Genomic DNA, 57,671 nt, shown 5'->3' with positions numbered 1-57,671 from the left:
GAGTAAAAAATTAATAACAATTCCTCAAACTGCTTCAATTAATGAAGCCGCTAAGATCATGGCTAAATATAAGATAAAAAGATTGCCTGTTGTAAAAGATGGGGAATTAGTAGGAATAATAACAGAGAGCGATATTATTAGGGTCTCACCAAAATTGTTGGAAATAATTGCTGAATATGCTTCAATAAAGCCAGAAGATGAGAAAGAGGTAATTCCATTAGATACTGACGAATTTTCTGAAGAGTATATATATGGAATCTGTGAAAACTGTGGATATCAAGGGAGAGTTAGACTATATCAGGGAAGATATTTGTGTGATGAGTGTATAGAAGAATTTAAAGAAAAAGAGTAAAAATATTAAAAATAAAAATTTATTCGTGAGCAATTCCTATAATATCCTTTAATTCTAAGTTCTCTTCTTTTAAAAATGCTACAATTTCATCACAAACTTTTTTAAATATATCATATCCTCTATAATAAATTCCACTTCCTATTTGGACAGCAGAAGCACCAGCCATCATATATTCTATAGCATCCTCTCCACTAACTATTCCACCTACGCCAATAATAGGGACATCAAAGTTTTCATAAAGATCCCAGACAATTTTTATACCTATTGGTTTTATACATTTACCACTCAAACCTCCAAACTTATTTCCTAAAATTGGTTTTTTTGCTCTTATATCAATAGCCATTCCTCTAACTGTGTTTATCGCCACTAATCCATCAACTCCAGCATCTACAACTGCATTGGCTATTTCTAATATATCTGTAACATTAGGTGTTAATTTAGCAAAAACTGGGATTTTTACTGATTTTTTTACAGCCTTGCAAACACTGTAAGATAATTCTGGATTCTGCCCAATTGTGGCTCCATAACCTTTTGCATGAGGACAAGATATGTTTAATTCAATGATATCTACATATTTCTCCATCTTTTTAGAAACTTCAACAAATTCCTCCTCATCCTTACCATAAACAGAGCCAATAATCCTAACATTCATTTTATTTAAATCTTCTCTAACTTTTTGTAATTCCTTTACATATTCATCAATTCCAGGATTTGGCAGCCCCATAGCATTTAAAAGTCCTCCATCAACTTCAACAATAGTTGGATTTCTATGTCCAGGATTTGGATTTTTTCCAATAGATTTAGTTGTTACAGCTCCTGCTCCTCCTTTGGCAGTTCTCTTTAACGCACTTCCAGTTTCTCCCATAATACCGCTCGCCAAAAAAACTGGATTTTTAAATTCTATCCCACATATTACTGTCTTTAACATATATTCACCAACCAAAAGTTTTAAATAGTAATTGTTATGGTATAGAGATATTAAATTTTTAATGACATATATAACTTTGAATATCCTTTTCTTTGAAAAATTTAAAAATATTTTCAAACATTAATTTTGGGAATTTATATTTAAATTTAAAATTAAAAATACTTAGGGTGATATATCTATGCCAGCACCAAGATACAGATCAAGATCATACAGAAGAATATATAGAAGAACTCCAGGAGGAAGATTAGTTATACACTACAAAAGAAGAAAACCAAATAAAGCAAGATGTGCTATATGTGGAGCTGAATTGCACGGAGTTCCAAGAGGGAGACCAGTTGAAATAAGAAAATTACCAAAATCTCAAAGAAGACCTGAAAGACCTTATGGAGGCTACCTATGTCCAAGATGCTTAAGAAGATTAATGATCAACAAAGCGAGAAGTTTATAAAGACATTCAAAAAGTTTATATATCAAAAGTATTTTATGTTTATCAATCCATTTTAAATGGGTGAATAGATGATAATTACCATTGGGGGGCTACCAGGGACGGGAACAACAACAATTGCTAAATTAATAGCAGAGAAATACAATTTAAAGCATGTATGTGCAGGATTTATATTTAGAGAGATGGCCAAAGAGATGGGAATGGACTTGCAGGAATTCAGTAAGTATGCTGAAAAACATAAAGAAGTTGATGAAGAAATTGATAGAAGGCAGGTAGAAATAGCAAAAAAAGGTAATGTAGTGTTGGAAGGTAGATTGGCGGCGTGGATGCTATTAAAGAATGGAATAAAACCAGATTTAACATTATGGTTTAAAGCCCCCCTTGAAGTTAGGGCTGAGAGAATTAGCCAGAGAGAAAGTATAAGTAAAGAAGAGGCTCTAAAAAAAATGTTAGAAAGAGAAAAAAGTGAAAAAAAGAGATATAAAGAAATTTATAATATTGACTTAGATGATTTATCTATTTACGATTTGATTATTGATACATCAAAATGGAATATCGAGGGAGTGTTTAATATTGTCTCCTCAGCTATTGATAACTTAAAAAAATAACGAGGGGGCGATATTAAACCTCCCTCATTGGAGGATGAGTTGTGATTCGCGAGAGTCACAACAACAAAAATGAGGTGAGGTAGAATGGCTGCTATAGAAATAGGAAGAGTTTGTGTAAAAACCGCAGGAAGAGAAGCAGGAAAAATCTGTGTTATTGTAGATATTTTAGATAAAAACTTTGTTATTGTAGATGGATTAGTTAAAAGAAGAAGATGTAACATAAAACACTTAGAACCTACAGAGAAAAAAGTAGATATTGAAAGAGGAGCTACAACAGAAGAAGTTAGATTGGCATTAGATGCTGCAGGATTATTAAAGGAGGAATAAATTAAATATTAAGTAAGTTTGATATTCTTAATTATATCTTCACTTTTTTATTGTATTATTTTTAGTTGTATGGTGAAGTTTAATGGAGTTATTAGAATATTTAAAAAGAGATGAGATCCTTTTTTTATGTCATCATAATGCAGACCCTGATGCTGTTGGGAGTTGTGTGGCATTAAAATATTTAGCATCTCAACTAAATTCAAAAGGGAATTATAGAATTGTAGCAGATTCTATTAGTAAAATCTCAAGGAATGTTTTAAACGAAATTGGTGAAAGAGTTGATGTAGAAATATATCCCAAACTTCCACAAACTGTATTTATAGTTGATACTGCCTCAATAAATCAATTAAAAGTTAATTTTGATGAACTAAAAAATAAGGATGTTATTTTAATTGACCATCACAAAAAGACAGAGTTGGCTGATATTTGCAAATACTACATAATTAAAGAAGATTATCCCTCAACATCTGAGATTATAGCAGAGATTTTTAGAGAATTAAATATATTTCCTCCAAAAAATGTTAGAATAGCCTTGTTATGTGGAATAGTTTATGATACTAAACATTTAAAGTTAGCAAATCCAAAAACATTTGAATTAATAAGTTACTTAATAAAAGATATAAGTTTTCAAAAAATTTTATCTCTTTTATCTCAAGAGAGTGATTATAGTAAAAGAACTGCCCATTTAAAGGCGTGTAGTAGAATGGAAATAAAAGAATTTGATAAAATTAAGATAGCCTTATCTTATGTTAGTTCTCATGAGGCATCTTGTGCTAAAACCATAGTAAGTATTGGTGCAGATATTGCCTTTGTTGTAGCAGTTAGAAAAAAAGAAGGGGAAATAAGGGTTAGCGCAAGATGTAGAAAACATGTTTCTAAGTATGTGCATTTAGGAAATCTAATGGAAAAAATAGGTAAGGAGTTAGGAGGTAGTGGAGGAGGACATAGTGAGGCAGGAGGTTTAAATGCTCCTTATGATAAAAGTAAAAGCAAAGAAAAAGTTATAAAAGAAGTTTTAAATCTTTGCTATAAAAGATTTGTAGATGAATACAAAAAAGCTAAGAATATCAATTAAAAAATAAAAACTTAGAATGTTATTACTCTATCACTTTCTTTAACAAATGCTACTAAATCATGCATTGTTGCTAATTTTACGCCTTCAATTAAGTCCTCTTCTTTTAATCCTCTTGCTTTAGAACAAGGACCACATGCTTTAACTACAGCCCCAAGTTCAATGGCATTTTTTAATAATTCTAAATAGTTAGGAACTTCTGAAGGATTTTGCTCTTTTTTAGCAACATATACACCATTTTCAAGTAAGAAAATATTTACCTCTATACCCTCCAACAAAGATGTTAAAGCAAATCTTAAAGCGGAATATGCTCTTTCTTTTCCATAAGGTGCCTCTGTAATAATTACCGTAAATTTCATTATCTCACCTTATTTATTTTCTTATAACTATTCTAAATCCATTTTCAGTTTCTTCATAACTAACTACTTTATAGCCATTATTTTCAGCAAATCTTTTAATGTTTTCCAATGCTGGTTTATAATCCCCTACAACTTCTAATTCCTCTCCTTCTTTTAGTTCTTCCAATGCTCTTTTTGTCTTTAAAACAGGAATTGGGCAAATGTCTCCAGTAACATCAAGTTTTTTCATAATATCACCATAAAGTTTTTACTAAAATTAACCAAAAATAGATATAAAAAATTAATCTAAAAGAAAATTAATCACATCTTAGTTATTAAATAATCTAATGAGCAAAAATAGCACATAATATCTATATATATAAGAATATTAATTAAAAAATAGCAAACTAATCGTAAATTTACATATTCTGTAAATTCTTTAAACTAAATCTTAAAATAAAATAGGTGCTACAGCAGAAACTATTATTAATCCTGCTAATATGTATCCTAAAACTTTTGATACTTCACTACCAGTATATGTCCTTGTTAAATCTCTTTTTAAATTTTTTATGTCATCAAAATTATTTTCCTCAACACCTACATATTGGAACTTTACATCCATAACCATCCCCTCCTTATGTTGTATTAAATTATGTTCAACTATATTGTTGAAAAAAGTAATATTTATACCTTTTTGCTCATGATAAATCATTATAAATGATTTCAAATGAAAAATAATGATAAATTTGTTTAATTTATAATGATAAATAATGATAAATTTAATAAAATAAATTATAATACTATCATCTTGTTGATTTTCTCATCACGCTAATAAAATTTTTATTCCATTTCCATAGGGGGTGAAACCCCCTATGGTTCGGGATACCTCCAAATATTTGCCTTTTTTGTTTAGTTTTGGGTATCCCAATAGAGCAAAGCCCTATGGTTCGGAATACCTGGGATGCATTGCTTCTTACGAGTTATTGCTTATTATAAAATTTCTTTTTTCTTTAATAATGTGATATAATAAACAAATGCTCCACTTGATATTGTATCTCCCAATCCAACAGTAGATTTTGGTTTTTCAACATATCTTGAAGGGGACAAAACTACTTTATATCCATTATCATTAAACTTTTCAGCAATCTTTTTTAACAAATCTCCATATTTGTTATGTGGAACCTTTAAACCTTCGTATAAATCATTAATATCTCTTATATTTCCAAGTTTTGCTTTCGTTGATGCCAAAATAGTAGAGAACTCTAAACATTCTTCAAGTTCTTTTGTAGATAGGGGGTTATCTTTTCTGCAAACAAATAGTATATAATAAATTGTATGAACTTGAACAATTTCCAAATTATTAAAAGTTTCAAGTAAAATTTTTGCTCCTTTTATAACATCCTCTACGAGACTCTCTTTTAATATTTTATTACTCAAATCCTCATAACCCAAGATGTGTAAGACATTTGCAATCTCTGTCTCATCCATACCTACACTTTCAACATTACTTAAAATGTAATCAACAACCATCTTTCTAATTTCAATATTAGATATAGAAGCAAATTCTAAGTGTGTCTTAATTTTTTTATTTTTCTTTAATAATTTTATATCTTCCTGAGCCTTTTCAAAGTAATATTTTGCAGTTTTTCCATCACTATATTTTTCTTTAATTCCTTGATATCCAGACAAAAATGCACAATCTACAAGTTCTCCAATATTGGGTAGAAATCTTTTAACATCTTCTTTTGTTTCAATTCTTAAATTTTCTGGTCTCGATGCGACAATAAATCTTGTAGATTGATTTGCCACTATAATTTTATTATCTAATTTAAACTTTAAACCTTTTTTAAATTCAAATATCCTATTTATCTTTGTTGGGTCATCTCTATAACACTCTCTAACTTTTTTTAGAACGAGATTATTATTTTCAACTAATGGATATAGAAGATTATCATAATCTACAAACATTTCAGATTGTTTTTTTGATAGAAATGGAGTATAAACAATAATTTTATCTATTTTTAGAGTAGCCATTAAGTTGGATACAATTCCTGCCTGTCCTCCCATTCTTTCTTCATCATATTTAATTTTATCAAACCATTCATTTAATTTTGTATCATCCTTTAAAGGAACCTCTGCGGGCTTTCCTGTCATTATACTATAAACTAACCTTGCCACGAAATCTAATGGTTCTTCAATAACTCTTGGATATTCTTCTATTCTTTTTATTATTTCTTTGTGATCAAACTCATCAACTAATCTCTGCACATCTTCGTCTTTTAAATATTTTATTGCATCAACATTTGTATTGTAGGCTGTATATAACTTACAATCCTTTATTGTCTCAATATACCTACTTATCATAACTATCACATTCCTTTATTAGTTCCCGAACCATAGAGGGGGCTACGCCCCCTCTATTGGGATACTCCCCCATAATCTTGTATTAGTTTAATAATAAGAGGCTATCTATCACCATAATTCCCACATTCTTTTATTAATTTCCAACATATTCTCTTCTCTTCTTCAACTGCTGGCTGGTTGTATGCATCAATATTATATAACTCTCCCATAAAGCCAACTTGCATTTCATACATATACATCATTGCCCCCAAAGAAAACTCATCAATTTCATCTAATGTTATTCTCACATTAGGTACTCCACGCTGTGTTAAAGCCATTTCAGTAGCTATTTGCTCACATTTAATAATATTTGAAAGATTACAAGAAATTTTTTCGTCATTTATATCTTCAAATGTTATCTCTTCATCTAAATCATACTTTTCTGTAGTAATGAATGTAATAACTTTATCTTTTTTTCCATCCATATATAGTTGTAAAAGAGAATGTTGATCCTTAGCACCTATTGAAAGTATAGGAGTTAAACCATTGTTATTTTTACCTAAACTTTCTCCAAAGAGTTGTTTATACCACTCCCCAAAATATTTTAATCTTTCAATATAACTCATAACTACAGATATACTTCTACCTTTTTTCTCGTGTAGATAGTGTATTACTCCATTCAACAAGGCAGGATTTTTAAAAATATTTTTATTTTGACAAAGTTTATCCATATACTTTGCTCCTTCTAAAATTTTTGATATATCAATGCCTAATGAGTATAATGGAGCCAAACCAACCACTGTAAAAACAGAAAATCTACCAGGAACATTTTCAGGGATTGAATATACTTTATAATTATTTTTTTCCGCTTCTCTTTTTAATTTACCACCGTTAGTAATAAAAATAATATCCCCTTTAAATGAATCTAACTTCTCAATTTTTCTTTTTATTAAATAGTAATTAACTAAGGTTTCTAAAGTATTACCTGATTTGCTAATAATGTAAATTATCGAATTATTTAAATCTACTTTTTTTAATATTGAAAGAGTTTTTTCTGGATCGCTGTTGTCTATAAAATAGGCGTTATTATAATTATATAATGAAAGTCCATAATATATTGCCATTGTTCCCAATATAGATCCACCCATTCCTACAACTACAACATTTATTCCATCTTCATTTTTAAAATCGTTGTATTTATTTAAATCATCGTATATAATTTCTCTAAATCCTATAACTCCTTTATTTAACTTTTCCATTAAATTTGAATATGCTCCATTAAAATCTACTTTTTCAAAGTCCTCTAAACTAACATCTCCAATATTAACAGCGTTTTTGTAATCATACTTCAACATAATCTCCCGCTATATTGTTTTATTTATATTTTTTATTTTAAGTAGTGATTATAAAGAGCTCCGCCAAACAATCCTTTATATTTTCTTATAGATGGAGAATTCTGCCAACTTAGGTTTCTAAGAACATGATAATAGCAATTTTTCATCATCATAGATAATGGGGAGTTTTCATCGTATGGATGCTTTGGACATTTGTATCTAACATACTGCATAAACATGCAGATCTCATTAAGTTTGTAAAATGTCCAATTTAGTGCATGTTCTACCCCCCAAATAAAGCCAATTTTATCTGGAACTTTAAATAAAACTCCTGTTGCCTTATCAAAATTTGCATGCTCATAAGGGTTATAATGTAAAGGAATTATTGTATCCTTTAACCCTCCAGTTTCTGTAGCAATTACAGGAGTGCAATATGCCATAGACTCCATTTGTACTAAACCACAAGGTTCCCAATATGATGGCATAACTGTCCAATCACTTCCTGCAAATACTAATGAAGATAATGGAAGGCAATATCCTATTAAAGCTAAAATCTTATCATCATATTCTTTAGCAAGATTTTTTAATCTATCTTCAATTTCTTTTTCCCCTTTTGTTAAAAATACAAATCTTATATCATGCTTTTCTAAAAGTTCAGGAATTGCCTCAAACATTGTATTAAATCCTTTTTGATATGTGGCTCTACCAACAAATCCAATTAAAGGAGTTTCTATATCTCCTTTTAACTCTCCATAAACTTCTACATCAGTGGCTGAAATTCCTTTATCTCCTATTTTATTCCAATCTTCAACATATTCATAAATTCCTCCCCTATAAAACCAAGAATATTTTATTTTTGGTTTTATATTTTTAGCATCTTCTGCGGTATATGGTGATATATAAGCATAATCCTTTGGATTAAGTTTGTTATTTGAAAGGGTAACCATCCTATCTATAATTTTTATTGGGTCGTATTCATCAATATCTATTCCATTTAATATTCCAACAAATGGCTTATTGTTTATATATTTCTTTATATATGGACAGTTTTTTATTTCTTCAGCGTGTGTAGGGCTTACAGTATTAACAGCATCGGCATATTTTATTCCAAACTCTAAAAAAGTCATAACTTCTCCTTTATATTCAACAATTGCTCCTTTAAACGCCTCATTATGAATAGTTAATGTGGTAGGAAGATCTAAAACATCACTACATTTTGCTATAGCTAAACCGCACATCCAATCGTGTCCAGAAACTACATCAACATCTTTAATATCACCCAAATAGATAACTACTAAGTCGGCAAATATTTCATATTTAATAGGGTCCCAAATGTCTAAATTGTTTATTTTTTCATTGCTAAATACTATAATATCTACTCCAGTTGTGGGATGCTTTGTTTTTAAAACATCAAAAGAAATTTTTGCTCCTTTATAAACAATATTAATTTTTTTAATAACTTCATAGGGATAGTTATAGTATCTGTTATAATGGTTTAAAGTTAATACAAGTACTTCATTATTAAAATTTTTTAAAAATTTGGGTAAATCTTTCATTACATCTCCTAAACCACCATAAGATACTATAGGAGTCATTGTTGGAGAAAGAATAGCGAGTTTCATAGTTATCACAACCTTTTTATACCATACATTATTAACACTTATAATGTTTATTAAATATCCAATATTCAATATTAATCTTTAAATTGTAGATTATATAAAGATTACTACTTAGTGAGAAAATGAGAATAGCAATGATAGCTTGGGAGTATCCTCCAAGGATTGTGGGGGGTTTGGCTATTCACTGTAAAGGTTTGGCAGAGGGTTTGGTTAGAAATGGACACAGAGTAGATGTTATAACAGTTGGCTACGATTTACCAGAGTATGAAAATATAAATGGAGTAAATGTATATAGAGTTAAACCCATAACTCATCCAAATTTTTTAACTTGGACTTTGTTTATGGCTGAAGAAATGGAAAAGAAATTGGGTATTTTAGGAATTGATAATTACGATGTTATTCATTGCCACGATTGGATGACACACTTTGTAGGGGCTAATTTAAAGCATGCATGTAAAATGCCCTATGTTCAGTCAATACATAGTACTGAAATTGGCAGATGTGGGGGATTATATTCTGACGATTCAAGGGCTATACATACGATGGAGTATTTATCTACATACGAATCCTGTCAAGTGATAACTGTAAGTTATTCTTTAAAGGAAGAAATTTGTTCTATATTTAAAACTCCTGAAGATAAAGTTAAAGTTATCTACAATGGAATAAATCCATGGGAATTCGATATTAATATGAGTTGGGAAGAGATTTTAAATTTTAGAAGAAGTATTGGTGTTCATGATGACGAAAAGATGATTCTATTTGTTGGAAGACTGACATATCAAAAAGGAGTTGAGTATTTAATAAGGGCAATGCCTAAAATTCTTGAAAAACATAATGCAAAATTAGTTATTGCTGGAAGTGGAGATATGAGAAACTATTTGGAAGATTTATGCTATCAATTAAATATAAGACACAAAGTAATTTTTTTAGGTTTTGTCAGTAAAGAAATGTTAAAGAAACTCTATAAATCTGCTGATATTGTAGTTATTCCCTCTGTCTATGAGCCTTTTGGAATCGTTGCATTGGAGGCAATGGCTTCTGGGACACCAGTGGTTGTTAGTTCGGTAGGAGGTTTGAGAGAGATTATAACCCATGAATATAACGGAGTTTGGGTTTATCCTAAGAATCCAGATTCAATTGCTTGGGGTGTAGATAGAGTTTTATCTGATCCAAATTTTAGGGATTATATTGTAAATAATGCAAAAAAAGATGTCTATGAAAAATACAGTTGGGACAATATAGCAAAAGAAACAGTTAATGTTTATAAAATAGCCATTGAAATGATGAGGTGATTGATATGGAAGATATGTGGGGAAAAATTGGAGAAACTGCTGGAAGAGTTTATCACCTATTAGAAGAAGGAGAAAAGAGCTTGTCTAATATAGAAAGAAGTTTAAGAAAAGAAGGATACAATACAAATATTGTAAAAATGGCAATTGGATGGTTAGCCAGAGAAGATAAGATATTTGTGCTAAAAGATGGAAATAAGTGGATTATCAAATTAAAATAAATAAATAAAAATCATTGAAATTTATTTTTTATTTTATTTTTTATTTTTATATTTGTGATAAAATAGTTTTAAGTGATCTATATGAGCGGTATTGTAGGAAATAGCAGTTTATTAGTTAAAATTGGAGATTATGGAGAAATCAACTATTTATTTTATCCTCATGTTGGGTATGAAACTCATATATTTGATTCAGCATTGGCAATATACGACAAAAAAATAAAATGGCATTGGGATGATGATTGGAATATATACCAAAATTATATTCCTGAGACAAATATCTTTAAAACTATCTTAGAAGATGATAAGATTATATTAACAATTAAAGATTTAGTTCCAGTGTCTCACAATGTGTTAATTAGAAGATTGTATATAAAAAATAAATTGGATAAAAAAATATCCTTTAAATTGTTTTTTTATGAAAGTTTAAGAATCGGTGAAAATCCTACTGAAAACACTGTAAAATTCTTAGATGATGAAGAGTGTATTGTAAAGTTCGATAAAAAGTATATCTTCTGCATAGGTAGTGATAAAAAAATTGACTCATTTCAGTGCGGTAATAGATATAGTAAAAATAGTGCCTATATAGATGTTGAAAATGGTATATTAAAAGAAAATAAAGAAAGTTCTGGATTAATGACAGATAGTGCAATCTGTTGGAATATAGAAATTGATGAAAAAAGAAGTTTAGCATTTAATATTTATATAATTCCACAAAAATTTGATGGTGATTTATCAATAATTACTGAACAGTTGAATATAATTAAAAATAACAGTGAAAATATTAAGAATCTTTCATTAAACTACTGGAGAAACTATATAGGAGATATTAGGAAATATATAAATCCTGAATTAGTTTCAAATAGTAATATTTGCTCTATTGCTAAAAGAGCGTTGATGATTCTATTGATGCTTTGCGATAAAGATGGGGGTATTATTGCCTCTCCTTCATTACATCCTGATTATAGATATGTGTGGGGTAGGGATGGAAGTTATATAGCGATAGCCTTAGATTTATATGGAATTAGAGGAATTCCAAATAGATTTTTTGAATTTATGTCCAAAGTTCAGAATGATGATGGCTCTTGGCTCCAAAACTATTATGTTAATGGTAATCCAAGATTAACGGCATTACAGATTGATCAAGTTGGCTCTGTATTGTGGGCTATGGATGTGCATTATAGATTAAGTGGAGATAGGAGATTCGTTAAAAGATATTGGGATACAATAGAAAAGGCTGGAAATTATTTAAATTGTGCTGGTTTAAACTTTACTCAGTGCTATGATTTATGGGAAGAGAAGTTTGGAGTTTTTGCATATACAATGGGGGCAATATATGCTGGCTTAAAGTGTGCATACAGTATGAGTAAGGCGGTTGATAAAAGAGGGGAAGTTAGACATTGGGAAAAAACCATTGAATTTTTAAAAAAGGAAGTTCCTAAGAGATTTTATTTAAAAGAGGAAGGTAGATTTGCTAAATCTATAAATCCTCTAAATAAAGAGGTTGATATAAGTATATTAGGTTTAAGTTATCCATTCAATTTAATAGATGTAGATGATGAAAGAATGATAAAGACAGCAGAAGATATTGAAAAATCTTTTAATTACAAAGTTGGAGGAATTGGAAGATATCCGAGTGATATATACTTTGGAGGAAATCCTTGGATAATATCTACATTATGGTTGAGTTTATACTATAAAAGATTATCAGGAATTTTAAAAGAAAAAAATGATGAAAGATATAATTATTTCTTACAAAAATCAAAAAAATTATTTGATTGGGTAGTAAAATATAGTTTTGGAGGTATGTTTCCAGAACAGATACATAAAGATTTAGGAATTCCAATGTCTGCTATGCCATTAGGTTGGAGTAATGCAATGTTTCTTATCTCAATATACGAAAATGACAATATTATAATTCCATAATCTAAAATAAAAATAAATTTTTGAGTTGATAGATATGTTAATAACATTCACTTTCGAAGTTCATCAGCCACACAGATTATATAAGAATATTAATAAAAAAGGAAATAATTTATGGGAAAGATATGTTGATACAAATCTAAATAAGGAGGTTTTTAATAAAGTTGCAAATAAATGCTACATTCCTGCAAATGAGTTAATTTTAGAACTTATTGATGAATATGACTTTAAAGTAAATTATTCTATTACTGGCTGTTTTATAGAGCAATGTTTAGAGTTTAATGAGTATGTTTTGGATTTATTTAAGGATTTAGTTAAGACTGGAAATGTTGAGTTGATTGCTGAGACATATCATCACTCTTTATCAAGTTTGTATGAAAATGAGGAGGAGTTTATTGAAGATATAGAATTACATAAAAAATTATATAAGGATGTGTTTGGAGTAAAGCCAAAAATATTTAGAAATACTGAATTAATCTACAACAACAGAATTGCAAAAATATCTAAGGATTTAGGTTTTGAGGCAATATTTACAGAAGGTACTGAGAAAATATTAAGTTGGAGAAGTCCAAATTATTTGTATCAATCTCCTGATGGTATGAAAATTCTGTTGAGAAATTATAGGTTGAGCGATGACATTGGTTTTAGATTTTCAGCAAGGGATTGGGATCAATATCCATTAACCGCGGACAAATATGCATTATGGTTAGCATCGACACCCGGAGAGGTTATAAATATCTATATGGATTATGAAACTTTTGGAGAGCATCATTGGAAAGAATCTGGAATATTTGAATTTTTAAGATACTTACCTATTGAAATTTCAAAACATGAACACTTAGAGGTTGTTAATGTAAATGAAGTCGTTAAAAAATTAAAACCAAGAGGAGAAATTTATGTGCATGAATTTGCTACAATATCGTGGGCAGACACTGAAAGAGATGTTAGTGCGTGGTTAGGAAATAAAATGCAAAAAATATCCTTTGAAAAATTGAAAGAAATTGGAGAATTTATAAAAGAAAATAAAGATAAATTAAAAAAATCAGAAAAATTTGATGAAATCTATAAAATATATAAAATTTTGCAGACAAGTGATAACTTCTATTATCAATGCACCAAGGGCTTTGGAGATATGGATGTTCATATGTATTTTAGTCATTTTGACTCACCATTTGACGCCTATGCCTCTTATTTGAACATTTTGTATGACTTTGAATACTACTACATAAAAGATGAGATGAAAAAGTTAAATAATAGAAGTGATTATGATAGTAAAGAAAAATTAATTGTAAATAATGATATAGAAATAAAAAACATAAATGATAACAATAGCAAAGAATGTATTGAAAAGAATGAAGAGCCTAAAGATGAAAACGATAAATTTATAATAGCGTGAGGGAGAAATGATGAAAGAGAAGTGCGTTATATTTATTATAGATGGACTTGGAGATAGACCAAATGAAAAAGGATTAACTCCTTTAAAGGAGGCTAAAACTCCAACAATGGATAGAATGGCTAAGGAGGGAATTTGTGGGTTAATGAACGCTATTGATATTGGAATAAGACCTGGAAGTGATACTGCTCACTTATCTATTTTGGGTTATAATCCTTACGAAGTTTATACTGGAAGGGGCCCATTAGAAGCTTATGGCGTTGGTCTAAATTTAAAAGAGGGAGATATTGCTTTTAGATGCAATTTTGCCACGGTTGATGAAAATTTTGTTGTTTTAGATAGAAGAGCTGGAAGAATTAGTCCAGAAGAGGCTGAAGAATTAGAAAAAGAAATTGATGGCTTAGAAATTGATGGAGTTAAGGTTATTTTTAAATCATCTAAGGGATATAGAGGGGCTTTAATTTTAAGAGGAGAGGGATTGTCATATAAAGTAAGTGACGGAGATCCTCACGAAGAGGGAGTCAAAGTTAATGAAATAAAACCGTTGGATGATTCTGAAGAGGCTAAAAAAACAGCGGAAATTTTAAATAAGTTATTGAAAATTGTTTATGAAAGATTAAATAATCATCCAATAAACATAGAAAGAAGAAAAAAAGGATTGCCTCCTGCTAATATAATACTACCAAGAGGTGCTGGAATAGTTCCAAAAATAGAGAAGTTTTCTGAAAAATATAATATGAGAGGAGCCTGTATCTGCGGAACTGGTCTTATAAAAGGAATAGCTAAAATGATTGGCTTAGATTGTATAGAAGTTGAAGGAGCTACTGGAACTCCTAACACTAATTTTATGGGCAAGGCTAAGGCGTTAGTAGAGGCATTAAAAGAATATGATTTTGTTTTGGTAAATGTTAAAGGAGCTGATGAGGCAAGTCATGATGGTAATTACAATCTTAAAAAAGAAGTTATAGAAAAAATAGACAAAATGCTATCTTATGTATTAGAGCATATTAATAAGGATGAGGTTTATTTTGTATTAACTGGGGATCACTCCACACCTATAGAGATGAAAGATCACTCAGCCGATCCAGTTCCAATAGTTATTTGGGGTAAAAGTGTTAGAACTGACGATGTTAAAGAATTCAATGAATTTAGTTGTGCAAAAGGAGCATTGCATTGGATTAAAGGAGAGCATGTAATGAAGATATTGTTAGATTTAACTGGAAGAAATGAAAAGTTTGGAGCATAACTAAGCATATAATTTTTCATAAGCCTTAACTAAGATTTCTCCTGCTTTTGTAATACTTTTTTTACCAAGGAATCCTAAAGCTCTTAAAATAACAAGAGCTTTATGAATTTCTTCTTCACTTAAACTAAGATTCTTTTTAATGAGTTTTATTTCATCCTCCTTATAACCTCTCTCTTCTCTACTTTCCTTCCAAATTTTATTAAATTTATCTAAATTATTGTAAATTACTTTTAATATGTTAAATGTTGTTGGAGTAATACCAAACTTTGTTGATAGAAGTTCATCAATTTTTGCATATTCTATTGCTGTTTTAACATCTGTTCCAAGGTCTGTAAGTTTTATAATTTTATTTTGTAATTCTACAATGAATCCTTTAGATTCTGCTTCTCCAATAGCCTTAATTATAGCCTTTTCATCTCCTCCTACAAGATCTTGGACTAATTTTATAACTTCATCTTTATGTATATATTTCCCCTTTGGAACCTTTAAAAGTATTGCAATATCATATTTAGTTAAATAGGGCTTTCTCTTAATACTCTTTGAGAATTTAATCATTGTATGTCCTTTTTGAGTAACTCCTTTTTTTATTAAACCTTCTTCCTTACCTGCTAAAACCCACTCAGCTATAGGGACATCTCCACTTAAAGAGTAAGTTATTGCCTTCATACCCTCAGTTGTAACGACTCCTAACTCTACTATTGTTCTACCCCAGTTTGTAACCCAGTATGTATCTTTATTTTTCATAAACTTTCTTTCTATTAGTTCTTTAGATTCAAGAGTGTGCAAAATTTCTCCAAGGTCTTCAACATCTACTCTTCTCTGAATTTCACTGTATGTTGGTAAAATATCTGGTGTGTGTTTATTAATTTCTTCTAATTTAAGTAATCCTTCTAAAACCTTTATCTCATCATCCAATACATAAATTGGCAAAGTTTTTTCTTCAACGATTCCCATAGACTCATAAGTATCTATCATTGCATTACCTAACTCTGTAACTCCTTTCTCATCGTGAAAGCCCATTTCATCAAGTTCTTTTGAAGTTCCTCCTGATTTTAGTAATTCAATATCACTACCCTTTAAAATTAATGGTCTATTAAATACTTTAACATAAGACAATATTTTTAATGCTAAATCTGCTGTTTTTGTTGTTGTATATGCCTGTCCTCTTTCAGTTCTTGGAGATATATAAAGCATTCTCATTGCTTGGAGTGCATTAACAATATTATCTCCATACTCTACAGTGTTTTTGTGAGTAATCAAATCTTCTAATGTACTAATTTTAGGGATTTTGTTTATAAAGTCAATAATTTCTTTTGTTAAGTATAGAACTGGATGTGTTTCTGTAAATATTTTTAGTATTTCTTTTCCAATTTCATTTAAATTTTCATTTTCATCTAACATCTGTCTCTCTTTAAGTAAAACTTTCCAATTTTCTGGAATGTAATTAGTTTCCTCAGATAGTTGTAATATCTTTATTATCTCAGTATCGACGAAAACATCTGGCAATTCTTCAATGTTTAATTTATCAACGATTTCCATAAGCTTTTTTCCAGCATCTGTAAATGTTATTTTTCCATCTTCTAATTCTACAAATCCTAAGATAAACAATTCAAGGATTCTACTTTTAAAGTCTTCTGGTAATTTCTTTCTAATTTCCTCTTGAACATCTGTTTTTTTCATTTCTCTTAAAATTTCGAGATGTCTCTTCTTTAAAAACATCATTTCACCTTAATTTTTTAAATTTACTTAAAATAGCGTTTTAAAATTTATTATAATATAGCTTATTTTTAATTATTTATTAAATATATTTATGTTGCTAATACTATAAAAACTTTTCTTTAAATGTAAAATATGATTATAGAAATATACTAATGAAAAGAAATAAAATAAAAAAATAATAAAAAATAGACAAATTAGAAATAAAAATAATAAGTTACTTCTTCCTCTTCCACATTCTTGGGTAAGTTCCTCTATCCATATAAACTCTTTCCATATCTACAGCAACACCTTTTTCTGCCTTTACTATTTCTTTTGTGCTCATTAAAGCTTTTCCTACGCCAATAGCTTCCCCTTTTAGAGTTTCAACTAAAACTGTCTCTCCCTTCCCAATACCTTTACTTAACTTAGAGATTCCTCTAACATAAACATCTGCTCCATGGCATATTGCATCTACTGCTGAATCTTTAACAACAACCTTCTTTAAATGCCTTAAACCATACTCCATTGGTTTAATTATTTTCCTTAACTCTTCCTCATCACCATCTTCCTTCCAAAAATGATAAGCATCTAATAGATCATGTAAATATACAGCATCTTTTTCTTCAAAACATCCACTTTTAGTTCTCCTTAGTTCTTGCATATGTGCAGATGTCCCTAAAGCCTCTCCAAGATCTTCACATAGCTTTCTTATATAAGTCCCAGATTGGCATTTAACTCTAAATAATACATCTCTCCCCTCTTTATCTAATAATTCTAATTCATAAATCTTTCTTATCCTTAATCTTCTTTTAACTGCCGCCTTTAATGGAGGTCTTTGATAAATTTTGCCAGTGAATTCTTTAAATACTCTTAATATATCATCTTCTGAAGCATCCCTATGTAAATGCATCAAACAAACATACTCCTTTGGAGGTAAATGCCACATAGGAATTGTTTTTGTCGCTCTCTCTAATGCCACTGGCAAAACACCAGTAACCTTTGGATCTAATGTCCCACCGTGTCCTGCCTTATTTAAATTCAATATTTTTTTTACCCAAGTAGAAACCTCGTGAGATGTTGGGCCCCTCGGTTTATCTATAACTACAACGCCATACTTTATTAAATCTTCTATCTTTCTCTCGTATGGATTAGAACCATACTCCCAATTAGTTTCTGATTCTTCTCTTACTATTAATTCATCCTCAACCTTTGTTTTTTTACACAAAATCTCACCACTACTTATAACTCTTTACAAATTTAAAAAACCTTACAAATCCTACTAAGACACCAACAAATAAACCTATAACCACATAAACCATATTGTTAGTATCTTTCCCTATAATATAACCAACCATAATACCCATAACAATACAAAAGACAAATTCAAAGGCAATGTCTCTAAACTTCATAGTCATCAGTTATATTTATTTTTATTTTGATTATTAATAATTAGCATTTTTTATTGGTGGTGTAACTATGAATAAGAATTTATTGATGAAAAAAATTGGGGAAAATATAGATAATTTAATACAAAACAATCCTCCAAAGAGAAGTTTAGGGGACTTAATTCCATTATCAATATTTCAAGCGGTTAGAATAGGTATTTTAACTACTGGCTGTGGTATTGAGGCAATTATATACAACATAGGTAAAGATATTGGAAAGAATGTAATATCAAATTATATTAATGGAAATAGTTTAAATGAAATATTAAAAGATTTTGCTGAAATCTTAAAAAAGGCAAAGATTGGAAAATTAGAAATTGAAAAAATAAATGAAAAAGAAAATGAAATAATTTTAATATTGAAGGAGTGTGTTTCTTGCTACAATGCCCCAAATGTTGGAACTACACTGTGTCATTTTGAGGCAGGATTAATTAGTGGAACCTTAGAGAAGTTATTAAAAAGAAAAGTTAAAGTTATTGAAACGAAGTGTTGTGGAAAGGGGGATGAATATTGTGAATTTTATGTAAAAATTGGAGAAAAAATTTATTGGTAAATGCATAGTGGTGGAATAATGAATCTTGACGAAATTGATTTAAAAATTTTAAAGATTTTGCAAGAAGATGGAAGAAAATCATATAGAGAAATAGGAAGACAGTTAAAAATTAGTGAGGGAACAGTTAGAACGAGAATAAAAAAGATGAAAGAAAAAGGAATAATAAATGGATTTTATGTATCCATAAATCCACATAAATTAGGAAAAGATATTATAGCAATTTTAGGACTTTATTTAAAACCTTGCGAAGTTAAAAAAACCCTTGAAATTTTAAAAGGTTATGATGAAATAGTTCAAATTTATCAAACTACTGGGGAATATGACGCTGTATGTTTGGCTGTTCTTGAAGATATGGAAGAATTAGGAAATTTTTTAAGTGAAAAAATATACCCTCTTGTTAATGTAAATGGCTGTAAGGTTACTCTTGTCCTGAATGTGGTAAAAGAGGGTCACAAAATTCCAATATAAATTATGTTTAAAATATTAAAAAAAGTAAAAAAATATTACTCAAAATTTAAAATAGAAAGTTTTAAAAACCCTTCTTTTTTAATACGCAATTCTATATAATTTATTAAAGAAGTTCCAGTTTTACAAATAATTTTTTGCAAATTTTTACTTTTTTAATAAATAATAATTAACAATCCTACGCATTGCGTAATTTGCTATAATATATAGTTTGTAGTTTAAAATATATTTATAATGATTAATCATTATAAATTATGGTGAAATTAATGGTTGTTGAAAATATAATTGAAGGAGCAAAAAAAGTATTGAATTTAACAAAAGAATCTTTAAAAAATGTGGAAAATAAGGAAGTTGGTTATAAAGGAACTAACTATAATCTTCCTTTAATATATGGACTCTTAGGAAAAAAAGTCAAAGATATTAACGAGTTGAGAGAGTTAATTAATTCTCTTGAAATTAAAGAAGAAAAGACATTGGAAAACGCTCTCGATGCTGGAGTAGTAACTTTAATATGTGCTGAGGCGTTAGAGGCATTAAAATATGCAACAGAAGAACAGCCTTATAAAGAACCTTATGTTGGATTTATTCCAGATGAAACTTTAAGAAGTTTAGGAGTTCCACTCGTAGAGGGAAAAATACCAGCAATTTTAGTTGTTATTGGAAAGGTTGGAGATAAAGAAAAATTAAAGAAATTAATTAATGACATTAGAAAAAGAAATATTTTAACATTATTCGTTGGAGAAATAATTAAGGAAATGGACGAGGCGGGAATAGAATACGGATTTGATAAATTACTAATTCCTCTTGGAGAAACTATAACCTCAGCCGCTCATGCGGCAAATCTTGCTATAAGAGCCCCTTTAATTTTTGGAGGTATTGAACCAGGAAAAACAGAGGAAATAATTGATTATATAAAGAATAGAGTTCCAGCAGTTGTTATCGCATTAGGAGATATTGATGACATAACACTTTCTGCAGGGGCTGGATGTATAAAGGCAGGAATTCCTGTTATAACAAACAATCCAGTTCCAACTATTGAAGGAGCCTTAGAAAGTTCAGACATTGAAAATATTGTTGAAAATGCTTTAAAAATGAAAGGTATTGAAGTTAAGGTTACTGAATTTGATATTCCAGTATCCGTAGGTCCGATGAACGAAGGAGAGAGAGTTAGAGGCCCAGATATGTATGTTGAGTTAGCAGGACCAAAGAGTTATGGATGTGAGGTAGTTTTAGTTAAAGATAATGTTGAAGATGGTGTTGAGATTATAGGAAAAGATTTGGATGAGATGGAAGAGAAAGGTAGATATCCATTTGCAATAATTGTTGAAGTATCTGGAGAAAAATTGGAAAAGGATTTAGAGGGGGTTTTAGAAAGGAGAGTTCATGAATTTTTAAACTACATAGAGGGAGTTATGCACTTAAATCAAAGAGATCAAATTTGGATTAGAATAAATAAAAATTCATTCAATAAAGGTTTAAGATTAAAACATATAGGATATGTTATTCAAAAATTGTTTAAAGAACATTTCCCAATAATTGAAAAATGCAAAGTTACAATAGTAACTGACGAAAATAAAGTTAAAGAAATCCTCGAAGAGGCAAGAAAGATATATGCTGAAAGAGATGCCAAAGCCAGAAAGTTGAGAGATGAGGATGTAGATGTATTTTATGGCTGTGTAATGTGTCAGAGTTTCGCCCCAACTCATGTTTGTATTATAACCCCTGATAGGCCATCCTTATGTGGTAGTATAAGTTATTTAGACGCAAGGGCAGCGGCGAAGATAGATCCTAACGGACCAATATTTGAAGTTCCTAAGGGAGAGTTAATAGATGAAAAATTAGGGATTTATTCAGGAGTAAATGATGTTGTTAAGGAAAAATCACAAGGAGCTATTGAGGAAGTATCTCTACATAGTGCCTTAGTTAATCCTTGCACATCCTGTGGTTGTTTCGAGGCAATCGTATTTTACATTCCAGAAGTGGACGGATTTGGTGTAGTTCATAGAAACTTTAGAGGAGAAACTCCTTATGGTTTGCCATTCTCATCTCTTGCAGGGCAATGTAGTGGAGGTAAGCAAGTTCCCGGATTCGTTGGAATTGCCATAGAGTATATGAGATCCCCTAAATTTTTGCAAGGAGATGGAGGGTGGGAGAGAATAGTGTGGTTACCAAAAGAGTTAAAGGAAAGAGTAAAAGATGCTATACCAAAAGATTTGTATGATAAAATAGCCACAGAAGAGGATGTCTCTAATACTGATGAGTTGATTAATTTCCTAAAAAAGAAAGGTCATCCAGTAATGAAAAAAGAAGAGACTGAAGAAATTGAAAAAACTAAAGAAGAGATAGAAAAAGTAAAAAAAGTTAAGGAAGAAAAAGAGGGTATAGATATTGGAGAGGCTATATTAGACATTGCAAAAGAAAGAGGTATTCAAATAATTATGAAGAATGTAAAGATTATTATAAATCTAAATGTTAAAAAACCATAGAGAGAACAGATCCATTTTTAAGATATTATTAGTTGCATACACTATTATTTAACAGTTTCGAAAGGCATATTTTTCTATATATTTATATGTCCTCACACAAATTTTCATTCTTCAAAATAATATTCTTCTTAATTTCACATCTCAAGGAACCACTAATTAGACACTTTTTAGAGTCATTTATAACAATTTTTTAATTCTTCTTTATTCAGTTATAATTAGATTAAATATTTAAAATATTACTTTCAAAAGATTTTTCGACAGCTTCATCTACTTTTATTTTAGCATCTTATATTATTTTTATTTTAATGTATTTCCAAATACGAGTTCATCATTTTCATTAACATTTCTGATTCATTATTTTACCAATTATAAAAATTATTTTTATATTTATTTAAATATTTAAATTCTACTAATAAAAAATTAAGAATTAAACTAATTAATAAACTCTTTTAGTTAGTATGCATCCGGGGTCTTCTCTTAAATAGTCTTTAAAGTATGCGTAAGCTCTTGCTCTACAACCCCCACATACATATTTATATTTACATTTACCACAGATAGCTAATTTTTCTCTATCTCTTAAATCATTTAAAACCTTATTATTTCTCCAAAATTCTAAAAAATCTTCTTCATCATTAAATTCTTTAAAGTTTCCTAATTTTAATGGGAAAAACACACATGGCTGAATATCCCCATTAGCTCTTAAACTTAAATAAAATCTACCACATCCACAGCCACCAATAAAGTTTGCTAAACTCTTTAATCTGTTATCTTCATCTAAATCAACATTTGCAAAGTGCGTAGCAAGATAATATTTGTTATGCTCTAACGCTGTTCTTGAATAATATGGAGCAGTGGATAAAAAGGCAGTTTTACATTTTTTATTAGTTTCATTCATTAACTTATCCCATAATAGATTAAGTAATTCTTCCCTTTCTTCGGCAGATAAATCTATATCAAAATCCCCCACACCTACAGGAATGTAGTTATATAGTATAAAGTAATTTACTCCTAACTCTTCAGATAAATCAATAACATTTGGAACATCCTTATAGTTTAATTTAGTAGCAGTCATTGATATTCCACAGCAGATTCCTTCCTCTATAACATTTTTTATTCCCTCAATAGTTTTATTATAAATGCCTTTAATTCCCCTAAATTTTTCATGGGTTTCTTTAGTACCATCTAAACTAATTTGAACAAAATCAACATTATGCTCTTTTAATTTTTTCACATTTTCTTTATTTAATAGTGTTCCATTTGTAGCTATAGAAACCTGCATTTCATAACTTTTAGCTCTATCTATTAATTCAAATAAATCTTTTCTCATTAATGGCTCTCCCCCAGAAAATGCAATAGCTACTATTCCAGCATTACCAAAAATATCAACAACTTTCTTAGCCTCTTCACTATTTAACTCATCTTTTAGTGGCTTTCCAGCATTTGCATAGCAATGCTTACATTTAAGATTACATCTATATGTTACATCCCAAACTACTAAAAATGGAGCTCCTGAAACAAATGGCTTTTTTACGCCAAAATATGCTAATCCTCTTATCACACTTATTAATCCTTTTTTAAAATAAGGATCTTTTAAATAATTTTTGAATTCTTCGATATATTTTTCTCCAGCAAATGTCTTTAAACCTTTATCTACTAAACTTTTAAAAACCTTATACTTAATTGAACAAATATCCTCTCCATTAATGTATGCATCTATATAATTTTCAATGATTAATTTGCCATTAGAATCTTTTTTAAATAAATCTAAGATTTGACTTTTTACCAGAGGATTTAAAATAAATTTTGAAAAAATTAAAGCCATATTTTCAGGATCCATATTTCCACCACTTAGCAATAAACCATCAATTCAAAATTAACCTAAATTCCATCTTAATTACAATTTTTATAATTACTAATATTTATTACTTTCTATTCACCAATCAAACTTTTTTATTTTAAATTCCTAAGAATAATCTTTCTCCTAAAAATTCTGGTAATCCACTTTTAACAATTTTTTCATATGCTTTCTTAATATCATATTCAACTCTTACAATTTCTATTTTAAAATTCTTTGTATCAAATATGCAATAACTCGCCTTATTTATTCTATCTCTTGGCTGTCCTACGCTACCTGGGTTTATTAAATACTTTTTATCATCCTCTAAATATACCACTCCCCTATGCAATAATATGTTTTCAGTTTCAGAATTAACAAAAGGAATATGAGAATGACCAACAAAAATTAAATCTCCACAGTCAAATACATCATCAACATAATCTGGAAAAAGATATTCCCAAAGTTTTGGATACTTAGGATTAGCGTGAGAAAAAACAACTTTTTTATTTTTTATTTTATCCTCAATAATTAATGGGAGAGAATCCAAAAATGAAAGATTTTCCTCAGTTATAATATTTTTAGTCCATAATATTGCTATAACTCCATAAGTATTTAAAGCATCTAAACTTTCTTTACCTAAAACATAATAGTCATGATTTCCAGCCACGCATTTACATTTAAGTTTTCTTATAATTTCAACGCACTCATTTGGATTAGCTCCATAACCTACAATGTCTCCTAAACATACAATTTTTTTAATTTTTCTATTTTTTATATCTTCCAAAACTGCAGTTAGTGCCTCTAAGTTAGAATGTATGTCGCTAATTATTGCTATCATTAGGAATCACTTTTAAATTTGTTATTATTAAAGTTATTTTTAACATTAATATTAGTAATGTTTAAATAGGTTATAATCATTTACTATTACATAAATTAAATAAATAGTATTACCATATTACAAAATTTCAAAATAGTATTAAAAAGTGTGATAATTATGCAATATATTTATCCATTTACAGCAATTGTAGGACAGGAAAAGATGAAAAAAGCTTTAATTTTGAATGCGATAAATCCAAAAATTGGAGGAGTGTTAATTAGAGGAGAAAAGGGGACTGCAAAATCAACTGCCGTTAGAGCATTGGCTGATTTACTTCCAGAGATTGAAGTTGTTGAAGGTTGTCCCTTTAACTGTGATCCTAATGGAGAACTATGTGACATTTGCAAAGAAAAGAAAGAAAAAGGAGAATTAAAAATAACAAAAAAGAAAATGAAAGTTGTAAATTTACCAATAGGGGCAACAGAAGATAGAGTTATTGGTACTCTTGATATTGAAAAGGCAATAAAAGAAGGTATTAAAGCATTAGAGCCAGGAATTTTAGCAGAGGCAAATAGAAATATTCTATATATTGATGAGGTTAATTTACTCGATGATCATATAATAGATGTTTTATTAGACGCGGCGGCAATGGGTTGGAACATAATAGAAAGAGAAGGAGTTAAAATAAAACATCCTTCGAGGTTTATACTCGTTGGAACTATGAATCCCGAAGAGGGAGAGTTAAGGCCACAAATATTAGATAGATTTGGACTAATGGTTGATGTTGAAGGATTAAACAATGTTAAAGATAGGGTAGAGGTTATAAAGAGAGTGGAAGAATTTAATAACAATCCTGAAGAGTTTTATAAAAAATTTGAAGAAGAGCAAAGAAAACTTAGGGAAAAAATAATCAAAGCCAGAGAGATTTTAAAGGATGTTGAAATTAGTGATGAACTTTTGGAATTTATATCTAAGGTTTGTATTGAGTTGGGGATTCAAACTAACAGGGCAGATATTACAGTAGTTAGAACTGCTAAGGCAATAGCGGCATACAATGGTAGGACAAAAGTTAATTTAGATGATGTTAAAGAGGCTATGGAGTTAGCATTGCCACATAGAATGAGAAGAAAACCATTTGAGCCACCACAATTAAATAAAGAAAAATTAGAACAGATGATTAACGAATTTAAAGAACAACTAAATAATAATGAAAATAAAAATAATGAAAAAAATAATGAAGATGACTTAAAAAAAAACATGATGTAAATGATGATATAGAAGATTCTGAAGGTTCAGAAAGTAATAATGAAAATAACAATGATAATGGAGAATTTGAAGAAACTTTTAACATAGATTACAACACTAAAATTAATCCAAATATAATAAAATTTAAAGTTAGAGATAACATTTACAGATATGGCTCTGGAAGACATATAAAAAGTTACAGTAAGAGAGGAAGATATATTAAATTTAAATATCCAAAAGGAAAAGTTACTGATATTGCATTTGATGCTACATTTAGAAAGGCATCTATAAAACAGAAAGAGAGAAGAAAAAAATCTAAGAAAAAATTGGCTATATATTTAGAGAAAGAGGATTTAATGGAAAAGGTTAGAGAGAAAAAGATTTCATCATATATATTATTTGTTGTTGATGCCAGTGGCTCTATGGGAGCAATGAGAAGAATGGAGGCGGCAAAAGGGGCAATAGTTTCTTTACTCTTAGATGCCTATCAAAAGAGAAATAAAATAGGAATGATTGCATTTAGAAAGGATAAAGCAGAATTGATTTTACCATTTACATCTTCTGTGGAACTTGGAGAAAAACTATTAAAGGATCTCCCTACTGGTGGAAAAACACCATTAGCTGATGCATTTGTTAAGAGTTATGAAGTTTTTGATAGAGAACTAAGAAAAAATCCAAATATTATTCCAATTATGATAGTAATAAGTGACTTTAAGCCAAATGTTGCTATAAGTAAAGATTACATTAAAGAAGTTTTTGATGCTTGTGAAAAAATTGCTGAAAGAGAAATTAATGTTGTATTAATTGATACTGAACCACAGTCATTTATAAAAATTGGTATTGGTAAAGAACTTGCAGATAGATTTGGCTTTAAATATTACAAAATAGATGATTTAAGTAAAGATACAATAGTAAATATATGTAAAGATCTTTTAAATTAAAAATTAACCCTTATAAATTCCATTTATAACCATAAGTTCCTCAAAAGGTACTTTTAAAGTATCTACTTTTTTAACATAAAAACCAAGAGATTTTAATTTATCAACTGTTTCTTTTTCACCAGTTAATGAACTTTGAAGTATTTGGACTACACCATTTTTCTTTATGTAGTTTGGCAATTCATCAATAAATCTATCTAAAATTTCTCTTCCACTTTTTCCTCCATCAAATGCATAATTTAAATAACTGTCTATCTTATCATCTTCGGATGTTGGTAAATATGGAGGATTAAAAATTATTACATCAAACTTTCCTTTGACATTTTCAAATAAATCACTTTTAAAAACTATAATATCAACATTATTTAGTTTAGCATTTTCTTTCGCTATTTCTATGGCGTAAGGATTTATATCAACGCCAACAACTTTTTTAGCCCCTCTTTTTGCACAGGCTATAGATATCAATCCAGTGCCTACTCCAATCTCTAAAACTTCCTTATTTTTAACATCTACAAGATTTTTTAATAATAATATAGAATCTTCAGATGGTTCATAAACTTCTGGATGTAGTTTTATTTTAATTCCTTCTATATTTACGATCATTTTCTTCTACCCTGAATTTCTCCATTTATTACCTTTTTACAAACATCTACGATTTCACTTATATTATAAATTTTTATATCTGCTACTTCGAGAGCTTTTTTTGACACATTTCCATTTTGTAAGGTTACCACTGCCAAATCACTCTCAATCATTGCAGGAACATCATTAGCCCCATCTCCAACCATTATTGTAAAGTAACCTTCTTTTTTTAAATTTACTATTAAATCTCTTTTTTGTTTCTGATGAGCCTCTGCCATAATGTATTTTTCGTCAAGATTAATAATTTCAGCCAATTTTTTTAAAAAACCTTTCCTATCTCCTGAGGCAATAAATACTTTAATACCCATTTCTTTTAATTTTTTAATTGTATCTTTAACTTCCTTAAACAAACATCCAGCAGTTGCTATTGTATATTCAACCTCTCCAAGATATGTATCAATTATTAAAGCACTACCATATCCTGTCTCTATATCATATTTTTTTAAAATGTTCAATGGTTCCTGCAAATCTTTAACTTTGGTTTTTCTATCTTTGTAAATTCCTTCTTTATTTATTGGAGGATTACAATAGGATATTCCAATATCAACCTCTTTCAATAAATCAGAGATTAACATTTCTGGATCTCTGTTATCTACTACTTTTAATGGGTCCTCTTTAATTATAACTAATGCTCTACCTTTTTTTTCATCTACAATATCTACAGTTTGGACATTACATATAAATTTATTTTTTCTCAAATCTTTAATAACTCTCATAATTTTTACAAGAGTTCCAGCACTATCGAAAACAACTGCTACTTTCATAACAATCCCATTTAAATAATCTTAACATATAATAAATTATGTAATTAAAGGTATAAATAAAAAAGTGTGATAGTATGAGAAAAAGAATAGTATTAATAATAACCACCATAATATTAACTGTGATGTCTTCAATGTGTATTTATAAAGAGGAGGGGAACTATATGGAAAATGAAACTGTTAATGGAAAGGTTTTAATGGTTATCGCTCCAAAGGACTTTAGAGATGAAGAACTTTTTGAGCCAATGGCTGTATTTGAATCTAATGGTTTAAAGGTTGATGTAGTTTCTACTAAAAAGGGAGAATGTGTTGGAATGTTAGGAAATAAAATTGAGGTTAAAAAAACCATATATGATATAAATAATGTAAATGATTACGATGCGATAGTTATAGTAGGGGGAATAGGGTCAAAAGAATATTTATGGAACAATACAAAGTTGATAGAATTAGTTAAAGAATTTTATGATAAAGATAAGGTAGTAGCAGCAATATGTTTATCTCCTGTAGTTTTAGCAAGAGCAGGAGTTTTAAAAGGTAAAAATGCAACTGTATTTCCTGCACCAGAGGCTATAGAGGAGTTAAAAAAATATGGGGCTATTTATGAAGATAAAGGGGTAGTTGTTGATGGAAATGTAATAACTGCAAAATCTCCAGATTATGCAAGATTATTTGGTTTGGAAGTTTTAAAAGCTATAGAAAAAGAAAAGAATAAAAATAAATAATTACAAAAAGAGTAAATAAATTAATTATAAATTAATAGTGTTTACTCTTGAGATTGGGCCTCTGTAACATTTTCTTCAGTCTCTTCTTTTTCTTTTATAAATCCTTCATTTTCTTCTTTTTTAGCTAAGGATAAAACTTCAGATTTGTATATAATAACATTCTTTATTGGGAATATCTTCTTACACTCATCTCTTATTTTCTCAGCCATTTCTCCAAACAACATTGCCTGAACATACATTGGGAATGTTTTTTCTTTAGCCATATTTCTTATAATTTCTTCCATTTTCTTTCTGATGTCTGATTTTTGTTTAGCGTTCGCCCTATATGCTGTTAAAACCATAGCCTTTGTTCTTATTTTATATCCATCCTGCGTAGTTACATCGAGGATGGCGTCAATTCTACTTCTCCTTCTTCTAATTTGTGATTTCATATACTCTCTTGTAGTATCATGTCCATAAAATTGTGCTATTGCTTTATTTCCGGTAATTCCAAAGATTTTGAAATATACTCTATGCATGTGCTTTGTAGGATCCCCAGTTAGGTCTCTTAAACAGGTTTCTGCTACTCTACCTAAAACTAAACTTGGATCGTTTGCTGGGGTATATCCAATAAAAACTCCACCAAATTCAGGAGTTGCATAAATTTCATACCATACTTTTTCTTTCCACTTATCTCTCACTTTTCTTACTTTTCTTCTTGATCTTGCAGTTCTTGCAACAGCCATTTTTTCACCTTAAAAATTTAATTATTATTTTTTATTCTTCTCTATAGTACTCAGATATGTCAATATAATTCCTTACAGGTTTTACAACTTCCCCATACAACCTTTTTATATCTTTAGCCTTTGCTTTTTTAGGAAAACCTTTCTCAGCTTTTATTTTCTTTAGTTTAAAGAATCCATCGTTTATTTTATAAACTTTATCTAATTCAAATTCGAAATCGTTTGGAACATAAATATATATTCCATAAGTTTTACTTTTATCATTTATTGAAATTCCTAATTTTTTAGGAATAGATAAAGATTTACCCCAAATATATTTAATATCTCTACCTAATGCAGATTTTACAGGTTCAGGAGTTTCGATTTTAGTTATTTCAATATCTTCTCCATCAATATTTATAATGTCACCAACTTTATAGGTTTCATCTTCTGGAATATTGATTACCTTAGACTCTGAAATATCATATCTGCTTATAATTAATTTTGCCTGGTTTAATTTAACTTTATCAATAACTTCTTTAACAGTTCCACAGTTTGGGCACTTAACTAAATAATAGGCAGATTTATCATAAATTTTCTTTTTTAATACGTCCATCTCTTCACATCCACAATTCTCGCAAACCATATATATTTTTTCAGGCATTTTTAAAAACCTCTCTCAATTTATTTTTTTCTTCTCCTTCTTCTTCTCTTATCTTTTGGCTGAATTATTATTCTATATTTTGGATTTGCTGCTCTCTCTAAGAATTCTTCATATGTAAATGGTAAGTTAGTATCGTCAGATATAACTCCCTTATTTTTGAGGAACTCTCTTGTTAGCAAGTAGTAAATTAATGCTACAGCCTTTTTACCTTTATTGTTTGTTGGAATAACCAAGTCTATGAATGAAGTTAAGTGTTCAGTATCACATAAACTAACTATTGGAACTCCTATTTCTATAGCCTCTTTCAAAGCCTGTCTATCTACTCTTGGATCACTGATAAATACTACCTCTGGTTCTATAAAGCCTTTGTATGAAGGGTTTGTTAAAGTTCCAGGAACAAATCTTCCTGCAATAGTTCTAACTCCTGTGTATTTACCAAATTCTTCTAATGGACCCATTGTATAAATTCTTCTTGAAACAGCCAATATATCCTCTGGCTCATATCTTGCTAAAAACTTAGCGGCAATTCTTAATCTTTCATCTGTTTTTCTAACATCTAAAACATACAATCCATCACTTCTAACTCTATATATAAATTTCTCCATATCTTTTGTTTTTTGCTGAGTACCTATGTGAATTCCTGAAGCTAAGTATGTATCTAATGGTACTAACAGCTCTTCACTCATATTTTCCACCCTCAAAATAGTGGTTTTTATTTATTTAAAGATTCGGGGCTTTAAAAATTAGTAGTTGTTATCCCCAAGAAATTGGAAATTTAATAAAATGTAATTAAAGGATGTATATAAATGTTTCTTATAGTTAATAGCTATATTTTTAATGATTTACTTACCTCTTCTTCCATGAGCCCTTATACTTGGTCTTACCTTTTCAGCACCAATTCCCTTATTTCTTAATCCTCTACCTTTCTTACCTGCTGATGTTAAACCTCTAAATGCTCTTCCTCTGTGTTTTCCAGAGCATAACCAGTTGAGTTGAGGATCTGCCTGAATAACTGGGTGGTAAGGATCTACAAGAATAACCTCATACCACTTATATTTTCCATCTTCTCCTACCCAGTAACTGTTTAAAACTTCCATGTTTGGATATTTTCTTGCTGCTCTCTCTTCGGCGATTCTTTGAATTGATTTACCCATTGTTATTTTATTAACCCCTAATGTTGCTGGCTTTTTTGAATTCTTTGGTCTTGGTTTTCTTAACCCTCCTCTTCTAACTCTCACTCTAACAACGATAATTCCCTGTTTAGGTTTGTATCCTAAAGCTCTTGCTCTATCTAATCTTGTAGGTCTTTCTATTCTAACTACTGCTGGTTCTCTTCTCCACTGTATTAATCTTTCCCATAATAATTCTCTAACATATGTATCTTTTGGTCTTTTCCACGCTTCTCTTATATATTTATATATTCCCATACTATCCCTCTCTTAAGGGTTCAGCATTTAGCCACATCCCCTTTTTGTATATAAAACTTTTAGAGTTATTAACTAATAGTAACTACTATATTAACTTAACGGTTTAATATCATAGATTTTTAAAATTTTATTTAATGAAAAGATTTTTATAGTAATTTCATATTAATTTATTTTGGTTATTCCTAAAAATGAGGTGATTTTTATGGAAATTCCCCAACAAATTCAAGCTCAATTAATGCAATTACAACAATTGCAGCAACAATTACAAATGATTATGTTACAAAAACAAAATGTTGAATCTGAATTAAATGAATGTAAAAAAGCATTGGAAGAATTAGAAAAATCCACAAGTGAGGAAGTTTATAAGTTAGTAGGTGGATTATTTATAAAAAGAAAAAAAGACGATGTTAAAAAAGAGTTAGAAGAGAAAATAGAAACTTTAGAACTAAGAGTAAAAACTTTAGAAAAACAGTCTGAAAAATTACAAACAAGATTAAAAGAATTACAGGAAAAAATTCAAAAAATGATTCCTACAGCCGTTTAAAACTTTAAATATTTATTCTTCTTATTTAATAATTCTACTACGAAATCCTTCTTTTTAATTGCCTCATCACACGCTTTTCTAACTTTTTCTTTCATTTCTTCTAAGTTTTCTGGAGGTTTTTCTCCAACTACCTTCTTAACTGGAGTATAGGCGGATTCTCTAAACATTGGCTTCAAAGGAATTCTTTTATTATCTTCAATTAAATAACTCTCATTCCCCTCTTCAACATATCCAACCTCTATAGCTCCAGTAACCTTTTTTATCTCATTGGCATATTCTTCTGGGCAAATAATCATTAATGAGTCAGTAGAAACTCCTAATGGGTCTATATCCAATGCCTCAAGCATTTCCAAGACCTTTGGATTTATTGTTTTATAAACTTTCTCTTTATCAAATACTAACGAAACTTTTGCAGTTTTTGAAATTTCATAGGCATCTCCTCTTAAACCACCATTAGTTACATCAGTCATTGCATGAATATTTTTAATTAAACCACTTCTAATCAAGTTTTGGCAAGATTTTATAAAATCTACATTTAGTGTTTCGTAAATAACATCAAACCATCCGTAATATAAGGCAGTTGTAGTTATTGTCCCCCCTCCACTACCCTCAGTCATCAATATAATGTCTCCAACCTCTGCATTTCTTCTGGCTGTGGGTTTTCCTTCTTTTATAACTCCTATTGCACCAACAGCACTAACTAATCTTTCCCCAATAACCATATCTCCTCCAACTCTTAAAGTACTCCCTCCTATCAAAGGAACATTGACCGCTTCAGATACAGCACATATTCCTGCAGTGAAATCAAATATTTTTCCAACATCTCCGTCATCTGCCAAATGAATATCACTAATTAGAGCAACAGCCTCTGCTCCCATAACATAAACATCTCTTAAAGCCGCTCTCGTTACATGAAAACCTCCTAAGAAAGGGAAATCACTTAATCTCGAATGAGTTCCATCTATTGCCGCAACTATATATTTAGCGTTATCAACTTTAACTATTCCAGCATCATCTTGCTCCTCTGTTGAAACATATGCCTTAACATTTGTGCTTTTAACTATTCTTGCTATTTCCCTATGAACAAAAAAATCTCCTTCTCCTCTACTACCAACTCCCATTTTTCCCATTGTAACCTTTGACTCTGGATATTTCAATAAATTTTTTAGATTTTCATCCTTAATTTCTTTAAATTTTTCAGTAGTTTTTACCTCTTCCAGTATAGCCTTTATAAATTTTTTTGCAAATTCTTCATCAATATCTTCTTTAATTTCCAATATTCTTTTAAAACCATCCTCAATAATCTTATTTTCAGGAATCTTTTTTCTTAAACATCTTCTAATATATCCTTCTAAATCCATTTTTTCACCAAGTTTGATATTCAGCATTAGCTATTAATTTTATTGTAAATAGCAAAAATGTTTAAATATTAGCATTAGTATTTCATACAATTGATTATATATTACCATTTTTAGTATATATTTATATATTCAAAAATTTAAAGATTAATTCTATATTTATCTAATATAAAAGTTAAAAATCAATATTATTTAATTTTAAATGTTTCATTCTATAGATAATTTTTAGTTTAAGATTCAGTTTAAAAAGGTGTTAGTATGTTTTCAATAAAATTTAAAACTACCGAAGAATTGCCCGAACCTTCTCCAAGATTAATTGACCAAGTTATTGGACAAGATGAAGCAGTTAAAATTATTTTATCAGCAGTAAAAAACAAAAGAAATGTTATTTTATTAGGGGATCCTGGCGTTGGAAAATCAATGATTGTAAAAGCAGTAGGAGAAATTTTACAAGATTTTGGAGATTTTACCCCTTACTATGTAATTGCAAAACCTAATTTAAAGAATATGGAGAGACCAATAGTTGAAGTTATAGATGGGGAGTACAAAGAAGATTTAAAAGAGATTCCAAAGTTAGATTTAAAATCTCCTAATCCATTAACTTTAATTTTAATAATGGTTGGAGCGATAATTTTGTCACAGTATTTTTTAAGAAGCATACCTGAAAAGTATCTATTAGCGTCAGTGACAATAACAGCTTTAATTGTATTAGTATTTGGGTTCATTATAATATTAACAAGTATAATGGGAGCTTCAAGAGCTTCAATGAGCAACTCTTTAAGTCCAATGGATTTAAAGCCAGTTCTATTATATGAATGCAAAAAGAGACCTCTTGTTAGAGCGAGTGCATACAATGTAACGAGATTATTGGGGGATATTAAGCACTGTCCATTAGGTGGAAGACCACCATTAGGAACTCCTCCACATAAGAGAATTATATTGGGGGCTATTCACGAGGCTCATAGAGGAATTTTGTATGTCGATGAAATAAAAACAATGCCCTTAGAAGTTCAAGATTATATATTAACTGCATTACAAGATAAATGTCTCCCAATTAGTGGAAGAAATCCAAACTCAAGTGGGGCTACTGTAGAAACTAATCCAATTCCATGTGATTTTATTTTAATAATGTCTGGAAATATGGATGATGTCTATAATTTAAGAGCCCCTCTATTGGATAGAATTGACTATAAAATTGTTTTAAAGAACAAAATGGATAATACCTTAGAAAATAGAGATAAGATTTTACAGTTCATTGTTCAAGAAATAAAAAATAACAATTTAAATCCAATGACTTATGACGGATGTTGTGAAGTAGTTAAAATTGCTCAATACTTAGCTGGATCCAAGGATAAATTAACATTGAGATTAAGATTACTTGCTAACATTATAAAAATGGCAAACGATATAGCGATGGGTAAAGAAATTGAAGAATTATTAGGAAACTTTGATGAAAAAGGTAATTACAATCCAGAAACTAAAAAAGATGATAATAAAAAAGTTTACATTACTGCCGAGCATATTAGAAAGGTGTTTGAATCTGGAATTTACAGTATGGAGAAACAAGTAGCTTTAAACTATATTAAAAACTTTAAGAGATATAAGCATATAGTTCCCAACGATACACCAAAAGTTGGGGTAGTATATGGATTGGCAGTTATAGGAGTTGGAGGAATTGGAGATGTAACCAAAATTATAGTCCAAATATTAGACTCAAAGAATCCAGGAACTCACTTATTAAACATCTCTGGAGATATTGCAAAGCATTCTATAACATTGGCATCTGCATTATCAAAAAAACTGGTTAGCGAAGGAAAACTTCCACTACCTAAGAAAGATATAGATCTAAATAATAAAGAGATTTATATCCAATTTAGTCAGTCATACTCAAAAATAGATGGAGATAGTGCTACAGCGGCAGTATGTTTAGCAATAATATCTGCCTTATTAAACATCCCATTAAAACAAGACTTTGCAATAACTGGAAGTTTAGATTTAAATGGAAATGTTTTGGCAATTGGAGGAGTTAATGAAAAAATAGAGGCGGCAAAGAAATATGGGTTCAAGAGGGTTATAATTCCAGAGGCTAATAAAATAGATGTTATAGAAAGTGAAGGAATAGAAATTATTCCAGTAAAGACATTGGATGAAATTATTCCATTGGTGTTTGACTTAGAATCTATAAAAAATACTGAAACATCTAAGATTTCCAAATAAATAATAAGAAGTGCTATTATGGACGAGAGAGAAATAGAAGAAAATTTTAGAGTATTAAATAAAAAAATTTTAGAATTAGAGAAGAGAGTAGATGCTAAACTAAAAGAAAACGAGAAAAAGATAGATGAGAAAACTAATAAAATACTAAGTCAAGAAACTATTTTAATTTTAGGATTATACTTAAAAATTATGGACGATATTAAAAAAAATTTAAAAATTATTCGTATTAACATAATACTCTTAGAACTTTTAATTATCTTTCTATACATTGCCGTTATAATATTAATATTAAAGATATTTTGAGTGAAACTATGAATAAATCTCTATTTATTATACTCTTAGAACTTTTAATTATCTTTCTATACATTGCCGTTATAATATTAATATTAAAGATATTTTGAGTGAAACTATGAATAAATCTCTATTTATTGAAATCTGTAAAAGATTATATGATAGAAAGTATGTAGTAGGTAGTGGAGGGAATGTTTCAGTTAGAGATAAAAATATAGTTTATTTAACGCCAACTGGCTCTATTTTAGGGTTTTTAAAAGAAGATGATATTGCTATAATGGATTTAGATGGAAATATTATAAAAGGAAATCCTACATCTGAAAGAAATCTCCATTTAATGATTTATAGGAAAAGGAAGGATGTAAATGCTATAATCCATACTCATTCAATTGTCTCTACTTTTTTATCAATAATAGACAAAGAAATAGAAATATTAACAGCAGATGGAAAAGTATTTTTAAAGAAAATTGGATATGTTGATTATTATGAGGCAGGGAGTGTAAAATTGGCAGAAGAAACTGCAAAAAGAGATGAAGATGTGATAATATTAAAAAATCATGGTGTAGTTTGCTTAGGAAAGGATTTAATTGATGCCTATGTAAAAGTGGAAACTTTAGAAGAGCAGGCTAAACTAACTCTTTTAAAACTTCTTGTAAATAAATAAATTTTTTTGATTATTTAACTCTCTCTAACTCACTAACTATGCTCCATATCTGTGTCCTTGTATGTAGTGGCATATTAGGGTCGTTACTAATTTCATCCAATATGTGAATTGCCGTAGCACTCCTTACAATTGGTTCTTCGTCCTCTTTTAAAATAGTTTCTTTAGCCTTTTCTGCAGCTGCTCTAATGTTTCTTGGAACAGTAGTATCATTAATTATCTCATCTAACATTAATGCAACATCTTTTAATATCTCTTCAGGAGTTTTTTCCCTTGCCGCACTACCAAACACCATAACTCTCACCTCATAAGATATTTTATAGTATTAATTATATTAATTTCATTACTTAAAAGAACTTTAATATGAAATAAATTAAATCAAATAATATATATACCAAACTACTATTATCTAAATTATTATTTATTATTGTTAAGAAATATTTAGGCTTATCGGTGAAATGATATGTGTGGAATTATTGGATATATTGGAGATGAAAAGGCATCAAAGGTATTATTAAATGGTTTAAAAAGATTGGAATATAGAGGATATGACAGTTGTGGGATTGGTATTATTAATAAAGACAGATTAATTATTAAAAAGGATGTTGGAAAAGTTGATGAAGTATCTAAAAAAGAGGATTTTTTAAGTGTTGAGGGTAATATAGGAGTAGGACATTGTCTTCATCCAGACACTTATATTATTCTATCAGATGGAAGGATAAAAAAGATTTCTGAAATTGATGATAAAAATGAGGTTTTATCAGTTAATTTTGAAGATTTGAAACTATATAACAAAAAAATCAAAAAGTTTAAACATAAAGCACCAAAGGTATTATATAAGATAAAAACACCTTTTTCTGAACTTATCACAACTGGAGAACATAAACTGTTTGTGGTAGAAAATGGAAAGATAGTTGAGAAATGTGTTGAGGATTTGAATGGTAGTGAGTTAATTGGTATAGTAAGGAAGTTAAATTATAATTTTAATGATAAAGTTGAGTTTAAGACAATAAAAAATACAAATCCAATCAAATTCCCAAAAACCCCTACTCCCGAATTAATGCAAATTGTTGGTTATATTATTGGAAAAGGTTATTTTTCTTCAAATAGAATGTTGAGATTAAAAGATGAAAGAAAAGATGTCTTGGAATATTACAATAAACTATTTAATAATGTTTTTAACTTAGAAGGAAATATCAAAAAAGATAATGGTTATTACATATTGGAGATAAACAACAAATACTTGGTGGATTGGTTTAAAAAGAACATTCCAGAGTTGTTAAATAAAAGAACTCCAGAATTTGTATTTAGATTAAATAATGATTTAGTTGCATCATATTTAAGGGGAATATTTGATGCAGAAGGTTATATAGGAGTTGATGCTAAGCAAATTGGTATAGGAATGACTTCTGAATGTCTTATAAAAGAAATTCAGTTCTTGTTGTTGAGATTTGGAATTTTAGCATCATATTCAAAAATGGAGAGAGAAGAGAAATATTATACTAATGTATATAAACTTCTTATAAGTGATAAAAAATCCTTTGAATTATTTAAGAAATACATTGGCTTTACTGCAAAGGACAAAATAGAGAAATTAATTAATATATTAAACAAAATGAAAGGACTTAACTTTAGATATATTTCAGTTCCAATGACTAAAAAAGAAATAATAGAATTTGTAGGCGTTTCATTAAAAACAATAAAAAATGAAGATAACTATTGCACTGATTACACAATAGAAAAGATTATTAAAGAATTAAATAGTAGAGGATTATATGACAAAGCAAACTACCTAAAAAAATTTTTAAATGGAGATGTAGTTTGGTCAAAATTTGAGATTGAAAAGATTGAGTCAGATGTTGAGTATGTTTATGATTTAGAGGTTGAAGATTATCACAACTTTATTGGAAACCTAATAATTAATCATAACTCAAGATGGGCAACGCATGGTAATGTAAGTAAAGAAAACGCTCATCCACACACTGATTGCAATGATGAAATAGCAGTGGTTCATAATGGAATAATTTCTAACTATAAAGTATTAAAGGAGGAGTTAATTAAAAAAGGGCATAAGTTTAAATCAGATACAGATACAGAGGTTATTTCTCATTTAATTGAAGAAGAATTAAAGAAATTTGAATATATAAATGAAGAGAATTACATAAAAGCTGTTAAAAATGCAATTAAAAAACTAAAAGGAACTTATGCATTAGCCATAATAAATAAAAACTTTCCAAACCTATTAATTGGAGCAAGAAATGAAAGTCCCCTAATTTTAGGAGTTGGAAATAATAGTTATTATTTAGGTAGCGATGTTACAGCATTTTTAGATTATACAAATAAGGCGATTCCTTTAGAAGATGGCGATATTGTCATAATTAAAAAAGAAAATGATAATTATAAAGTTGTTATAGAGAATGATGGAAAAATTGTAAAAAGAGACGTAATAAAAATTGATTGGGACATAAGCTCTGCTGAAAAGATGGGATATCCTCACTTTATGTTAAAGGAGATTATGGAACAGCCAGAAGTTTTAAAAATCTCTGCTAAAATATCCTCTGAGGAAATTAGAAAATTAGCTAAATGCATCAAAGATTATGAAAGGGTTTATTTTGTTGCTATGGGAACATCACTACATGCGGCAATGGTTGCTGAGTATCTATTTTCAAAGTTAGGAAAAGTTGTTATTGCCTGTGATGCATCAGAGTTTTTAAATAAAGGGGTGGTAGATGAAAAAACATTGGTTATAGGAATTACTCAAAGTGGAGAAACTTATGATACTTTAAAGGCTTTAAGATTCGCTAAGAAAAATAAAGCTAAAACAGGAGTTATAGTAAATGTTATTGGAAGTTCTGCAACAAGAGAGGCGGATATAACCATTATGATGGGTGCAGGAATTGAGATTGCTGTTTGTGCTACTAAAACTTACACTTCTCAATTAATGATAATTTACAGACTGTTTATAGAGTATGGAAAACTTATTGGTAGGGATATGAGTAAATATGAAAATGAAATTGAAAAAATCCCTGACTATGTAAGAGAGGTTTTAAATAAAAAAGATATAATTAAAAATATTTCTCAAAATCTAAAGGTAAATAACTACATATTTATATCTAAGGGGATAAATATTGTTAGTGCATTAGAAGGGGCTTTGAAGTTTAAAGAAATTACCTACTTACATGCAGAGGGAATGAGTGGAGGTATGTTAAAGCATGGGACAATATCACTAATAGATGAAAATATTGATACTATAGCAATAGTGCCACCAAGAAGTTCATCAGTGTATGAGTCATTATTATCAAATATTGAAGAAGTTTTAGCAAGAGGAGGAAAGGTAGTGGCTATAACTCCAATTGAGATTGATAACACATATAACATATTAGTTCCAGAAGTTATTGAAGAGATTTCTCCAATTGTCTATGCTCCTGCCTTTCAATTGTTAGCATATTATAAAGCTGTTGAACTTGGAAGAGATGTTGATAAACCAAGAGGTTTAGCTAAGAGTGTTACAGTGGAATAAAACCTTATACTTAGGAAATAGTTGCAATAGTTCTTACAAAGCCTCCCCCATCCCCTACTGGAACGCTCTGTCCGTATTTTCCACAGTAACCTACACTTAGTTTAAAATCTTTTGTAACGGCATCTACCTTAAATAATATATCCAAGATTTCTCCACTTAATCCAGCATCTTTTAAAACTTGAGTTAATTCTCCATTTTCAATTAAATATGCTTCAACTGCACTAAACTGGAATAAACCTTTACCAGTATCAACCTGTCCTCCCCTTGAACCTTTTAAAAATATTCCTTCTTTTGTATCCTCTAAGAGTTCTTCAAATGACCAATCTCCTGGTTTTATATAAGTATTACTCAGTCTTACAATTGGCTTATTTAATCCCTCTGATCTACCATTTCCTGTTAATTCAGCATTCATTCTACCAGCGGTTTCTCTTGAATGTAGATAAGTTTTTAAAATTCCATTTTCAATAATAACTGTCTTTTTTCCTTCAACTCCTTCATCATCATATTTGTAAGAACCAAAGGCATCTTTAACCGTAGCGTCATCTATAACTGTTACATATTCACTCCCAACTCTCTCTCCTAACTTGTCTTTAAATACACTATCATTTTGTAAAACTAAATCAGCCTCTGAAGCATGTCCAACAGCTTCATGTATAAAAACTCCAGCCAACTCTGGATCTAATATCACTTTAAATTTTCCTTTTGGGCAATTTTTTGCTTTAAGTAATCTTAAAGCTCTATTTTTTGCCTCTATAGATAAATTTAAATAATTATCCAATATTTTCTCAAATCCAAAACCCCCAGTTCTTTCAGCACCATATTGCAAATTTCCATTTTCTTTAGCAACGCAATTCATATACATTATGCATCTTGTTATTTCTCCTTCAATTCTTGAACCTTCACTATTTATAAATAGTTTTTTACCCAATACATCAGAATAGCTAACAGATATACTTTTAATTTTTTCATCCATCATATTTTTGTAGGCATCTATTATTATATCTTTCTTTTCATCAATATCCACTTCGACAGGATTTATTTTTCCAATCATTTGGTAATTATCTACTATCGCCTTATAATCTTTTAGAGATACTTCTTTTACTGAATATTCATTTGAAATTTTAGCCATTTTATATGCCTTATTTATTAAGTTTTCAATTTCTTTTTCATTTATAATATTTGATGAAGCAAATCCCCAACCATTTTTATATAAAATCCTAACAGCAACTCCTTGTCCTAATCCAGAAGATATCTCTTCTATTTTTCCATCCTTTAATATTATGGAGTTGGTTTGCCCAGAATGTATTCTTAAATCTGCATAATCTCCTACTTCTAAGAGTTTTTCCAATTTTTCTATATTGATACTGTTAATCATAAAATCACCATCACATTTTATATATTCTCTTCATGTTAATATTTTATTTGTCATTATAACTCACAATCTATCTATAAAAAAATTTAGGTGGGATTATGAAAAAATTTATTCTATTTGTATTAATAAATGTTCTTCCAATAGCTATAATTGGATGGTATTTGTATGAAAATATTGGAGGAGCAGAATCATTAAATGAAGTTATAGAAAACTCTCCATTTAAAGAATTTACATACATTGACCACGATGTTATTATGAATAACAAAGAAAATATAAGGAATATAAATGGAATTTACAAAGACCTTTTAATATTTATTAATGGAGTTTATATTAGTAGTGATGGTAATACTGTTGGAATAAAAGTTCCTATGGCATTTATATTTAAATATATAAAAATTGATGATTATAAGTATTACAACGGTTGTATTATAAAAGGTAATGGTAATTTAGGGAAAGCAACACCAAATGATTTAACAGTTTTAATTCCTCAAAACTTTAAGGACATTGTTATTTATAATAGAGATAGCGTTATAGCTGGGGTAATTACTAATAACGAAACTGTATATGTGTGGGTTTTCAGGAAGAAAGGAAATATTACCGCAGAAACGATAAAATTATATTTTGAGAATATAAAAAAACATAATCCAGATTTAATTGAATATAAAGTTATTGATTTTAAAGATAAATTTTATGTATATCTTAGATATAGAGGACATTATTTAGAATTAAACAAATTAACATAAAATAGAATAAAAATGGGATAAAATGAAAGTTGTTATTACAAGACCTAAGGAAAGATCTGAGGTATTTGCTAAACTATTAAAAAAAGAAGGTTTTGAGCCAATATTATTTCCTACTCTGGAGATAGTTTATAACAAAGATGTTAATGTTGATTTAAATAAATATGATTGGATTATTTTTACATCTCCGAGTGGCGTTATTGGATTATACAACATATTGGACGATAGAAAAAAAGATAGGGTTAAAGATAAAAAAATTGCTGTCATTGGAGAAAAAACTGCAAAAACTTTTAAAAAATATTTTGGTAAATCTCCAGATATAATTCCAAAGGAATACACTGCTGAAAAATTATTGGAAGAATTAAAAAAAGTTATTAATGGAAATGAAAGATTTTTAATTCCCACGACTCCCTCAACAAGAGACATTTTAAAAAATAATTTAAATGCAGATTTATTGTTTGTTTATAACTCTGTTGAACCAAAAAATTTAAAAGAAAAGATTGAAAAATTAAAAAAAGAATTAAAAGATGAAAAATTTATTTTAACATTTACAAGTGGATTAACTGCTAAAAACTTTTTTAAATATGTTAATAACGAATTTTCCAAGATTATAGAGAAAAACTATATTGTGGCAATAGGTCCAATAACTGGAAAAGTTATTGAAGAATTTGGATTTAAACCTTTACTACCTAAAATATACACTATTGAGGGAATTATGGAAGTTATAAAAAATATTAAATAAATTACAAAGAGTGTGGTGGGGTTTTATAGATGATAAATGTAAATGATAGAAATTTAATAAAAAAAGCCATTGAAAAAATAAACAAACTGTCTGAAAAAGTTGATAAGTTGAAAATAATGCACGTATGTGGTAGTCATGAACATACAATCTGTAAATATGGAATTAGAGACATTCTTCCTGAAAATATTACTGTAATTCCTGGCCCAGGTTGTCCTGTATGCGTTACTACACAAAAAGAGATTGATACAGCAATTTATTTGGCTGATAATGGATATGTTATTACAACACTTGGAGATATGTATAGAGTTCCGGGAAGTGAAAAATCGTTGATGGAAAAACAGGCAGAGGGTTGTGATGTTAGAATTGTTTATAGTATTAGTGAAGCTGTAAAAATGGCTAAGAAAGAAAGAGATAAAAAATTTGTTTTTGTGGCAATTGGCTTTGAAACAACTGCTCCAACAACAGGAGCAGAGTTAATTAGTTTAAAAGATAAAGATATTGATAACTTTTTTATTTTAAACTGTCATAGGCAAACCCCTCCAATTATGGAATTTTTGCTAAGTGAAAAAACATACATAGATGCATTTATTTGCCCCGGACATGTTTCAACGATAACTGGATTAAAGCCATATTATAAGCCATGCGAAAAATATAAGGTTCCAATGGTCGTTGCTGGATTTGAACCAATAGATGTATTAATGGCTATAATTATGATATTAAAGCAAGTAATAACTGAAAATATAAAGGTTGAAAATGAATATATAAGGGCTGTAAAACCAGAAGGGAATGTATTGGCTCAAAAGATAATAAACGAAGTTTTTGAAAGTATAGATGTGCCTTGGAGAGGGTTTCCAATTATAAAAAATGGTGGGTTTGGATTAAGAGAGAAATATAAAAAGTTTGACATTTATGAGCATGAAGATATTCCAGAGATTAAAGAAAAAATCCCAAAAGGTTGTATATGTGATAAAATATTAAGAGGAGAAAAACTACCAACGGATTGTCCATTATTTGGGAAAGTATGTAATCCATTAAATCCAGTAGGTAGTTGTATGGTTTCAGATGAAGGAACTTGTAGAATATTTTATAAGTATAGAAGAATTTAAAAATTCTATTTTATGACAACTCTCCGCCTAAAGTAGAGGCTTTAGGAGAGGAGCTTATGGGTTGCTAAGCCCACTATCCTTACCGTAGCAAAGCGAGGGCTACGAAATCTGTAAGGATTTCGTTTAATCCCTCTCGGAATTCGGGACTACATATAGAACAATATACATAAAATAAATCCTAATCCCCTCCCGTTTCCCATTTCCATAGCATATCGTAGTATTTAACAATATATCATACAAACCGATAGCTATGGAAATGGGTTATCTTCAACCCAAGTTTCATTGGGAATACAATTCTCTCTGCCATAGGTTCATTGGACTTCCGGGCTGAACGGAAACAGCCCCAGAAATCTTTTTATCAGATTAAAGACAGCAATAGTATCTCTATCTGCATAGAAACCACAATCGAAGCAATACATTAGCCTCGAAGGCAGAGCCCTCTCATCGGCTATATAACAATATTGTCTCACTGATATTTAGAAGCTGCTACAAACCCTATCTCCTTGCTTCGCAAGGAGAGTAATGAAATCTGAAAGATAACAGAGATTCTTAGCAACAATTTATGTAAATAATCTACAAATGTGTTTTTGCAAACTCTTGTAGTTTTTTAAGAGTTCCAAAATTCAACAATCCAATATCAGTTATTCCAATAACTTCAGAATTTAGATAATCTTTTTTTATAACTTTTGATGAAGGAGGATTGTTAATTAGATCATTTCCCGGAGACAATGGATTAAATGCTGGTAAAACAATATATTTTTTATTTAATAAATAAATTGGAAATTTTATAATTGCTCCTACTTCATCTCTAAGTTTTATTGAAGGATGCTCATGCCCCAAAATCCAATATTTTTTCTCTAACAAATCCTTAGAAACTTTTAGATTTTTATCTCCATGAAAAATTAAATAATTATCTAATATAAAATAATCATAAACTTCATAACCAGTAGAAGATATAAATGTGTCATGATTTCCTTTAATTAAAATAACATTAACATATTCTTTAACAAAATCAATAAACTCTTTCAATAATTTAATTTCTCTTGGATAGGGCTTAAAATTATGCTTTATATCTCCATTAATTATTAAATTGTTAATTTTATATTTTTCAATTATTGATAATATATTTTTTACAACAATATCCTTTTGTAACAGTGGAAAATTAGCTCCTCCCTCGTTGAAAAATATGTCAAAACCTATATGTGTATCTGAAATAATTCCATAATCTTTATAAATCAAGCATCTATCAATTGTTATATAGAAATCATTAATTTTAAGTTTATCCTCCATAAAACCACTCTTAAAAAATTAAAATAAGAGAATAAATCATTAGCTTTATGCCTGCTCGACCAACAATCTTGCAGTTTCTGGAGTGTATCTCCAATCTGGTGGCAAAACTCCTCTTGACTTGTAGTATTTTACTAATCTTCTAATTTTTGATTCTATTAATTGTAATCCTCTCTTTGAGTGTAAATCCTTTGGATGCTGTTCTAAGTGTTTTCTTAAATTGACTGCTCTTCTCATTAAGTTTAATAAATCTTCTGGAACTTTTGGATATAAGCCATGTTCTTTCATAATTTTACTTATTTTTTTACCAGTAATTAATTTAACATCTGGTATTCCATAAGTGTCTCTCAATATTAAACCAATCTGTGCTGACTGATAACCTTTCTTAGCTAACTCTACTACTAACTCTTCTACTTGCTCCGGTGTATATTGGACCCATTCAGGAGGTTCTTTCCTGAAGGGTCTCTTTGAACCGGAGCGACCTCTTTTTCTTGCGTGCATTCTTGCCATTATTATCACCCGATGGTCGCCAGTCCAAAGAGACCTGGCGTTTTTTAACTTTTTATTTTTTTCTTATTTTCTATAGGAATAGAAATGTTTTTATTTATGTTGTCAAAATTTATATTTTAACTTTTGTAGTTTTTAATGAAAATCTATAAAAGACCTATTTATAATTTTTGGTGAATACCATGTTATTAAAAGTTGAAGATTTGCATGTTCATAGAGGTAACAGGGAAATATTAAAGGGAATAAATTTAGAGGTAAAGGAGAATGAGATACACGCAATAATTGGACCTAATGGAGCGGGTAAATCCACATTGGCATACACAATAATGGGAGTTTCTGGTTACAAACCAAGTAAAGGAAGAATTATTTTTAAAGGAGTTGATATAACAAATAAGAGCATTACTGAAAGAGCGAGAATGGGATTAACCTTAGCGTGGCAAGAGCCCGCGAGATTTGAAGGAATTAAGGTTAAAACATATTTAACCTTAGGTATGAATGAGAAATATAAAAAAGATAAAGAAACTATGGAGCAAAAAATTAGGGAATCTCTGGAGTTGGTTAAATTAGACCCTGATAAGTATTTAGATAGATATGTTGATGAAACATTAAGTGGAGGAGAAAGAAAGAGGGTTGAATTGGCATCCATAATATGTATGGAACCAGATTTAGCTATTCTTGATGAGCCAGATAGTGGAATTGACATTGTATCATTTGACGAAATAAAAAGAATTTTTGATTATTTAAAAGAAAAAGGATGCTCTTTATTGGTTGTTACCCATAGAGAGGAACTTGCAGAGAGTGCTGATGTTGTTTCTTTAATTTGCAATGGAGAAGTTATAAAAAGTGGAGATCCAAAGGAAGTTGGAGAATTTTACAAGAAAAATTGTGGAAAATGTTACAAGTTTCAAAGAGATTAAAATTTAAAGTGTATGGGGGATTAATATGGTTAAAGAAGAATTGATGGAAATAATGGAGGCATTAAAATATACATCAGATAATCCTGAAAAAGTTGTTCATGGAATAGGTCCAAGAATTATAGTTAAAGAAAATAAAATAATAAATATTGAAAAATCTGAGGGAATAATATTGGATGGAAAAGAAGAAGGAGATAGGTTAAAAGTAAAGATGGTCGTAAAGAAAGGTTATAAATTTAAAGAACCAATACATATGTGTTTTGGTATTACTAAGGAAAATGTATCTCAAATTATAGATGTAGAAATTGTATTAGAGGAGAATAGTGCTATATCATTAATGTCTCACTGTTCATTTTTAAAGGGTAAGGGAATTAAACATATTATGAATGGAGTTATAAAAATTGGAAAAAATGCAAGATTTTCTTATAATGAGTATCACTATCACGGTATGGAAGGAGACATTTTAGTAAAACCAACAGTAAAAGTAGAAATTGACGAAGGGGGAATATATACTTCAAACTTTACCCTAACAAAAGGTAGAATTGGTACATTGGATATTTATCAAGAAATTGATGCTAAGAAGGATGCTATAATTGATATAATGACGAGAACTTATGCTATAAAAGATGATGTGGTTAAAGTTGATGAAATAGTTAAATTAAATGGAGAGAATGCAAAGTGTATTATAAAAAGTAGAGGAGCGGCGATGGATAACTCTAAGATATCCTTAAAATTAAAAATTGAAGGAAATGCTCCATACTGTAAAGGACATATTGACTGTGCAGAGATTACAAAAGGAAATGCAGAAGTTGAATCAATTCCAATACTCGTTGTTAGAGATGACAGAGCGAGAATTACCCATGAAGCGGCAATAGGTAGCGTTGATAAAAAACAGTTAGAGACATTGATGGCTAAGGGATTAGATGAGGATGAAGCTACAGAAATAATAGTTAAAGGTATGATTGGGGATTTATAGCCATCCATAGGGGATTCACCCCCTATGGTTCAAGATACTTCCAAATATTTGCCTTTTTTGTTTAATTTTGAATTAGAATAAAAAGAATATAACAAAAATTTGTGTTTTACAATAGTTTCACATTAGTATTTTTATAATGTTTGTTTGTTAAAATATATTTATAACCCAATTTCATATTAGTATATATTTAAAAAACTATTGGAGGTAAGATTATGGAAAAAATAGCAGTATTGGCATATTCTGGAGGATTAGATACAAGCTGTTGTTTAAAGTTATTGGAAGATAAGTATGGGTATAAGGTAATTTCTGTCTGTGTAGATGTTGGACAGCCAGAAGAAGAAATAAAGGAGGTGGAAGAGAAAGCCAAAAAACTTGGAGTTTTAAAGCACTATACAATAGATGCAAAAGAAGAGTTTGTCAAAGATTATATATATAGGGCTATAAAGGCAAATGCGGTTTATGAAGGTTATCCATTATCAACAGCATTGGCAAGACCTCTAATAGCTTATAAAGTTGTTGAAGTTGCTTTAAAAGAGAATGCTGAGGCAGTAGCTCATGGATGCACAGGAAAGGGTAATGATCAATTCAGATTTGAGACAACTATAAGAATCAAAGCACCACATTTAAAAATTATTGCTCCTATTAGAGATTTAAACTTAACGAGAGTTGAAGAAATTGAGTATGCAAAAGAAAAAGGAATTCCAATCCCTACAGAGAGCAAAAAATATAGTATAGACGAAAACTTATGGGGAAGAAGTATTGAAGGTAGTGAATTAGAGAATCCTAACTTTGTTCCACCAGAAGAGATATATGCATGGACTAAAAACCCAGTAGAAGATAAAGAAGAAGAGATTGTTGAGATTGAATTTAAAGAAGGAATTCCAATAGCTATAAATGGAGAGAAATTAGAACCAGTTGAGTTGATAAAGAAGGCTAATGAGATTGCCGGAAAACATGGAGTTGGAAGAATAGACATTATGGAAGATAGAATTATTGGATTAAAATCAAGAGAAAACTATGAATGTCCAGGGGCTGTTTTATTATTAACAGCTCACAAAGCTTTAGAGCAGTTAGTTTTAACAAGAGATGAACTTAGATTTAAAGAGATAGTTGATAGCTTATACGGAGAATTGATTTATAAAGGATTGTGGTTTGACCCATTAAGGGAAGATTTAGATGCATTTATAGATAAAACTCAAGAAAGAGTTACTGGAACTGTGAAAGTTAAATTATTTGGAGGAACTGCAAGAGTTGTTGGTAGATACAGTGATTATGCATTGTATAGCAAAGAGATGGTTTCGTTTGATGAAAAGGAGATTGACCAAAAAGAACTTGCAGGAATGGTTAAATATCATGGATTGCAGGCAATGTTATACGAGTTAGTTAAAAAAAGGTTTAAAAAATAATTTTTAATGCTATTAAAAATAAGGTGAGAAATGATGGTTGTAGAATATTTAAAAAAACTCTCAAAATTACACGGAATTTCTGGAAGAGAAGATAGTGTTAGAGAATTTATGAAAAAAGAATTAGAAAAATACTGTGATGAGGTAATTATTGACAACTTTGGAAATTTAATTGCTAAAAGAGGCAATAGTGGAAAGAAAATTATGATTGCCGCTCATATGGATGAGATTGGTTTGATGGTTAAATACATTGATGAAAATGGTTTTTTAAAATTCACAAAAATTGGAGGAATTTATGACCCAACTATATTAAATCAAAAAGTTGTAGTTCATGGAAGTAAAGGAGATTTAATTGGTGTTCTTGGTTCTAAGCCACCACACAGAATGAAAGAGGATGAAAGAAATAAATTAATAAAATATGAAGATATGTTTATAGATATAGGAGCTGAAAGTAAAGAAGAGGCTATAAAGATGGGAGTTAATATTGGAACATGGGTTTCCTTTTTGAGTGAAGTTTATGAGTTAGGAAAACATAGATTGACAGGAAAAGCATTTGATGATAGAGTTGGATGTGCTGTCCTCTTAGAAGTTATGAAAAGATTATCTAAAAAAGATATTGACTGTCAAGTTTATGCAGTTGGAACAGTCCAAGAAGAAGTTGGATTAAAGGGGGCAAAAGTTTCAGCGTTTAAAATAAATCCAGATGTTGCTATTGTATTAGATGTAACAATAGCAGGAGACCACCCTGGAATTAAAAAAGAAGATGCTCCAGTTGATTTAGGTAAAGGGCCAGTTATTGGAATAGTAGATGCATCAGGAAGAGGTTTAATAGCACATCCAAAGGTTTTAGAGATGATTAGAGCAGTTTCTGAAAAGTATAAGATAGATGTTCAGTGGGAAGTTGGAGAAGGAGGAACTACTGATGCTACAGCAATACATTTAACAAGAGAGGGAATTCCTACTGGTGTTATCTCAGTTCCAGCAAGATACATCCATACACCAGTTGAAGTTATTGATAAAAGAGATTTAGAAAAAACAGTTGATTTAGTATATTACACTATAAAAGAGGTTAATAATTTCTTCTAAAAATTTTAAAAACTTAAAGCATAACAGATAATTCCACAAACTGTCCAAGCCATCAAACCTTTTTTATAAATAGATACTTCATCTATCTTTCTAAAAACTTTTTTTCTATCAACATTCAATTTTCCATAGGGAAAGCCACCGACTATAAAGGTGTCATAATTTTTCAATTGATAGGGTTTTGTTAATTTCCCTTGTTTAGTCATTAAAGCAATTTTTTTAGCATTAATTTCATTTAACAACTCTTCTAAACTTTTTTCTTCCAATTTTATTAAAGGATTTCTTTTCCCTTTTAAAACATCTTCCATAACTCCTAAAAACCTAAAATAATTTCTTGGTAACCTTACTTCAGGATTTATCTTTAAAACTTTATCATCATAAGTATGAACATAAATGTTTAATTTTCCTTCGTGATTTATAGGACTATCTAAGATATTTAAAAGGGAGATGTGAACAATATCTGGCCTGCCTCTCATTCTTTTATCTTTTAAGTTTTCCATAACCTTATAATGATAATTAGAATCTAATATATCATATTTATAAACTCTGGACTTTTTTATTTTGTTTTTTATTTCCTCAGGTATCAATTCAAGGGCCGATTTTGCTAAAATTATATTATACATATTTTATTCCTCATCTATATTTAAGTATATTTAATTTCTATGTTCTTTAGTAGCATCTAACACTGTATAACTAATTTTTGCATTATCCAATCTTTTAATAACTTTCTCAGCCATTTTTCCAGTTATTAAAGCGATAACATTAGAACCTCTATTGCAAGCATTTACTATACCTTCTGGAACAGCAAATCTTATATCTGGTTTAATATTTAACTTTCTCGCTACAACGTAGGCAACAGTTCCCATTGTGGCTACAACATAATTATCGGTCTTATTAAGATAATCTTTAATTAAATCAAAATTGACAGCCCTTGAACCCCCAATAACTTCTGGTGGGATTTTGAATACTATAACCCTTCCCTTTGGAACATCTATAATTCCTTTAATTTCACAGATAGAAATATCTTCTCCCTTTTTTCCTCCATACAATACTTTAGCCTTTGCCTCTCCTTTAGGTTTCTTTGAAGCATACAATAAACCTTCTTTCATATATAAATATACAGTTTCTCCATCTTTAACATCCTCATCTGCAATTGCTGGCCATATATCTTTATATCTATAAACTGCAGAATTAATTTCATCTAAGTATTCTCTAAATTCAGATATCCAATTTTTCAACTTTCTTAAACCTTTTTCAGTAACTACATACTCACCTCTACCTCTTGACTTAACATAACCCTCCTTAACTAAATTCCTTATGTGCTCTGAAACTGCCTGAACCGTTATTCCTAAATTTTCAGCAATGTCTTTTTGTTTTATATGTGGCTGTTTTCTTATAATTTCAGACAAAACTTGAAATTCAGTTATACTTCTCTTCTTCATATAAACTCCCTCATAAATTTTAATTTGGATATATTATAACTTATATATCACTCAGTATTTAAATGTTAAAGATTACTTTAATTAATAGATTATAAGATTATTATAATGTATCTAAATACCGAATTATAGATTATAGGTGATACCATATGGATATATTATTAGTAAATGATGATGGTATTTATTCTCCCTCATTGATAGCATTATATAAATCTTTAAAAGAAGAGTTTCCTGATGCTAATATAACCATAGTAGCCCCAACAAATCAGCAGAGTGGTATTGGAAGAGCAATAAGTTTATTTGAACCTTTAAGAATGACTAAAGTTAAATTAACTAAAGATATTGTTGGCTATGCTGTTTCAGGAACTCCAACTGATTGTGTAATTTTGGGAATATATCAAATATTAAAAAAAGTTCCTGATTTAGTTATATCAGGAATAAATATTGGAGAAAATCTTGGAACTGAAATAATGACCTCTGGAACCTTGGGAGCGGCATTTGAAGCTGCCCACCATGGATCTAAGGCAATAGCATCATCTTTACAGATAACATCAGACCATTTAAAATTCAGAGAGTTAGAAATTCCTATAAATTTTGAAATTCCTGCAAAGATTACCACAAAAATTGCTAAAAAATATTTAGATTATGATATGCCCTGCGATGTTTTAAATGTAAATATTCCAGAAAAAGCCAACTTAGAGACACCAATAGAGATTACAAGATTGGCTAAGAGGATGTATTCTACTCATGTAGAGGAGAGAATAGATCCAAGAGGTAGAAGCTATTACTGGATTGATGGATATCCAATATACGAAGATGAGGAAGATACTGATGTTTATGTTTTGAGAAAAAAAGGACATATTTCAATAACTCCCCTAACATTAGATACTACTATTAAAAATTTAGAGGAATTTAAAAAGAAATATGGAAAAATTTTATGTGAAATTAAAAAATAATGTTAAATTTATTAAATTTATTTATCTTTATTGTTTAATATTGATTAATTTTAAATATTACAATTACAAAAAAATATAAGGTTTTGAATAAGAAAAAAGGTGGTTTTATTGACTTGCACTATAATAGTTGGTGGACAATGGGGAGACGAAGGAAAAGGAAAGATAATAAGCTATATTTGTGATAAAGACAAGCCATCAATTATTGCGAGAGGTGGAGTAGGACCTAATGCAGGACATACAGTAACTATTGGAGAAAAATCTTATGGAATTAGAATGATACCAACAGGATTTCCATACAAAGAGGCAAAATTAGCAATAGGGGCTGGTGTTTTGGTAGATCCTGAAGTTTTGTTAAGAGAGGTTGAAATGCTCAAAGATTTTAATGTTAGAGAAAGATTAATCGTAGATTATAGATGTGGAATTATTGAAGAAAAACACAAAATTATGGATAGAAAGGATGAACACTTAGCTAAAGAGATTGGAACTACAGGAAGTGGTTGCGGTCCTGCAAATGTTGATAGAGTATTAAGGATTTTAAAACAGGCGAAAGATATTGAAGAGTTAAAAGAATTTTTAGGAGATGTTTCTGAGGAAGTAAATGATGCTTTAGATAGGGATGAAAATGTTTTAATTGAAGGAACACAAGGGACTTTATTATCATTATATTATGGAACCTATCCTTATGTAACTTCTAAGGATACAACTGCATCATCATTTGCCGCTGATGTTGGAATAGGTCCTACAAGAGTTGATGAGGTTATTGTTGTATTCAAAAGTTATCCTACAAGAGTTGGTTCTGGCCCATTTCCAACTGAAATGTCATTAGAAGAGGCTGAAGATTTAGGAATTGTTGAATATGGAACAGTTACTGGAAGAAGGAGAAGAGTAGGGTATTTTGACTTTGAATTAGCAAGAAAAGCTTGCAGGTTGAATGGAGCTACACAAATAGCCTTAACTGGATTAGATAAATATGATAAAGAGTGTTATGGAGTAACAGAATATGAAAAGCTTAGTGAAAAAGCTAAAGAATTTATAAACAAGATTGAAGAAGCTACTGGAGTTCCAGTGACTATAATTTCTACAGGTCCAGAAATGCATCAAACAATTGATTTAAGAAATGAGAAATTATAAAATTTTATTTTAATTTTTTTATGAATGTTTTTCTTTAGCAATAATATTTGACTGTCTGAAAGTTTCAAGAATGTTTTCATACTCTATTTGACTAATACTACCTTCTTCAGCCTTGATATCTAAAGTAACTTTTTTAAAACGTGATGTTAATAATTTCAATATACTTATAATTTCTCTTAATCCACCAATCCCAGGCTCTAAGGTTAATTGCAAGTGAATAGAGTTTATATTTTTATCTATGCTTTCTTCAATAGTTTCACTTTCTTTTTCTTTTTTATCTCTTTCTTTAGTTTCTTCTATTGATATTGATGGAGTTGTAGTTTCCGTTTGAATTATTTTGTTTGATACTTTTTCATCATAAATGACTTCTTGTGTATATTGCTTACCACTCTCTCTTTCTTTTTCTTTATCTTTTAATATTTCGCAGAAATCTTTTCTTATAATAATTTCATTATCATCAAGAGTTACCTTTGCCTTTTCACCAAGATACTTGCAACATATTTCTTCATTTATATAACCTAAACCAAATCTTCCTTCCTCTACTCCTTGTTGAATGGCACTTACAATAACTGACTTATCTTTTAACATGGACATGCCTGGTGTTTTTAAATGGCTTTCATATAGCAATTTTGTAAATATGTAATCCTTTCCATTGAGATATTTTAGTTCAATAACTCTTGGATCCATTTTTTCTAAAAGTTTATTTTCTTCTTTTAATTTTTCATGGATAATTTCATCAATTGTCTTTTTTACGCCTATTGGTCTTATACCCAAATCTATCTCATCATAACCGTCTTTCTTTGGAGTAATTACAATTCTATAAAGTTCTACTATTTTTTGTTTTAAATCTTCTTCTAACCTTTTTATATTGTTTCTAATCTCCTCTTTTTCATCACTTGTAACTTCAAGAGATCCTTTTTTTGCTCTATTGTATATTTTGTTCCATGCAAGGTATTCTCTAACTAACCTGTTGAATGTTGTTCTTTCACTTTCGCGTGGAACAAGGAAGATTAACGTATTCTTATAAACTCTCTCTCCATCTCCATATGATTGAATTATCTGTAAGATTTTATCTTTATCATGCTCTCTTAAAATAACAAGTTTTAATTTTTCATTGTCAGGAATATCCTTTGATTTTTCTGGCCATAGGTAAGTATTGAATAATTTTTTCAATTGATGTTTTAAGAGTTTAGCCTCTATGTCTTTTATTTCTTCATCTCCTATGTTACTCATCTCATCAATTACAAGCTTTCTTATATTTGGCTTAGTGCTGAAGAAGTATTTTCCATTCTTTTTATGAAGGTATAGTAGATTATTTTCTAAGTGTAAAATAGCCTCTCCAACGATACTACTTGAGTATCTTAAATCTGCACAGGAAAGTTTAATTTCTTTAGTTGTAGCTCCTTTTGTATGACTTCCGCTAAATGAATACATGAATATAACTGTTGATGCCTTAGTACCTATTTTATAATTTTCATAAGATTCTCCAAGCATCTTATCTACTTTCTTTGCACCAGAATTTTGAGATGTTATATCAGCATCAATAACTGAGTAGTATCTACTCTCTCCTATTATATCAATAAGTTCATCTCTAATATCTTTAACACTTAAATCAAAATCTGCAAGTCTAATAAATGGAATTTCCTTACCCATCAATGTGTATATTACAAGTGAAAGTAATCTTAAAACTCCTCTTGTTCTTTGGAATTTTGGCAAACTCCCCCATCTGTGATATAGGACATCAATAACTTCTGGCTGGAATGGATAACTCTTTAAGAATTTTTGTTTGTATTGGTAAGCGTTGAGACCTTCTGGGATTAGATTTTCCTTATCAAGATACTTTACAATTTCATCTACGATGTTTTTTATTTCATCTTCATCAACTCTTTTGAATAATCTCCTTCTTATAACATCAGTAACCTCATCCTCTTGCACTGGTGTAAATACTCTTTGAGATCTTCCAGCAATCTTTTGTAGTTTTTGGAAATATTCTTCAGCCTTTTCTGAGTAATGCTCTAAGATACTTGATGGTAATGTCATAACCAATATTACTTTATCAGTTGCTTTAACTGCCTCTGTTAGCTCATGTATAAATGCAAGTGTTTGATCTGCAAGTGTTGTTTCTCCTACTTTAACTCCTGAAGCTTTAACCATATATTCAAGCAACTCATCTACAAGTATCATTACTGGCTTGTTCTCTTCAAGTAATTTCATAATCTTTGCCTTTCCTGGAGATGTGTCTCCTTTTGTTATCTCTACTTTATTAGTAAGTTGTTTTTCCATCTCTTCCCATAATTTTGTTTCTTTAGCATCAAATACAGTTCCATCGAGGACTACAACTTTCGCATTCCATTCTCGGGCTTTGTGATATAGGGCTATTAAAGAGTGTGTTTTCCCTCCTCCAAATGGTGTTTGTAATTGGATTATAGCATCTCCAACACCATCAATCAATCTCTTTCTCGCAATTTCTAAGAGATTTTTTAGACCATTTGTCTCATAAGTCCTCTCCCAAAAAAGTTCAGGATTTCTATATTCTTCAGGCCCTCTATTTTGATATACACTCCATAAATCTGCGGCAAATGTATCCAATGTAAATTTTCCCTCCTTTATGTCATCATGTGGTATTGCTATTTGGTAGAATGGTTTCATAACCATGATTATCACGCTTATATTTTGTTATCAACTATTTTAGATAATAATATATACCATATTTATAAATTTATGAATTATGTATTTTGTCCCACAAATTTCTTGACAATGTCTTTTATTCCTATCTTATAATTTGTGGTGAGATTATGTATCCTGACAAGCCAATGCCTAATTTAGATAATGATTTATTAGGTATAAAAGAAAAGGCAGAAGCAATAAAGAATTTTATTAAAGTTAGGGAAGATTAGTTAAAAGAAAATATTTAGAAGTTAAACGATATAAATATAGAGTTGAGCATTTAAAATATATATCCACTGTTTTTTCAGGAGGATACACAAGAAATTCAAGACCATATTTTAATATGTATGTTGATGCAATTATAAAAAACTAATATGAAGATTTAATAAAAAAAAGATTATTTAAATCCATATCCATTCACAAAACTATTTGAAATGGCTGAGACATTATTGTAACTATAAATTATATAATTATATCTGGTGATTTAAATGTTTAAAAGAGTTAAAATCAACTCATTTAGGAGTATATCCACCCTTGAAATTGACGATTTAAAAAGAGTTAATTTATTTGTTGGTAAAAATAACTGTGGTAAAACTTCCGTTCTTGAAGGAATTTATTTATTAAGCAACCCACTCTCCATTCTAAATTTAGTTAATATTAGAAATTTTGGGGAAAAGTATGATTTTGAAACCATTAGCAACTTAATATTGTCAATGTTTAGAAATATGGATGTGGATATTCCTATTGAGATTGAAGGGGATTTTGACACCAATATAAAAAAGAAGATTGAAATAGAGTATGATACTGATTTTATTATTCAATATGAGGAATTCGAAGGTGATTTACCTATAGGATTAAAAATAAAATACATAATAAATGGAAATTCAAATCTTGATGAAAATTGTTTTAATATATTGGTTA

Annotated in this window: 57 protein-coding genes (2 of these 57 cut by a window edge); 31 read left to right on the top strand and 26 right to left on the bottom strand. The window is 29.4% G+C overall.

Going from position 1 to position 57,671, the window contains the following annotated elements; all coding sequences use genetic code 11:
- A protein-coding gene (locus KMP69_RS02875; RefSeq protein ID WP_214400450.1) for a CBS domain-containing protein crosses the window boundary here: on the top strand, positions 1-352 show its 3' portion. Its footprint begins 233 nt before the window's first position; 352 of the gene's 585 nt are visible here — the last part of the coding sequence; its start codon lies off the left edge, out of view; it ends in the stop codon at positions 350-352.
- Between the two features lie 19 nt (positions 353-371).
- On the opposite strand, the gene KMP69_RS02870 is transcribed toward KMP69_RS02875, so the two are convergent.
- Positions 372-1,280: a dihydroorotate dehydrogenase gene (locus tag KMP69_RS02870; protein ID WP_214400449.1), complete on the bottom strand. Its 909-nt coding sequence runs from the start codon at positions 1,278-1,280 to the stop codon at positions 372-374.
- A 178-nt stretch (positions 1,281-1,458) separates the two neighbouring features.
- Here KMP69_RS02870 and KMP69_RS02865 point away from each other — a divergent pair, with 178 nt between their 5' ends.
- The 4 genes from KMP69_RS02865 (at position 1,459) to KMP69_RS02850 (ending at position 3,735) form a co-directional block, all read left to right on the top strand.
- Positions 1,459-1,728: a 50S ribosomal protein L34e gene (locus KMP69_RS02865; protein ID WP_214400448.1), complete on the top strand. Its 270-nt coding sequence runs from the start codon at positions 1,459-1,461 to the stop codon at positions 1,726-1,728.
- A 68-nt stretch (positions 1,729-1,796) separates the two neighbouring features.
- Positions 1,797-2,333: a (d)CMP kinase gene (cmk, locus tag KMP69_RS02860; RefSeq protein WP_214400447.1), complete on the top strand. Its 537-nt coding sequence runs from the start codon at positions 1,797-1,799 to the stop codon at positions 2,331-2,333.
- 84 nt (positions 2,334-2,417) lie between these two features.
- On the top strand, positions 2,418-2,660 hold the full coding sequence (locus tag KMP69_RS02855) for a 50S ribosomal protein L14e (RefSeq protein ID WP_214400446.1): 243 nt from the start codon (positions 2,418-2,420) through the stop codon (positions 2,658-2,660).
- Positions 2,661-2,742: 82 nt separating this feature from the next.
- On the top strand, positions 2,743-3,735 hold the full coding sequence (locus KMP69_RS02850; protein ID WP_214400445.1) for a DHH family phosphoesterase: 993 nt from the start codon (positions 2,743-2,745) through the stop codon (positions 3,733-3,735).
- 11 nt (positions 3,736-3,746) lie between these two features.
- On the opposite strand, the gene KMP69_RS02845 is transcribed toward KMP69_RS02850, so the two are convergent.
- From KMP69_RS02845 to KMP69_RS02820, 6 genes are all read right to left on the bottom strand, one after another.
- Positions 3,747-4,091 (bottom strand): DsrE/DsrF/TusD sulfur relay family protein, encoded by a 345-nt coding sequence (locus KMP69_RS02845; protein WP_214400444.1) that lies wholly within the window; start codon positions 4,089-4,091, stop codon positions 3,747-3,749.
- A 13-nt stretch (positions 4,092-4,104) separates the two neighbouring features.
- On the bottom strand, positions 4,105-4,320 hold the full coding sequence (locus KMP69_RS02840; protein ID WP_214400443.1) for a sulfurtransferase TusA family protein: 216 nt from the start codon (positions 4,318-4,320) through the stop codon (positions 4,105-4,107).
- Between the two features lie 201 nt (positions 4,321-4,521).
- Entirely contained in the window at positions 4,522-4,692 is a 171-nt protein-coding gene (locus tag KMP69_RS02835; protein ID WP_214400442.1) for a hypothetical protein, read from the bottom strand.
- A 368-nt stretch (positions 4,693-5,060) separates the two neighbouring features.
- On the bottom strand, positions 5,061-6,434 hold the full coding sequence (pfkC, locus tag KMP69_RS02830; RefSeq protein WP_214400441.1) for an ADP-specific phosphofructokinase: 1,374 nt from the start codon (positions 6,432-6,434) through the stop codon (positions 5,061-5,063).
- A 101-nt stretch (positions 6,435-6,535) separates the two neighbouring features.
- On the bottom strand, positions 6,536-7,768 hold the full coding sequence (gene pgi / locus KMP69_RS02825) for a glucose-6-phosphate isomerase (RefSeq protein WP_214400440.1): 1,233 nt from the start codon (positions 7,766-7,768) through the stop codon (positions 6,536-6,538).
- A 32-nt stretch (positions 7,769-7,800) separates the two neighbouring features.
- The gene (locus KMP69_RS02820) at positions 7,801-9,369 is read right to left on the bottom strand and encodes a glycogen synthase (protein WP_214400439.1); all 1,569 of its coding nucleotides are present in this window, start codon (positions 9,367-9,369) and stop codon (positions 7,801-7,803) included.
- 119 nt (positions 9,370-9,488) lie between these two features.
- On the opposite strand from KMP69_RS02820, the gene KMP69_RS02815 reads away from it, so the two are divergent.
- The 5 genes from KMP69_RS02815 (at position 9,489) to KMP69_RS02795 (ending at position 15,435) form a co-directional block, all read left to right on the top strand.
- Entirely contained in the window at positions 9,489-10,658 is a 1,170-nt protein-coding gene (locus KMP69_RS02815; protein WP_214400438.1) for a glycosyltransferase family 4 protein, read from the top strand.
- A 5-nt stretch (positions 10,659-10,663) separates the two neighbouring features.
- Positions 10,664-10,876: a winged helix-turn-helix domain-containing protein gene (locus KMP69_RS02810; protein WP_214400437.1), complete on the top strand. Its 213-nt coding sequence runs from the start codon at positions 10,664-10,666 to the stop codon at positions 10,874-10,876.
- 81 nt (positions 10,877-10,957) lie between these two features.
- Positions 10,958-12,799, top strand: coding sequence for a glycoside hydrolase family 15 protein (locus KMP69_RS02805; protein WP_214400436.1), 1,842 nt, complete (start codon positions 10,958-10,960; stop codon positions 12,797-12,799).
- Between the two features lie 34 nt (positions 12,800-12,833).
- Positions 12,834-14,192, top strand: a complete 1,359-nt coding sequence (locus tag KMP69_RS02800; protein WP_214400435.1) for a glycoside hydrolase family 57 protein — start codon at positions 12,834-12,836, stop codon at positions 14,190-14,192.
- A 7-nt stretch (positions 14,193-14,199) separates the two neighbouring features.
- Positions 14,200-15,435: a 2,3-bisphosphoglycerate-independent phosphoglycerate mutase gene (locus KMP69_RS02795; RefSeq protein WP_214400434.1), complete on the top strand. Its 1,236-nt coding sequence runs from the start codon at positions 14,200-14,202 to the stop codon at positions 15,433-15,435.
- Here KMP69_RS02795 and KMP69_RS02790 read toward each other — a convergent pair whose 3' ends face one another.
- The 3 genes from KMP69_RS02790 to KMP69_RS02780 form a co-directional block, all read right to left on the bottom strand.
- Positions 15,436-17,154, bottom strand: a complete 1,719-nt coding sequence (locus tag KMP69_RS02790) for a DUF505 family protein (RefSeq protein WP_214400433.1) — start codon at positions 17,152-17,154, stop codon at positions 15,436-15,438.
- A gap of 214 nt (positions 17,155-17,368) precedes the next feature.
- The gene (locus KMP69_RS02785; RefSeq protein ID WP_394357602.1) at positions 17,369-18,376 is read right to left on the bottom strand and encodes an RNA-guided pseudouridylation complex pseudouridine synthase subunit Cbf5; all 1,008 of its coding nucleotides are present in this window, start codon (positions 18,374-18,376) and stop codon (positions 17,369-17,371) included.
- A complete protein-coding gene (locus KMP69_RS02780; RefSeq protein ID WP_250543621.1) occupies positions 18,369-18,542 on the bottom strand; it encodes an AtpZ/AtpI family protein in 174 nt (57 codons plus the stop codon). The genes KMP69_RS02785 and KMP69_RS02780 overlap by 8 nt, the downstream gene beginning before the upstream one ends.
- A gap of 67 nt (positions 18,543-18,609) precedes the next feature.
- On the opposite strand from KMP69_RS02780, the gene KMP69_RS02775 reads away from it, so the two are divergent.
- From KMP69_RS02775 to acsB, 3 genes are all read left to right on the top strand, one after another.
- Entirely contained in the window at positions 18,610-19,131 is a 522-nt protein-coding gene (locus tag KMP69_RS02775; protein ID WP_214400431.1) for a V4R domain-containing protein, read from the top strand.
- An 18-nt stretch (positions 19,132-19,149) separates the two neighbouring features.
- Positions 19,150-19,599, top strand: coding sequence for an Lrp/AsnC family transcriptional regulator (locus tag KMP69_RS02770; protein WP_214400430.1), 450 nt, complete (start codon positions 19,150-19,152; stop codon positions 19,597-19,599).
- Positions 19,600-19,862: 263 nt separating this feature from the next.
- A complete protein-coding gene (acsB, locus tag KMP69_RS02765; protein WP_214400429.1) occupies positions 19,863-22,082 on the top strand; it encodes an acetyl-CoA decarbonylase/synthase complex subunit alpha/beta in 2,220 nt (739 codons plus the stop codon).
- Between the two features lie 436 nt (positions 22,083-22,518).
- Here acsB and KMP69_RS02760 read toward each other — a convergent pair whose 3' ends face one another.
- Positions 22,519-23,919, bottom strand: coding sequence for a radical SAM/SPASM domain-containing protein (locus KMP69_RS02760; protein ID WP_214400428.1), 1,401 nt, complete (start codon positions 23,917-23,919; stop codon positions 22,519-22,521).
- Between the two features lie 118 nt (positions 23,920-24,037).
- A complete protein-coding gene (locus tag KMP69_RS02755) occupies positions 24,038-24,757 on the bottom strand; it encodes a metallophosphoesterase family protein (RefSeq protein WP_214400427.1) in 720 nt (239 codons plus the stop codon).
- 156 nt (positions 24,758-24,913) lie between these two features.
- Between KMP69_RS02755 and KMP69_RS02750 the strand changes: the two genes are divergently transcribed.
- Both KMP69_RS02750 and KMP69_RS02745 read left to right on the top strand, forming a co-directional pair.
- The gene (locus tag KMP69_RS02750) at positions 24,914-26,002 is read left to right on the top strand and encodes an ATP-binding protein (RefSeq protein ID WP_214400426.1); all 1,089 of its coding nucleotides are present in this window, start codon (positions 24,914-24,916) and stop codon (positions 26,000-26,002) included.
- A gap of 83 nt (positions 26,003-26,085) precedes the next feature.
- On the top strand, positions 26,086-26,922 hold the full coding sequence (locus KMP69_RS02745; RefSeq protein ID WP_394357601.1) for a vWA domain-containing protein: 837 nt from the start codon (positions 26,086-26,088) through the stop codon (positions 26,920-26,922).
- A gap of 3 nt (positions 26,923-26,925) precedes the next feature.
- Here the strand turns inward: KMP69_RS02745 and KMP69_RS02740 are convergent, their stop codons facing one another.
- Together KMP69_RS02740 and KMP69_RS02735 are read right to left on the bottom strand one after the other, a co-directional pair.
- Positions 26,926-27,522 carry a HemK2/MTQ2 family protein methyltransferase gene (locus KMP69_RS02740; protein ID WP_214400425.1) on the bottom strand — a complete coding sequence of 199 codons (597 nt, stop codon included), beginning with the start codon at positions 27,520-27,522 and terminating at the stop codon, positions 26,926-26,928.
- Complete coding sequence (locus tag KMP69_RS02735; RefSeq protein WP_214400424.1) at positions 27,519-28,325, bottom strand: HAD family hydrolase; 807 nt, start codon at positions 28,323-28,325, stop codon at positions 27,519-27,521. Before KMP69_RS02735 ends, KMP69_RS02740 begins: the two co-directional genes overlap by 4 nt.
- Before the next feature lie 74 nt (positions 28,326-28,399).
- Between KMP69_RS02735 and KMP69_RS02730 the strand changes: the two genes are divergently transcribed.
- A complete protein-coding gene (locus KMP69_RS02730; RefSeq protein WP_214400423.1) occupies positions 28,400-29,044 on the top strand; it encodes a DJ-1/PfpI/YhbO family deglycase/protease in 645 nt (214 codons plus the stop codon).
- A gap of 41 nt (positions 29,045-29,085) precedes the next feature.
- Here the strand turns inward: KMP69_RS02730 and KMP69_RS02725 are convergent, their stop codons facing one another.
- The 4 genes from KMP69_RS02725 to KMP69_RS02710 all read right to left on the bottom strand — a co-directional run bounded on the left by KMP69_RS02725 (position 29,086) and on the right by KMP69_RS02710 (position 31,836).
- Positions 29,086-29,769, bottom strand: coding sequence for a 30S ribosomal protein S3ae (locus KMP69_RS02725; RefSeq protein ID WP_214400422.1), 684 nt, complete (start codon positions 29,767-29,769; stop codon positions 29,086-29,088).
- A 31-nt stretch (positions 29,770-29,800) separates the two neighbouring features.
- Entirely contained in the window at positions 29,801-30,409 is a 609-nt protein-coding gene (locus KMP69_RS02720) for an HVO_0476 family zinc finger protein (RefSeq protein WP_214400421.1), read from the bottom strand.
- Positions 30,410-30,429: 20 nt separating this feature from the next.
- Positions 30,430-31,095 carry a 30S ribosomal protein S2 gene (gene rpsB / locus KMP69_RS02715; RefSeq protein WP_214400420.1) on the bottom strand — a complete coding sequence of 222 codons (666 nt, stop codon included), beginning with the start codon at positions 31,093-31,095 and terminating at the stop codon, positions 30,430-30,432.
- A gap of 156 nt (positions 31,096-31,251) precedes the next feature.
- The gene (locus tag KMP69_RS02710; protein WP_214400419.1) at positions 31,252-31,836 is read right to left on the bottom strand and encodes a 50S ribosomal protein L15e; all 585 of its coding nucleotides are present in this window, start codon (positions 31,834-31,836) and stop codon (positions 31,252-31,254) included.
- A gap of 202 nt (positions 31,837-32,038) precedes the next feature.
- Here KMP69_RS02710 and KMP69_RS02705 point away from each other — a divergent pair, with 202 nt between their 5' ends.
- Complete coding sequence (locus tag KMP69_RS02705; RefSeq protein ID WP_214400730.1) at positions 32,039-32,380, top strand: prefoldin subunit beta; 342 nt, start codon at positions 32,039-32,041, stop codon at positions 32,378-32,380.
- On the opposite strand, the gene KMP69_RS02700 is transcribed toward KMP69_RS02705, so the two are convergent.
- On the bottom strand, positions 32,377-33,741 hold the full coding sequence (locus KMP69_RS02700) for an AIR synthase-related protein (RefSeq protein WP_214400418.1): 1,365 nt from the start codon (positions 33,739-33,741) through the stop codon (positions 32,377-32,379). The two genes, KMP69_RS02705 and KMP69_RS02700, sit on opposite strands and share 4 nt — an antisense overlap.
- 255 nt (positions 33,742-33,996) lie before the next feature.
- On the opposite strand from KMP69_RS02700, the gene lonB reads away from it, so the two are divergent.
- From lonB to fucA, 3 genes are all read left to right on the top strand, one after another.
- Positions 33,997-35,955, top strand: coding sequence for an ATP-dependent protease LonB (gene lonB, locus KMP69_RS02695; RefSeq protein WP_214400417.1), 1,959 nt, complete (start codon positions 33,997-33,999; stop codon positions 35,953-35,955).
- A gap of 18 nt (positions 35,956-35,973) precedes the next feature.
- Positions 35,974-36,258, top strand: a complete 285-nt coding sequence (locus KMP69_RS02690; protein WP_214400416.1) for a hypothetical protein — start codon at positions 35,974-35,976, stop codon at positions 36,256-36,258.
- A 106-nt stretch (positions 36,259-36,364) separates the two neighbouring features.
- Positions 36,365-36,910 carry an L-fuculose phosphate aldolase gene (fucA, locus tag KMP69_RS02685; protein WP_214400415.1) on the top strand — a complete coding sequence of 182 codons (546 nt, stop codon included), beginning with the start codon at positions 36,365-36,367 and terminating at the stop codon, positions 36,908-36,910.
- A 10-nt stretch (positions 36,911-36,920) separates the two neighbouring features.
- Here fucA and KMP69_RS02680 read toward each other — a convergent pair whose 3' ends face one another.
- Positions 36,921-37,202, bottom strand: a complete 282-nt coding sequence (locus KMP69_RS02680) for a UPF0147 family protein (protein WP_214400414.1) — start codon at positions 37,200-37,202, stop codon at positions 36,921-36,923.
- 168 nt (positions 37,203-37,370) lie between these two features.
- Here KMP69_RS02680 and glmS point away from each other — a divergent pair, with 168 nt between their 5' ends.
- Positions 37,371-40,427 (top strand): glutamine--fructose-6-phosphate transaminase (isomerizing), encoded by a 3,057-nt coding sequence (gene glmS / locus KMP69_RS02670; RefSeq protein WP_250543620.1) that lies wholly within the window; start codon positions 37,371-37,373, stop codon positions 40,425-40,427.
- A gap of 10 nt (positions 40,428-40,437) precedes the next feature.
- Here the strand turns inward: glmS and KMP69_RS02665 are convergent, their stop codons facing one another.
- Complete coding sequence (locus KMP69_RS02665; protein WP_214400413.1) at positions 40,438-41,802, bottom strand: TldD/PmbA family protein; 1,365 nt, start codon at positions 41,800-41,802, stop codon at positions 40,438-40,440.
- A gap of 95 nt (positions 41,803-41,897) precedes the next feature.
- On the opposite strand from KMP69_RS02665, the gene KMP69_RS02660 reads away from it, so the two are divergent.
- The 3 genes from KMP69_RS02660 to hypD are packed head-to-tail and all read left to right on the top strand — an operon-like array spanning position 41,898 to position 44,387.
- Positions 41,898-42,542: a VAR1 protein isolog gene (locus KMP69_RS02660; RefSeq protein ID WP_214400412.1), complete on the top strand. Its 645-nt coding sequence runs from the start codon at positions 41,898-41,900 to the stop codon at positions 42,540-42,542.
- Between the two features lie 22 nt (positions 42,543-42,564).
- Complete coding sequence (locus KMP69_RS02655; RefSeq protein WP_214400411.1) at positions 42,565-43,281, top strand: uroporphyrinogen-III synthase; 717 nt, start codon at positions 42,565-42,567, stop codon at positions 43,279-43,281.
- A 29-nt stretch (positions 43,282-43,310) separates the two neighbouring features.
- On the top strand, positions 43,311-44,387 hold the full coding sequence (hypD, locus tag KMP69_RS02650) for a hydrogenase formation protein HypD (protein WP_214400410.1): 1,077 nt from the start codon (positions 43,311-43,313) through the stop codon (positions 44,385-44,387).
- A gap of 573 nt (positions 44,388-44,960) precedes the next feature.
- Here the strand turns inward: hypD and KMP69_RS02640 are convergent.
- Complete coding sequence (locus tag KMP69_RS02640) at positions 44,961-45,677, bottom strand: metallophosphoesterase (RefSeq protein ID WP_214400409.1); 717 nt, start codon at positions 45,675-45,677, stop codon at positions 44,961-44,963.
- A 45-nt stretch (positions 45,678-45,722) separates the two neighbouring features.
- Positions 45,723-46,184 (bottom strand): 30S ribosomal protein S15, encoded by a 462-nt coding sequence (locus KMP69_RS02635; RefSeq protein ID WP_214400408.1) that lies wholly within the window; start codon positions 46,182-46,184, stop codon positions 45,723-45,725.
- A 179-nt stretch (positions 46,185-46,363) separates the two neighbouring features.
- On the opposite strand from KMP69_RS02635, the gene KMP69_RS02630 reads away from it, so the two are divergent.
- The 4 genes from KMP69_RS02630 (at position 46,364) to KMP69_RS02615 (ending at position 50,560) form a co-directional block, all read left to right on the top strand.
- Positions 46,364-47,098, top strand: a complete 735-nt coding sequence (locus tag KMP69_RS02630; protein WP_214400407.1) for an ABC transporter ATP-binding protein — start codon at positions 46,364-46,366, stop codon at positions 47,096-47,098.
- 25 nt (positions 47,099-47,123) lie between these two features.
- Positions 47,124-48,071 carry a SufB/SufD family protein gene (locus KMP69_RS02625; RefSeq protein ID WP_214400406.1) on the top strand — a complete coding sequence of 316 codons (948 nt, stop codon included), beginning with the start codon at positions 47,124-47,126 and terminating at the stop codon, positions 48,069-48,071.
- 212 nt (positions 48,072-48,283) lie between these two features.
- Positions 48,284-49,477 carry an argininosuccinate synthase gene (locus KMP69_RS02620; protein WP_214400405.1) on the top strand — a complete coding sequence of 398 codons (1,194 nt, stop codon included), beginning with the start codon at positions 48,284-48,286 and terminating at the stop codon, positions 49,475-49,477.
- 30 nt (positions 49,478-49,507) lie between these two features.
- Positions 49,508-50,560 (top strand): M42 family metallopeptidase, encoded by a 1,053-nt coding sequence (locus KMP69_RS02615; protein WP_214400404.1) that lies wholly within the window; start codon positions 49,508-49,510, stop codon positions 50,558-50,560.
- A 5-nt stretch (positions 50,561-50,565) separates the two neighbouring features.
- On the opposite strand, the gene KMP69_RS02610 is transcribed toward KMP69_RS02615, so the two are convergent.
- A complete protein-coding gene (locus KMP69_RS02610; protein WP_214400403.1) occupies positions 50,566-51,180 on the bottom strand; it encodes a 16S rRNA (pseudouridine(914)-N(1))-methyltransferase Nep1 in 615 nt (204 codons plus the stop codon).
- 30 nt (positions 51,181-51,210) lie between these two features.
- Positions 51,211-51,999, bottom strand: a complete 789-nt coding sequence (locus tag KMP69_RS02605; protein WP_214400402.1) for a DUF7839 domain-containing protein — start codon at positions 51,997-51,999, stop codon at positions 51,211-51,213.
- A gap of 146 nt (positions 52,000-52,145) precedes the next feature.
- On the opposite strand from KMP69_RS02605, the gene surE reads away from it, so the two are divergent.
- Both surE and KMP69_RS02595 read left to right on the top strand, forming a co-directional pair.
- A complete protein-coding gene (surE, locus tag KMP69_RS02600; RefSeq protein ID WP_214400401.1) occupies positions 52,146-52,952 on the top strand; it encodes a 5'/3'-nucleotidase SurE in 807 nt (268 codons plus the stop codon).
- A 108-nt stretch (positions 52,953-53,060) separates the two neighbouring features.
- Complete coding sequence (locus tag KMP69_RS02595; protein ID WP_214400400.1) at positions 53,061-54,083, top strand: adenylosuccinate synthetase; 1,023 nt, start codon at positions 53,061-53,063, stop codon at positions 54,081-54,083.
- A gap of 18 nt (positions 54,084-54,101) precedes the next feature.
- Here KMP69_RS02595 and KMP69_RS02590 read toward each other — a convergent pair whose 3' ends face one another.
- Positions 54,102-56,738, bottom strand: coding sequence for an ATP-binding protein (locus KMP69_RS02590; protein WP_214400399.1), 2,637 nt, complete (start codon positions 56,736-56,738; stop codon positions 54,102-54,104).
- Positions 56,739-57,238: 500 nt separating this feature from the next.
- On the opposite strand from KMP69_RS02590, the gene KMP69_RS02585 reads away from it, so the two are divergent.
- A protein-coding gene (locus tag KMP69_RS02585) for an AAA family ATPase (protein ID WP_214400398.1) crosses the window boundary here: on the top strand, positions 57,239-57,671 show its start. The gene runs 677 nt beyond the window's last position; 433 of the gene's 1,110 nt are visible here — the first part of the coding sequence; it begins with the start codon at positions 57,239-57,241; its stop codon lies off the right edge, out of view.

The sequence above is a fragment of the Methanocaldococcus lauensis genome, assembly GCF_902827225.1.
GTDB lineage: Archaea > AGJL01 > Methanococci > Methanococcales > Methanocaldococcaceae > Methanocaldococcus > Methanocaldococcus lauensis.
This window is presented reverse-complemented; position numbering and strand designations above follow the sequence as displayed.

What these genes read in the sequence shown, in the direction of transcription:
- KMP69_RS02870 (WP_214400449.1), bottom strand. Translation starts at nt 1,280, where the DNA reads ATGTTAAAGACAGTAATATGTGGGATAGAATTTAAAAATCCAGTTTTT.
- KMP69_RS02865 (WP_214400448.1), top strand. Translation starts at nt 1,459, where the DNA reads ATGCCAGCACCAAGATACAGATCAAGATCATACAGAAGAATATATAGA.
- cmk (WP_214400447.1), top strand. Translation starts at nt 1,797, where the DNA reads ATGATAATTACCATTGGGGGGCTACCAGGGACGGGAACAACAACAATT.
- KMP69_RS02855 (WP_214400446.1), top strand. Translation starts at nt 2,418, where the DNA reads ATGGCTGCTATAGAAATAGGAAGAGTTTGTGTAAAAACCGCAGGAAGA.
- KMP69_RS02850 (WP_214400445.1), top strand. Translation starts at nt 2,743, where the DNA reads ATGGAGTTATTAGAATATTTAAAAAGAGATGAGATCCTTTTTTTATGT.
- KMP69_RS02845 (WP_214400444.1), bottom strand. Translation starts at nt 4,091, where the DNA reads ATGAAATTTACGGTAATTATTACAGAGGCACCTTATGGAAAAGAAAGA.
- KMP69_RS02840 (WP_214400443.1), bottom strand. Translation starts at nt 4,320, where the DNA reads ATGAAAAAACTTGATGTTACTGGAGACATTTGCCCAATTCCTGTTTTA.
- KMP69_RS02835 (WP_214400442.1), bottom strand. Translation starts at nt 4,692, where the DNA reads ATGGATGTAAAGTTCCAATATGTAGGTGTTGAGGAAAATAATTTTGAT.
- pfkC (WP_214400441.1), bottom strand. Translation starts at nt 6,434, where the DNA reads ATGATAAGTAGGTATATTGAGACAATAAAGGATTGTAAGTTATATACA.
- pgi (WP_214400440.1), bottom strand. Translation starts at nt 7,768, where the DNA reads ATGTTGAAGTATGATTACAAAAACGCTGTTAATATTGGAGATGTTAGT.
- KMP69_RS02820 (WP_214400439.1), bottom strand. Translation starts at nt 9,369, where the DNA reads ATGAAACTCGCTATTCTTTCTCCAACAATGACTCCTATAGTATCTTAT.
- KMP69_RS02815 (WP_214400438.1), top strand. Translation starts at nt 9,489, where the DNA reads ATGAGAATAGCAATGATAGCTTGGGAGTATCCTCCAAGGATTGTGGGG.
- KMP69_RS02810 (WP_214400437.1), top strand. Translation starts at nt 10,664, where the DNA reads ATGGAAGATATGTGGGGAAAAATTGGAGAAACTGCTGGAAGAGTTTAT.
- KMP69_RS02805 (WP_214400436.1), top strand. Translation starts at nt 10,958, where the DNA reads ATGAGCGGTATTGTAGGAAATAGCAGTTTATTAGTTAAAATTGGAGAT.
- KMP69_RS02800 (WP_214400435.1), top strand. Translation starts at nt 12,834, where the DNA reads ATGTTAATAACATTCACTTTCGAAGTTCATCAGCCACACAGATTATAT.
- KMP69_RS02795 (WP_214400434.1), top strand. Translation starts at nt 14,200, where the DNA reads ATGATGAAAGAGAAGTGCGTTATATTTATTATAGATGGACTTGGAGAT.
- KMP69_RS02790 (WP_214400433.1), bottom strand. Translation starts at nt 17,154, where the DNA reads ATGTTTTTAAAGAAGAGACATCTCGAAATTTTAAGAGAAATGAAAAAA.
- KMP69_RS02780 (WP_250543621.1), bottom strand. Translation starts at nt 18,542, where the DNA reads ATGAAGTTTAGAGACATTGCCTTTGAATTTGTCTTTTGTATTGTTATG.
- KMP69_RS02775 (WP_214400431.1), top strand. Translation starts at nt 18,610, where the DNA reads ATGAATAAGAATTTATTGATGAAAAAAATTGGGGAAAATATAGATAAT.
- KMP69_RS02770 (WP_214400430.1), top strand. Translation starts at nt 19,150, where the DNA reads ATGAATCTTGACGAAATTGATTTAAAAATTTTAAAGATTTTGCAAGAA.
- acsB (WP_214400429.1), top strand. Translation starts at nt 19,863, where the DNA reads ATGGTTGTTGAAAATATAATTGAAGGAGCAAAAAAAGTATTGAATTTA.
- KMP69_RS02760 (WP_214400428.1), bottom strand. Translation starts at nt 23,919, where the DNA reads ATGGATCCTGAAAATATGGCTTTAATTTTTTCAAAATTTATTTTAAAT.
- KMP69_RS02755 (WP_214400427.1), bottom strand. Translation starts at nt 24,757, where the DNA reads ATGATAGCAATAATTAGCGACATACATTCTAACTTAGAGGCACTAACT.
- KMP69_RS02750 (WP_214400426.1), top strand. Translation starts at nt 24,914, where the DNA reads ATGCAATATATTTATCCATTTACAGCAATTGTAGGACAGGAAAAGATG.
- KMP69_RS02740 (WP_214400425.1), bottom strand. Translation starts at nt 27,522, where the DNA reads ATGATCGTAAATATAGAAGGAATTAAAATAAAACTACATCCAGAAGTT.
- KMP69_RS02735 (WP_214400424.1), bottom strand. Translation starts at nt 28,325, where the DNA reads ATGAAAGTAGCAGTTGTTTTCGATAGTGCTGGAACTCTTGTAAAAATT.
- KMP69_RS02730 (WP_214400423.1), top strand. Translation starts at nt 28,400, where the DNA reads ATGAGAAAAAGAATAGTATTAATAATAACCACCATAATATTAACTGTG.
- KMP69_RS02725 (WP_214400422.1), bottom strand. Translation starts at nt 29,769, where the DNA reads ATGGCTGTTGCAAGAACTGCAAGATCAAGAAGAAAAGTAAGAAAAGTG.
- KMP69_RS02720 (WP_214400421.1), bottom strand. Translation starts at nt 30,409, where the DNA reads ATGCCTGAAAAAATATATATGGTTTGCGAGAATTGTGGATGTGAAGAG.
- rpsB (WP_214400420.1), bottom strand. Translation starts at nt 31,095, where the DNA reads ATGAGTGAAGAGCTGTTAGTACCATTAGATACATACTTAGCTTCAGGA.
- KMP69_RS02710 (WP_214400419.1), bottom strand. Translation starts at nt 31,836, where the DNA reads ATGGGAATATATAAATATATAAGAGAAGCGTGGAAAAGACCAAAAGAT.
- KMP69_RS02705 (WP_214400730.1), top strand. Translation starts at nt 32,039, where the DNA reads ATGGAAATTCCCCAACAAATTCAAGCTCAATTAATGCAATTACAACAA.
- KMP69_RS02700 (WP_214400418.1), bottom strand. Translation starts at nt 33,741, where the DNA reads ATGGATTTAGAAGGATATATTAGAAGATGTTTAAGAAAAAAGATTCCT.
- lonB (WP_214400417.1), top strand. Translation starts at nt 33,997, where the DNA reads ATGTTTTCAATAAAATTTAAAACTACCGAAGAATTGCCCGAACCTTCT.
- KMP69_RS02690 (WP_214400416.1), top strand. Translation starts at nt 35,974, where the DNA reads ATGGACGAGAGAGAAATAGAAGAAAATTTTAGAGTATTAAATAAAAAA.
- fucA (WP_214400415.1), top strand. Translation starts at nt 36,365, where the DNA reads ATGAATAAATCTCTATTTATTGAAATCTGTAAAAGATTATATGATAGA.
- KMP69_RS02680 (WP_214400414.1), bottom strand. Translation starts at nt 37,202, where the DNA reads ATGGTGTTTGGTAGTGCGGCAAGGGAAAAAACTCCTGAAGAGATATTA.
- glmS (WP_250543620.1), top strand. Translation starts at nt 37,371, where the DNA reads ATGTGTGGAATTATTGGATATATTGGAGATGAAAAGGCATCAAAGGTA.
- KMP69_RS02665 (WP_214400413.1), bottom strand. Translation starts at nt 41,802, where the DNA reads ATGATTAACAGTATCAATATAGAAAAATTGGAAAAACTCTTAGAAGTA.
- KMP69_RS02660 (WP_214400412.1), top strand. Translation starts at nt 41,898, where the DNA reads ATGAAAAAATTTATTCTATTTGTATTAATAAATGTTCTTCCAATAGCT.
- KMP69_RS02655 (WP_214400411.1), top strand. Translation starts at nt 42,565, where the DNA reads ATGAAAGTTGTTATTACAAGACCTAAGGAAAGATCTGAGGTATTTGCT.
- hypD (WP_214400410.1), top strand. Translation starts at nt 43,311, where the DNA reads ATGATAAATGTAAATGATAGAAATTTAATAAAAAAAGCCATTGAAAAA.
- KMP69_RS02640 (WP_214400409.1), bottom strand. Translation starts at nt 45,677, where the DNA reads ATGGAGGATAAACTTAAAATTAATGATTTCTATATAACAATTGATAGA.
- KMP69_RS02635 (WP_214400408.1), bottom strand. Translation starts at nt 46,184, where the DNA reads ATGGCAAGAATGCACGCAAGAAAAAGAGGTCGCTCCGGTTCAAAGAGA.
- KMP69_RS02630 (WP_214400407.1), top strand. Translation starts at nt 46,364, where the DNA reads ATGTTATTAAAAGTTGAAGATTTGCATGTTCATAGAGGTAACAGGGAA.
- KMP69_RS02625 (WP_214400406.1), top strand. Translation starts at nt 47,124, where the DNA reads ATGGTTAAAGAAGAATTGATGGAAATAATGGAGGCATTAAAATATACA.
- KMP69_RS02620 (WP_214400405.1), top strand. Translation starts at nt 48,284, where the DNA reads ATGGAAAAAATAGCAGTATTGGCATATTCTGGAGGATTAGATACAAGC.
- KMP69_RS02615 (WP_214400404.1), top strand. Translation starts at nt 49,508, where the DNA reads ATGATGGTTGTAGAATATTTAAAAAAACTCTCAAAATTACACGGAATT.
- KMP69_RS02610 (WP_214400403.1), bottom strand. Translation starts at nt 51,180, where the DNA reads ATGTATAATATAATTTTAGCAAAATCGGCCCTTGAATTGATACCTGAG.
- KMP69_RS02605 (WP_214400402.1), bottom strand. Translation starts at nt 51,999, where the DNA reads ATGAAGAAGAGAAGTATAACTGAATTTCAAGTTTTGTCTGAAATTATA.
- surE (WP_214400401.1), top strand. Translation starts at nt 52,146, where the DNA reads ATGGATATATTATTAGTAAATGATGATGGTATTTATTCTCCCTCATTG.
- KMP69_RS02590 (WP_214400399.1), bottom strand. Translation starts at nt 56,738, where the DNA reads ATGGTTATGAAACCATTCTACCAAATAGCAATACCACATGATGACATA.